A 57,671-nucleotide genomic window follows, 5' to 3' on the forward strand; every position below is an offset into this window, starting at 1 on the left:
ACCGCATCCAGCCTCGGCGACTTCGCCGCGGGGCAGGCTCGCACATACTGCGTGCGGGCCGTCGCCCCCACGTCCGGTCTCGCGAAGAGCTCGTCGACCGGCTTCACCCTCGACTTCGTCTCGATTCAGAAGGCCAACTGATGCGCCGCCGCCCCGCAGCCTCCGGCCTGCGCCGCCGCTTCAACGCGATGGCGATCGTCGCGGCGATCGCCGTCTTCTCGGTGCTCGCAGGAACCGGCGCGAGCTATGCGTACTGGTCGGCGAACGCGAGCCGCACCGTCAACTCGACGACGGGGAACGTGCAGGTCACCGTCAGCGGCTTCACCGCGGGACAGATCCAGAACCACGTCAAGCAGACCGTCGGCTACGTCACCGTGACGAACACGACAGTGCAGAACGCGTCGAGCACCACGCCCGCAACGCTCAGCCTGACGGTGGGCGCCGGCGGCGGGAACGCGTTCGCCACGGCGGCCGGCGTGGTCGTCTGGCCGGCCGCCGGCAACTCCTCGGCCAACTGCACGCTGGCCGCGACAACGCCCGGGTCGCAGAGCGGCAGCTGGAGCCCCGGGGTCACGATCACCGGGAGCCTCGCCAAGGGCGCATCCGCCATCTACTGCGTGCGCACCACCGTCGCCAATCCCGTCGACGCGGGCTCGGCATCCGGCACGACCTCTTTCGCGGCGACCGTGAGCGCCACCCTCAGCGTGCACAACTTCACCGGGACCGCATCCATGGCCCCGACGATGTCGACCGCTCACATCTACCCGCTTGGGAGTCCGACGCTGAACTCCTGGATGCGAGTTCGTCTCGGCAGCATCACCGGTCGCAACTGCCTCGACGTCTCGGGCTCCGGAGGGGCGGGGACGGTGGTGATCCAGTGGGGCTGCCACGCGAACCCGAACCAGAAGTGGCGGATCACGTCCGTCGCAGGCACCGACTACGTGCGGTTGGCACCCCAGCACGCCGACACGACACGTCTCGCTGCGACGTCGACGAGCAACGGCGCGGATATCACCATCCAGGCCGCGAACACCGCGAACACCCTTCAGGATTGGCAGTTCCAGCAGTCGGCTACCGGCCGCTATCAGCTGGTCAACCGCGCCACGGGATACTGCCTCACGTCGCAGAGCTTAACCGCCGACGTCGGCACGGCGATGACCCAGACGCCCTGCAACAGCTCCGACCTTCAGTGGTTCCTGCCGGACGTGTCGTTGCCGAACTTCACGTGCTCGGTCTCCGGGACGGGAAACACCCGCACCCTGTCGCTGTCGTGGGGGAGCACGGTGGGCACGTTTGCCCTGTGGATTGACGGCGCCGCCGTGGCGCCGTCAAGCGGCCCCTCAAGCACCGGGCTCACGCGGCAGATCGCTGAGGGCAGCTACAGCGTGGGCACGCACTCGTACGAGGTTCGGGACGCGAACGGGGCCACGGTCGGCGGCGGCCAGTTCACGATGACGAACGAGACGTACTGGATCGTCTGGCCGCTCTACCAGGGAACGCGGCTGGTGCTCACCGGATGCACGCCGTGATCCGGCGGACGTTGGCGGGCCTCGCCGCCCTCGCGACGACGGTCGGACTGCTCGTCGCGGCGGCCCCCGCGCAGGCGGCGCCGCATGCGCTCGAGTTCAGCACCGACGGGGTGACCTGGTCGGCGACGCCGCTCGGCAGCATCTTCGGCACCGACTTCCGCTACGTGCCGGGCGATACCGAGAGCAGCACCATCTATGTGCGCAACGTGCGCGCCGTTCCGACCTCGGTGATGATGGCGATCACGGATGTGACCTACGACGATACCGAGTTCGGCACCGCGCTCAGCATCGCTGCCACCGACTTCGCCTCGGGTGGGCTGCCGGCGACCTCGATCGGCGCCGTGCCCGCGTGCACGGTGATCGCCCCGCGACGCGACCTCGGTCCGGGGAGAGCTTTGGGGTGCGACTCGACATCGCGGTCGCCACCTGGCTGACCGACGGGCACGGGCAGTCGAGTTCGGCGAACTTCTCGCTTGTCGTCGGCATGGCCGACCGCGACACCCCGATCGCCGCGAACAGCTGCCTGAACGCTGCCGCATCCATCCCGGCCTTCGGCAATGGAGGACGCATCGCGAGCACCGGCGCGGACGAGCCGTATGCTGCTCTCAGCTTTGCTGGATTCGCGTTGGGGGCAGGATGCGTGCTGATCGTGATGGTGCGTCGTCGGCGCCGGAAGACGACGGTGTGAGCGCCGCGGGCTCCGAGACCGACGAGATCACGGGAAAGACCCGAGGCGGACTGCTGTCGGCCATCGGCACGGGGCTGAGCTTCGGCCTGCTCGCGCTTGTGGTGCTGATCGCCGTGCTGGTGATCGTCGTGCCCGCCGTCATCAACGGGCGCGCGCTCACGGTGCTGACCTCGTCGATGGAGCCGGGGTACCCGCCCGGCACGCTCGTCGTCGTGGCGCCGACGGCGCCTGACGACATCCGCATCGGCGACGTGCTCACGTATCAGCTCGAATCCGGAAAGGCGACTCTCGTCACCCACCGCGTGATCGAGATCGGCACCAGCACCGCGGATGGAACGCGAACCTTCACGACGAAGGGCGACAACAACGACATCCCGGACGCCGACCCGGTGCAGGAGGTGCAGGTGGTGGGAACCGTGCTGTACGCGATTCCCTACCTCGGGTACGTCAACACGGCGGTCAACGGAGATCTGAGGGCGCTCATCGTTCCGGTGATCGTGGGTGGTCTTCTCGTCTATGCGGTGTGGATGGTCGTGTCGAGCTTCCGCGACAAGCGCAAGAAGGCGCAGGGCGACGGCGGCGCCTGACCACGTCATCCGGTGTTAACACCGCGAGCCTAGGCTGGGCCGAGTGAAAGCCATCCGCCGGTTCACCGTCCGCCCCGTGCTGCCCGAGCAGCTGGCCCCGGTCGAGGAGCTCGCTGCGAACCTGCGCTGGTCGTGGCATCAGCCGACCCTCGAACTGTTCCGGGATATCGCGCCCGAGCTGTGGGACGAGCTCGGCAAAGACCCCTATGGGCTGCTCGGCGAGGTGCCACCCGCGCGCTTGGACGAGTTGGCCGCCGATGCGGCGTTCGTCGAACGGGCCACGGCGCTGCGCGACGAACTGCGGCGCTACCTCGTCGAGCCGCGCTGGTACCAGAGCCTCGCGGATGCGCCGGCCACGATCGCCTACTTCTCACCCGAGTACGGCATCGCCGACGCGCTGCCCCAGTACTCCGGTGGCCTCGGCATCCTCGCGGGCGATCATCTGAAGGCGGCCTCGGATCTCGGTGTTCCGCTCGTCGGCGTCGGTCTCTTCTACCGCTCGGGCTACTTCCGGCAGGCGATCTCGCCCGACGGCTGGCAGCTCGAGAGCTACCCCGTGCTCGATCCCGACGGCCTGCCGATGAGCGTGCTGCGGGATGCCGACGGCGCCGCCGCGCAGATCGAACTCGCGCTTCCGGATGGCGCCACGCTCACGGCGCGTATCTGGCTGCTGGCCGTTGGGCGCGTGCCGCTGCTGCTGCTCGACACCGACATCCCCGAGAACACCGACGCGCTGCGTACCGTGACCGACCGCCTCTACGGCGGCGGGGAGAACACCGCCTCCTACAGGAGCTGCTGCTCGGCATCGGCGGCGCGCGGGCGGTGGCGCTCTATGCGCGCATCGCGGGCATCCCCGAGCCGAGCGTCTTCCACACGAACGAGGGGCATGCCGGCTTCCTCGGGCTCGAACGCATCCGCGCCCTCATCGGCGAGGGACTGAGCTTCGGTGAGGCGCTCGAGGTGGTGCGCGCGGGAACGGTCTTCACGACCCACACGCCGGTGCCGGCGGGCATCGACCGCTTCGAGGCACCGCTCGTGGAGCGCTACGTCCGCGCCGGGCTGCTGCCCGGGGTCGACCCCGCCGACGTGCTCGCTCTCGGCGCGGAAGACTACGAGGGCGGCACGCCCGACACCTTCAACATGGCCGTCATGGGGCTGCGTCTCGCGCAGCGCGCCAACGGCGTCTCCCGCCTGCACGGTGACGTCAGCCGCCACATGTTCGGCGCGCTCTGGCCGGGATTCGACGCGGATGACGTGCCGATCACCTCGATCACCAACGGCGTGCACGCGGCCACCTGGACCGACCCTCAGGTGCGCGGCCTCGCGAGCTCGAAGCTCGGCACCGACGACGCCACCGCGTGCGACTGGACCTCGAGCGCCGTCACCGACGCGGAGCTGTGGAGCCTGCGCCGTCGCCTCCGCGGCCAACTCGTCGACGATGCGCGACGCCGGATGACGGCCGCGTGGGCGGAGCAGAATCCCGGCGCCGCGGCCCCCGCCTGGTATCGCGAGCTGCTCGATCCCGAGGTGCTCACGATCGGCTTCGCGCGGCGCGTGCCCACCTACAAGCGCCTCACCCTCATGCTGCACGACCCGCAGCGTCTCCGCGCGCTGCTCACCGACCCCGAGCGGCCCGTACAGCTCGTCGTCGCGGGCAAATCGCATCCGGCCGACGATGGAGGCAAGCGCCTCATCCAGCTGCTCGTGGAGTTCTCACAGGACCCCGAGGTGCGTGGGCGCATCGTCTTCCTGCCCGACTACGACATCGGCATGGCGCAGAAGCTCTACCCCGGCTGCGATGTCTGGCTCAACAACCCGCTGCGGCCCCTCGAGGCATGCGGCACCTCGGGCATGAAGGCCGCGCTCAACGGCTCCCTCAACCTGTCGATCCTCGACGGGTGGTGGGCCGAGTTCCATGCGGATGGCCTGGGCTGGGCGATCCCGTCGGCCGACACCGCGGGCGACGCCGCGGAACGCGACGCGCTCGAGGCCGCCGCGATGTACGACCTCATCGAGCACCAGATCGCCCCGAGGTTCTACGACCGCGGCGCCGACGGGGTGCCGAGCGCGTGGGTCGCCGACATCCGCCACACCCTCGCGGCGCTCTCGCCCGCCCTCTCGGCCGAGCGGATGGTGCGCGAGTACGTCGAACGGCTCTACCTGCCGGCCGGGGCATCCGAGCGCGCGGTGACGGCCGACGGCTTCGCGCCCGCGCGAGCGCTCGCCGACTGGGTGGCCCGGGTGCGCACCGGGTGGTCCGAGGTGCACGTGGCCCACGTCGAGTCAGGGGGTGTGGATGCGTCCCCGCACGTGGGGGAGGAGTTGCATGTGCGCGCCCTCGTGGAGCTCGGCGACCTCACGCCCGACGACGTCTCCGTGGAGCTCGTGCACGGCCGCCCGAGGGCCGGCGAGGAGCTGGGCGAGACCGCCGCAGTGCCGCTCGCGCTCGAGAGCCACGAACTCGGGCGGCCCGCCGTCTACACGGGCGCCGTGCGCTTCGCCCGCGCGGGAGCGTTCGGCTACACCGTGCGCATCGTGCCTCGGCATCCGCTGCTCGCCTCGGATGCCGAGCTCGGCCTTGTCGCGGTGGCGCAGTAGGCGGTTGCTCAGCTAGTTGGGGAGCGTCGGGAAGCGGCGCGTCTCGAAACCGGCGTCACCGCGCGATGTCGGCGACCACCGCGCCTGTCGCCCGGATGAGGTCGGCGGGCGCGAGCCCCAGGTCGAAGCCGCGACGCCCACCCGAGACGTAGACGACATCCCACAGTTCGGCGGTCTCGTCGAGCACCGTCTCGTGCCGGGTCTTCTGCCCGATCGGGCTGATGCCTCCCACGACGTAGCCCGTGCGTCGCTCGGCGAGCGTCGGGTCGGCCATCGCGGCGCGCTTGCCGCCGACGGCCGCCGCGAGCGCCTTGAGGTCGAGCTTGCCGGTCACCGGAACGATGCCCACGACGAGGCGCCCGTCGACGTCGACGAGCAGCGTCTTGAACACCTGGTCCGGGTCGAGCCCGAGCGCGGTCGCCGCCTCCATGCCGAAGTCGCGGTTGGCCGGGTCGTGCGCGTAGGCGTGCTCGGTGAACGGGATGCCGGCCGAGGCGAGCGCGGCCGTCGCGGGCGTCCCCGCCATCAGCGGCACCTCATCCGTGCGTTCCCTCCGGCTCGGAGCCCTCGGCCCGGAACAGCAGCATCGACGTCGACGCCATCATGAGCTCGTCGCCCGGGCGGTGATCGCCCTGCACCTCGCTGATGTCGTCGTGGCCCGAATCCCACAGCAGCGTGTAGCGATCGACGCCCTCGTGCGCGGGCAGGCGCACCGACACCTCGGTCTCGAGGCCGTGCACGACGAGCAGGATGCGGTTGAAGGGCTCCTCGACGGGGGTCGAGGCGGCGAGGTACTGCAGGGTGCGCTGCTCGGGCGAGTCCCAGTCCTCGATGCTCATCGTGGCGCCGTCCTTGTTGTACCAGTCCATCTGGCTGGCGCCCGGCGTCGTCTCCCCCAGCGTCCATAGCGCACGGGCCGCAGTGCGGGGTTCTCCCGACGTAGCCGGATCAGGGTCTTCACGACCTCGAAGAGGTCTTCCTGCCAGTCGCTGCGATCCCAGCTGAGCCAGGTGAGCTCGGAGTCGTGGCAGTAGGCGTTGTTGTTGCCGCGCTGGCTGCGTCCGAACTCGTCGCCCGCGGTCAGCATCGGCACGCCGGCCGAGAGCAGCAGCGTGCCGAGCAGGTTGCGCACCGCCTTGCGCCGGATGCGCCGCAGCTCGGGGTCGTCGCTCGGCCCCTCGACGCCGTGGTTGAAGGACTTGTTGTCGTTCGTGCCATCGCGGTTGTTCTCCCCGTTGCCGAGGTTGTGTTTGCGGTCGTAGGTCACGAGATCCGCCGCGGTGAAGCCGTCGTGCGCCGTCACGAAGTTCACGGATGCGAGCGGCCCGCGTTCGAGCGCGAACACGTGGTTGGAGCCCGCGAGCCGCCGCGCGAGCGAGCCGATCCCCTCACTCGCGGTGCCCATGGCGCGCGCCTGGGCGATGTCGCGCAACCAGAAGTTGCGCATGCGGTCGCGGTAGCCGTCGTTCCACTCCGACCAGCCGCGCGGGAAGTTGCCGACCTGCCAGCCGCCGAACCCGACATCCCACGGTTCGGCGATCATCTTGACGCCCTGCAGCGCGAGATCTTCGACGATGGCGCGCAGCAGCGGATGCTCGGGGTCGAAGGCGGCATCCGCGCCGCGTCCGAGGGTCGCGGCGAGGTCGAAGCGGAACCCGTCGACCTGCAGCTCCGTGGCCCAGTAGCGCAGCGAATCGAGCACGAGCCGCTGCGCCGCGGGCAGTGCGAAGTCGAGCGTGTTGCCGCAGCCAGTGGTGTCGATGTAGGTGCCGTCGGCGTCCTGCCGGTAGTAGCTCGCGTTGTCGATGCCGCGGAACGAGGTGGTCGGGCCCCCGCGGCCCTCCTCGGCGGTGTGGTTGTAGACCACGTCGAGGATCACCTCGAGACCTGCCTCGTGCAGCAGCTTGACCATGCCTTTGAACTCGCGCAGCACGGCATCCGGGCCCGCCTGTTGCGCCTCGCGCGTGGCGTAGGCGGCGTGCGGGGCGAAGAAGCCCAGGGTGTTGTAGCCCCAGTAGTTGACGAGACCCATCTTGGTGAGCCGCTGCTCCGACACGAACTGATGCACGGGCAGCAGCTCGACCGCGGTCACGCCGAGCTCGGTGAGGTAGGCGATCGTCGCCGGATGCGCGAGGCCGGCGTAGGTGCCGCGCAGCTGCTCGGGAACCTCCGGGTTCAGCCGGGTGAGTCCCTTCAGGTGCGCCTCGTAGATCACGGTGTGATCGAGCGGGATGCCGGGCCGCGTGGCGCCGCCCCAGTCGAAGTCGGTGTCGGGCACGGTGGCGCGCCACCCACCCTCGGGGGTGCGTGCGAGGCCGCGCGCGTACGGGTCGAGGAGGAGTCGCTCGGGGTCGAAGGCGTGGGTGGCGCCCTTCGGTCCGTCGACGCTGAGCGCGTAGTGGGTGCCCACACGGAGTGCGGGCGACGTGACGCTCCACACGTCGCCATCGCCGCGGGTGAGGGGAAGGCGCTCGGCGACCCAGTCGCTCTGGGGCTCGAGGATGCACAGCTCGATCGAGGTGGCGTTCGCGCTCCATACGCGCAGCTCGCCGCCGTCTGCGGTGAGGCGCACGCCGAGGTCGCGGATCGGGTCGGCGTGCGGCATGACGTCTAGGTTAGGTGGTGCGCGCGGCGCTCTCGTCAAGGGGCCGTGCGCGGGCGAACGGAGGGGTATGGCGGTCTACCTGGACCACGCCGCGACCTCGCCCATGCCGGATGAGGTGCTCGCCGCCTACACCGACGCGCTGCGGCTCGTGGGCAACCCTGCCTCGATCCACGGTGCGGGCCAGGCCGCGCGCGAGCTGCTCGAGTCGGGGCGCGAGGCGATCGCCCACGCGCTCGGCGCCGACCCCGTGGAGGTCGTGCTCACCAGCGGCGGCACCGAGTCGATCAACCTGGCCGTGAAGGGCATGTTCTGGGCCCGCAACGCGCACGCCCGGCGGCCCCGGATCATCGCCCCCTCGGCGAGCACCACGCGACCCTCGACGCCGTCGAGTGGCTCGGCCGCCACGAGGACGCGCGCATCGATTGGGTCGAACTCGACGGCGAGGGCCGCATCCGCCTCGATGCGCTCGCGGCGGCGCTCGCGGTCGACCCCGACGAGGTCGCCCTCGTGACGGCCCTGTGGGCCAACAACGAGGTCGGCACGCTGCAGCCCGTGGCCGAGATCGTCGAGCTCGCGCACCGCTACGGCGTGCCCGTGCACCTCGACGCCGTCGCGGCGCTCGGGCAGGTGCCGATCGACGTGCACGCGGTGGGGGCGGATGCCGTGTCGGTCTCGGCGCACAAGGTCGGCGGCCCGGTCGGCATCGGTGCCCTCGTGCTCGCCCGTACGGCGACCGTCGAGCCGCTGCTGCACGGCGGCGATCAACAGCGCGGACGGTCCGGAACGCAGGATGCCGCGGGGGCCGCGGCGTTCGGTGTCGCTGCGGCGCGCGCGGTTGGCGAGCTGCCGCTGACCCGGGTGGCCGCCCTGCGCGACCGGCTCGTGGCGGGCGTGCTGGCCACGGTCGACGGTGCCGTGCTGCGCGGGGCGCCGGGGGAGGGGCGCCTGCCCGGCAACGCGCACTTCACCTTCGCGGGTGCCGACGGTGACGCGCTGCTCTACCTGCTCGACGCATCCGGAATCGCCGTCTCGACCGGCTCGGCGTGCCAGGCCGGCGTGCCCGAGCTCTCGCACGTGCTGCTGGCGATGGGCGTGCCCGAGGCGGAGGCGCGGGGGCGCTGCGCATCACACTCGGCCATGACACGAGCGACGCCGACATCGACGCGCTGCTCGCGGCCCTGCCGGACGCGGTCGCCCGCGCCCGCGCGGCCGCCTCCGCCTCCGCCTCCGCCTCCTGATCGTGTCGAAAATGCAGGAGTTCTCCGCGGGCTTCCGCCTGTTTACCGGCGCGCCGTCGCCGACACGCCCGAACTCTCCTGCATTTTCGACATAGCAGGTCGGGGGAGAGCGGGGCGGTCAGCTCGCGGGGCCGTGGTAGCCGAGGCCGGAGCTGATGCGGTCGGCCGTCTCGATGACGATCCGGGCGAGCTCCGCCTCGCGCGTCTCGAGGTCGATCGTCGTGCGCGGCCCCGAGATCGAGATGGCGGCGACGATGCGCCCGAGCTGATCGAGGATGGGGGCCGCGACCGAGGCGCGACCGAGCACGAACTCCTCGACCTCGGTGGCGTAGCCGCGGCGCGCGGCGAGTGCCGCCTCGCGCTCGAGGGCGAGCGGATCCGTGATGGTGGCCTCGGTGAAGGCCGTGAGCGGTAGCAGCGCACGGCGCGCCGCGGCGCTGAAGCCGGGCAGGGTCGACTTGCCGATGCTCGTGGCGTGGATGGGCACGCGCTGCCCCATGAGGGTGTGCGACTTGGGCGAGTTGCGGCCCTCGAAGTGGCACAGGTAGACGAGCTCCGTTCCGCGCAGCATGGCGATGTTGACGCCGAGCCCCAGTTCGGATGCCAGATTCTGCGCGATCTGCCTGCCCACCCGGTGCACGGGGTTCTGGTTGATGGCGACGCCGGCGAGGGTCAGCAGTTCGGAGCCGAGGAAGTAGAGCGTCGTGATGGGGTCGCGCTCCACGAGCCCCGCGGTCTCGAGCGTCGCGAGCAGCCGCGAGGCGGTCGACTGCGTGATGCCGGCGGCCTGCGCGACGTCGCCCACCCGGCGCGGCTGCCCGTCGGCGAACGATTCGAGCACGGCAACCGCCTTCTCGACGCTCTGATTGGTGCTCTTGTCGGATGCCATCGGGTGTCCTTCGTAGGGGGCAGCGCGGAACAGACGACCGCAACATCCGGCCGTCTATTCACATAGTGCATGAGACTTGCGCGATATGGCAAGCCTGTGCACGATTGCAGCACACACCCGAAGGACGACGATGACCTCACCCTCTGTGCGCGGCGCCGCCCGACCCGACCGGCAGCGCCGCGGAACCCCGCTCTCGGAGCGCGCCTTCCTCGCGTTCCTGCTGGCACCCGGCGTCGTACTGCTCTGCGCGGTCGTGCTGTATCCGCTCATCCGCTCCCTGATCTCGGCGTTCTTCGACGAGAGCCTCCTGTTCCCGGGCATGACGTTTGTCGGTCTCGAGAACGTGCTCGATGTGCTCCGCGAGGACTTCCTGCGCCTCACCTACCAGACGCTCATCTTCACCGTCGGCTCGACGGTCTTCCCGTTCCTCATCGGCCTCGCCCTCGCGCTCGTGCTCAACCAGCGCTTCCGGGGCCAGTCGTACCTGCGCGGCGCGTTCCTCATCCCGTGGCTCATCCCGGGTGTCGTCGTGTCGTTCCTGTGGATGTGGATCTTCGACGCCAACTACGGCGTGCTCAACGGCATCCTCATGAGCACGGGCCTCACCGACTCGCCGATCGCGTGGCTCTTCCAGACCGACACCGCACGCGGCGCGCTCATCTTGGCCAAGACCTGGAACTCGTTCCCCTGGATCATGGTCATGCTGCTCGCGGGCCTGCAGACGGTCCCCGGCGAGCTGCACGAGGCGGCCGCCATGGACGGCGCCGGCGTGGTGCGCCGATTCTTCGCCGTGACCTGGCCGCACATCCGCGGTGTCGCCGGCCTCGTCGTGCTGCTCGAGTTCATCTGGAACTTCCAGCACTTCGACATGATCTTCGTGCTCACCGGGGAGGCCCCGCAGGTACCACCGCGACCTTCGCCACCGAGGTGTACGAGACGGCGTTCAAGGGATACGACCTCGGTCACGCGGGCGCCCTCGGCCTGCTGTGGATGGTGCTGCTCACGGCGCTCACCGTCGTGTACGTGTGGCTCTCCGAGCGCAGCGAGACCTCTGAGAAGGAGCGGCCCGATGACCGCCGTCGAGGCACGGGTGCTCGCGAGCGCCTCTTCAGCGCCCCAGGGCAGCGGCCGCCGCAAGGGACGCATCCGCTGGGGAACCTGGATCACGCTCGTCCTGATCGCGCTGTTCACCTTCGCGCCCATCTACTGGCTGCTCGTCACCTCGCTCACCCCCACCGATCAGGTGTTCCGCTTCCCGCCGACCCTGTGGCCGAGCGAGATCACCCTCGAGCACTACGGCGAGGTGCTCGGCAACCCCGCGATCTTCGGGTACCTGCGCAACAGCGTGATCGTGTCGGTCATCACGGCGGTGCTCTCGGTGGTCGTCTCGATGTACATGGGCTTCGCGTTCTCGAAGTACCGCTTCGCCGGCCGCAAGTCGCTCATGTACTTCGTGCTCTCGAGCCAGATGTTCCCGCAGGCGCTGCTGCTCGTGACGCTCTACCTGGTGTTCGCGCAGTTCGGTCTGCTCAACACCTATCTCGCACTCATCATCTCGTTCACGACGTTCACGCTGCCGCTGTGCGTGTGGATGCTGAAGGGCTTCTTCGATGCGCTCCCCGACGACCTCATCGAGGCGGCGCGCATCGACGGCGCGGGTCCGTGGCGGATCTTCCACTCGGTGATCCTGCCGCTCGCGGCCCCCGGCCTCATCGCATCCGGCCTGTTCGCCTTCGTGCGCGGCTGGAACGACTTCATCTTCGCGCTCACCCTCGCGGGCCCCGACAAGCAGACGCTGCCGCCGGGACTCGTGAACACCTTCATCAGCGAGGCCAGCACCTCGTGGCCGGCGCTCATGGCCGCATCGCTGCTCGTGTCGGTGCCGGTGTGCGTGGCCTTCATCCTCCTCCAGCGCTTCCTCGTCGGCGGTCTGACCGCCGGCGCTGTGAAGGGCTGATTCCCTCCCGCAACACCCATCCCCAATCACATGTTCGAAGGAGAATCATGACGATCGAACTCTCCCGCCGCGACCTTCTGCGGTACTCGGCTATCGGTATCGGCGGCGCCGCGTTGTTCGGCCTCGCCGGCTGCGCGCCGACGGGTTCACCCAACGCGCCGTCGACCGGCGGCACCGCGACCGACTTCGCGTTCGGCTCGTGGGGCCTGTCGGAAGACGCCACGAAGCCCGTGCTCGAAGCAGCCGTCGACGGCTTCGCGAGCTCGAAGAAGGTCGACTGGACGCCCGTCACCTACCCCTACAACGACTACCTGAACCAGCTCACCCTGCAGGTGCGTGGCGGGCAGTTCGCGGGTGCGGCTCAGCTCGATGTGGCCTGGATCTCGGCGCTCGCCGCACTCGGCAAGCTCACCGACCTCTCGAGCCTCACCACGGGTCGCGGCTACACGAGCGCCGGGCTCGGTGCGGGCAAGGTCGACGGCACGCAGTACGGCCTGCCGTGGACCATCGGTGCGATCGGCCCGGTGGCCAACCAGGAGCTCTTCGACAAGGCCGGCGCCTCGCTCGAGCCGCAGACCATCGAGGAGTTCGAGGAGGGCCTGCGCGCCCTCAAGGGCATCGGCGTGATCCCCTACGCCGCGTCGACCAAGGCCGCCCAGCTGAAGGACATCTTCGTCTGGATGCAGACCTTCGGCTCGCCGATCATCGAAGACGGCAAGACGACCGTCGGCGACGAGGCCTCCATCAAGGCCGTCGAGTGGTACAAGAAGCTCTTCGACGAGGGCCTCATCGCCCCCGACGTGGACCGTGCGGGCGCGCGCACGCTGTTCGCCCAGGCGGCGACGGCGCTCTACGACGACGCGCCGGTCGGCAAGGCGGGCGTCGTCGCCCAGTCGCCCGACAGCGGCTTCGGCGACAAGATGACGTCGATGGCGCGCCCGGTGCTCAAGTCGGGCGACACCCCGCAGCACGTGCTCTGGGGCCACCTCGTCGTCGTGGTCGACGGCGAAGGAGCCGGCACCGCCGCCGAGTTCGCCCAGTGGCTCACGAGCGACGAGGAGCAGACCGTCTCGTACTTCGAGGCCCTCGGCCTGCCGCCGACCACGGATGCCGCACTCGCCTCCGACGCGGTCGCCTCGAACACCTTCGTGAGCGACTTCACCTCGCGCGTCACCTCGACCGCGACGCCGAGCCCGCTGTGGGTCTACCCCGGCTACGCGCAGATGGAGACCGCCGTCGCCGAGCAGGTGCAGGCCGTGCTCATCGGGCAGTCGTCGGCAGCCGACGCCATGAAGAGCGCCGGCTCCACGATCGCCGGTCTCATCGGCTGACCTCGCATCCGCCCCGCCCACCCTCACCCGTACTGACACAGGACACCATGCGCACTCAGACCATCGACTCGGACATCACCGTCATCGGGGAGGTCTCGCCGGCGTCTGCGCTGCCATCAGCGCAGCCAGACTCGGCAAGACCGTCGCCCTGATCGGAAACCGGCCGGTGCTCGGAGGCAACTCGTCTTCGGAAGTGCGGGTGTGGGTGGTCGGGGCGACCGCCCACGGCATCCAGCGCTTCGCCCGCGAGAGCGGCGTGATCGGCGAGCTCTACGTCGAGAACCAGTACCGCAACCCGGAGGGCAACCCCGTCATCTGGGACGAGGTCGTGATGGATGCCGTGCGGGCCGAGCCGAACATCCGGCTGTTCCTCAACACGGATGTGCGCGAGGTCGACGCGGCCGACATCGAGGGCGAGCGCGTCGTGACGGGTGTGCGCGGCTGGACGATGGGCTCCGAGATCTGGACCGAGTTCACGAGCCCCTACTTCATCGACGCCTCGGGTGACGGGCTCATCGGGCACCTCGCCGGCGCCGAGTACCGCCTGGGACGTGAGGCCCGCAGCGAGTTCGACGAGTCGTGGGCGCCCGACGAAGCAGACGAGAAGTTCCTCGGCTCCACGATCCTCTTCTACACGAAGGACCTCGGCCGCCCGGTCAAGTTCGTGCCACCGAACTCGGCCAAGGACATCACCCAGACCCCGATCCCCGACTCGCGCATCCTGCGCAGCGGCGACTCGGGCGCGCACTACTGGTGGATCGAGTACGGCGGCGAACTCGACATCGTGCACGACAACGAGGAGATCCGCGACGAACTGCGCTCGGTGATCTTCGGCATCTGGGACTACATCAAGAACTCAGGCAAGTTCGACGCCGAGACGCTCGATCTCGAGTGGGTCGGCTCGCTGCCCGGCAAGCGCGAGTACCGCCGTTTCGTCGGCGACCACGTGCTCACCCAGAACGACATCCTCGAGCAGACCGAGTTCGACGACGCCGTCGCCTTCGGTGGCTGGTCGATCGACCTGCACCCCGTCGAGGGTATGTACGCGACCGAACCGGGAGCGCACCAGCGCTACTCGAACGGCATCTACGGCATCCCGTTCCGCAGCTACTACTCCCGCAACGTCGCCAACCTGCTGCTCGCGGGCCGCGACATCTCGGCGAGCCACGTCGCCTTCGGCTCCTCGCGCGTCATGGCGACCTGCGCGGCCGGCGGCGAGGCCGCGGGCACGGGCGCCTCGTTCGCCCTCGACCTCGGGGTGCGCCCGCGTGCGATCGCCGAGCACCACGCGTCCGAGCTGCGCCAGTTGCTGCTGCGGCAGGACGCATCCGTCTTCGGCGTGCGCAACGAGGATCCGGACGACCTCGCCCTGCGCGCGACCGTCACCGCCTCGAGCGAGGCGACCTCGATCGATCCCGCGGTCTTCGCCCCCGGCGGCGAGGACCAGCTGCTGCCGCTCACGCGCGACGTCGGCCTGCTGGTGCCCGTCGACCCGCACCTCGACGCCGTCGAACTGCTCATGCGGGTGCCCGCGGATGCCGAACTCACGGTGTCGCTGTGGACCACGGGGCAGCGTCAGAACGCGGTGCCGATCGACCAGCGCCTAACCACGCGGGTCGCGGTCATCGGATCGCCCGAACCCCAGTGGGTGCGCGTTCCCCTGGACTGGCACCCCGAGCACCCGGAGAGCGTGGTCGTCGTGGTCGAGGCGCAGGAGGGCGCAGAACTCGTCTACCGCGCGACCCAGGTGCCCGGGGTGCTGACGCTCGTGCACGACCCGCAGGCCGACGGCGACGCCAACGTCGAGGTCGACGAGTCCGAGGCGCTCATCGCCTGGCCCGCGTTCCCGATGCGCGGACGCACCGTGCGCGCACGACTCGAGCCCGCCACGGAGGCGTTCGCCGCCGCCAAGGCCGTCGGCGGCTACCAGCGCTACTACGGCGGTCCGCAACTCTGGGCGTCGGAGCCGATCGCGGCCGACAACCCGCAGCAACTGCGGCTCGAGTGGGACGAGCCCGTCGAGCTGCAGTGCCTGCGTGTCGTGTTCGACGACGACCAGGACGTCGAGCTCAACACCCTGCACCACCACCGCACCCCCGACGAGGTGTTCCCCGAGCTCGTGCGCGACTACGTGCTCGAGGTGCGCCGCGACGGCGAGTGGATGGAGGTGGCCCGCGTGGTCGAGAACCGTCGTCGTCAGCGCGTGCACGAGTTCGACCCGATCACGACGGATGCCGCGCGCATCCGTGTGCTCGCCACCAACGGAGCGGGACAAGCCCGCGTCGTCTCGCTTCGGGCTTACTGACCCGCCCGACGCTCACCCGGTAGCTGATCGAAGGAGATCACGATGCGTCACCACCACGCTGCGCGCTTCCGCGCGTCGACGACCACGACCAGCACCGGTCGCCCGCGGGTACCCCGGCGCGCGGTCGCGTTCACCCTCGCCTCCGGCCTCGTCGCGGCGCTGCTCGGCACGGCCGCCATGTCGCCTGCGGTGGCTGCCGACCTCGTGACCGTCACCGTCGAGGACCCGGGGTTCTCGACCTCCGGCAGCTGGTCGTCGAGCGCCGTGCTCGGACCCGACGCCGCCCCCACGGTTTACACGACGGGCACCGGTGCCTCCGCGAGCTGGCAGCTCACCGCCCCGGCCGACGGTGTCTACCGCGTCGAGGTGGCCGTCCCGGACGCCGCCAACTCGGATGGGAAGGCGGCCTATCGCGTCACGGGCGGCGCGGGAGCGCCGGTCAGCATGGTCGTCGACCAGAACGCGGCACGCGGAACGTGGGCGACGATCGGCCTCGTCGACCTCGACGCGGGTGAGGACGCGATGCTCGTGCTCACGCGCTCGGGCACCGCGGGCGGCCCCAACACGCGCGCCGCATCCGCACGCCTGGTGCCCGACGCGGGCACCGTGCCGCCGCTCGAGACGGGGCTCCCGTTCTCCGACGCGCACGAGGACGGCCTCGCCGACTGGACGGCCGTCGGCACGAGCGATCTGGGGGTCTGGTCGCCCGGCACGGCGGAGTTCGACTACCTCGGCGTCTCGAACGCGGCGTCGTCGTCGGGCAGCTACATCCGCCCCACGAGCCCGATCGAGCTCCCCGATCAGTACCGCATCGCGCTCTCGGTCAAGATCGACAGCACGGCCGGTTCGGTCAACCTGCTCACCGACCTGCTCGCGCCGTACTCGACGACCGCGAACAACCTCGCCGTGCAGCTCGCCCCGTCGGAGTTCAAGATCGCGCGCCCGAACGCGGGCACCATTCTCTGCAAGGGCGGTTCTCCCATCGTCGCGGGCGAGTGGTTCCAGCTCGAGGTCGTGCGCGCCGAGGGCATCACGGCGGTCTACGTCAACAGCGAGCTCGTGGCCGCCGTCGAGCCCGGCCTCGCGGGCGGAAGCATCTCGTTGGGCGCCTACAAGTCGGTCGCGCAGTTCGGCGGCATCGGCATCGAGCAGCTCAGCGCCGCTCCCGCGGGCCACCCCACGACCGCGAGCGGCTGCTCCTGGACGCCCAGCACCGGTGCGGGCTCGCCGCAGCCGGTCATCATCAACCAGACCGGCTTCGACCTCGGCGGTGTGAAGCGCTTCACCGCGCCGAGCGCGCTCGACGGCGAGACGTTCCAGGTGGTCGACGCGGATGACTCGGTGGTCTACGAGGGCACCATCGCGGGCCAGATCGGCGACTTCAGCGACTTCGACCCGGCATCCACGGGCCCGTACCGTGTGCTGCTGTCGGGCGAGGCGGGCGACGGCGAGTCGTACGAGTTCGGCATCGGTGCCAACTGGACCGAGCGCATCAGCTACCTCAACGCGATCGCCTTCATGACCGACGTGCGCTGCTTCTACGGCGCGCTCGCGGGCCAGGCGATGAACGGCACCGACGCGAAATGCAAGACAGGTCTGGCCTGGCGCGACTCGCACCAGTTGTCGTTCGAGATCCCGACCCTCGTCGACCTGTATCTGGCGAACCCGAGCGCGATCGGCGACATCCGCATGCCGGAGGCCACCTACTCCGGCCTGCAGTACCCGCTCGACGCCGACGCGCCCGAGGTGGCGCGGCTCATCTCGTGGGGTGCCGAGATCTACCTCACGGGTCAGTACGACCACGTGCTGATCAAGGAGCAGCTCGCCTCGTTCCTCTGGGTCTACCCCGAGCTGTCGGAGTGGATCCCGGCCGAGCTCTACGAGGCGGTGCGCGATTACCTCTTCCCGATCTGGTCGCAGGCGAGCTACAGCCGGTACTCCTGGTACGACTACACCGCGCACACCGCCGACCTGCTCCAGGTCTACACGCAGGTCGGAACCGGGAAGGGCGAGTTCCCGCCCGGTCACTCGATCGTGCCGAACCTGCGCATGTGGCAGGTGGCCGAGCGTGAGGGGCGGGCGGATGCGCCGCAGTACCTCGACGCGGCCCTCGCGCAGGCGCAGTGGATCGTCGACAACCTCGACGTGAGCGACCCGGCCACGACGAAGGGTCAGCGCCAGGCGGAGTACCAGCTCATGACGGCCCTCGCGACGCTCGCGCTCACGGTTCCCGCCGAGAGCGTGCCTGCGGGGCTCGGCGCCTTCGCCCAGGACTGGGCCGACGTCGTGATCGAGCGGTCCGACAACATGTGGGACTTCCGCAAGTACAGCGACGACCGCTGGACGATCCCGAACTTCACGGGCGGCGGATCGGGTGAGGACCCGAACGAGACGGGCAACCTGCTGGGCTTCCCGGCGGCGGCGCTCGCGGCATCCGTGCTGATCGGCGACGCCGACACGGATGCGCGCCTCGCCGAGATCGCCCAGGCGCACGTCGATGACGTCTTCGGGCGCAACCCCACGGGGCGTGCCGCGCAGTACCGCATCCACGATCCCGAGCTCGCCTTCGAGGGGCTCGACCTGGGGTGGTTCTCGGAGTACCAGGGCGGCAACGGCCTGCTGCAGGGCTCGCACGGCGTCTTCGACGGCAGCCCGAAGAACGGTCACTACCCGTTCAACCCCGGGGTGTCGAACATCGGGCACACGGAGGGCTGGGTGACGTTCAATACGGCCTGGCTCGAGGCGCTCGCGTGGCGCGCGTTCACGGCGACGGCGGTGTCGTTGGGTGCGGTGTCTGCTCCCGCGGACGGCTCGGTGGGTGTGGTGTTGCGGGCTCCGTTGAACATGGATGCTGCCGGGGGCAACACGGGTGAGGTGCGGGTGTCGGTGAACGATGGCGCGCCCACGCCGGTGACGGTGACGCAGACGGGTGCGAACGCGCTCGACTACACCGCCGACTTGGATCTCGCGGCACTCGGTGCCGTCCAGGGTGATGTCGTGACCGTGTCGTACGGTCTCGGGCCGTTCGAGCGGTCGGCATCCGTGACGGTCACGGCCGCGGGCACCGACCCCGACCCGGGTGCGGACCCGGGTGAGGAGCCGCCGACGACGACGCCGACGGTGGTGGATCCGGAGGATGCCGACCCGTCGCTCGAGCTGGCTGCCACGCACTTCGAGCTGGTGAACGGTGAGCTCATCGCGCAGCTGGGTTCGGCTGCCGCGGACCAGTGGTTCTATGCCGTGGTGCATTCGACGCCGGTGCAGTTGGGGTGGTTCCGGGCGGATGCGGCAGGTCAGGTGACGGTGCCGGTTCCGGCGGGTCTTCCGGCTGGGGTGCACACCCTGCAGCTGTATGACGCATCCGGTGCCCTCGTGGCGTGGGGGCAGTTCTCGGTCGCCGCAGCGCCGGGGAGTGCGGACCTGGCCGCCACCGGTGTCTCAGTCGGTGCGGTGGCCCTCACGTTGCTGCTGGCCGGCTGCGCGATCCTGACCGGCCTCATCCTGCAACGCCGCCGCCGCGCCACACCCTGACGCGCACGAAACAACCTGACGCGCACGAAGCAGAGCAACAGCTAACGCAGAGGAGCAAACCTTGAGCACAACACGCACCGGGGTGCGTCGCGGCATCGCCGTAACCGTGGGCGCGGCGCTGCTCGCGAGCCTCGGCCTCGCCGGCGCACAGAGCGCCGCCGCCGCCGAACCCTCGACCGTCGTCGCGACAACGCAGAGCCCCGGCTATACCGAGGTGGGTACGTGGACCACGGCGCGCGACCCCAGCTACGGAGGCATCCAGCCGCGCTACTCGCGCACCGAAGGTGACACCGCCAGCTGGCAGCTCGAGGCGCCCGCCGATTCGCGGTACCAGCTCGGCACCTACTACACCGAGTCGGTCGACAACGGCACCCAGGTCTCCTACAGCTGGACCACCTCGGGGGTGACAGCGGCGGACCGGTGCTCGTCGACCAGACCCGCAACGGCGGGGCGTGGAACGTGCTCGGCAACCTCGATCTCGACGAAGGCGAGGTGGTCACGCTGACCGTCACGGCGAGCCCCGGCGACGCGGTGACCAAGCCCGACCAGAAGGCCATCACCCGCGCGGATGCGGTGCGGATCGCCCCGCTCGGTGCGGCGTGCGAGACCGTCACGACCGCTCCCAGCGTGGTCGACGCGGCGCCCGCCGACCACGGTGCCTACACACTCACCCAGTCGGGCACGAGTGTGCGCATCGAGGCGGATGCCTGGGCCATGACCATCGATCGCGCCGGATTCCGCTACGGATTCGAGCGTGACGGTGCGAGCATCGCGCCTGCCCATGGCACGACGGGCCTGCTGCTCGGCGCCGACACCACCGAGCTGTGCGCCGCCGTCTCGGCCGAGCTCGTCTCGGCCGACGCCGACGGCGTGGAGTTCGCGGTGCTGTTCTCGAACGGCCGCACGGCGACGGTCGAGGTCGGGGTGAGCGAGGCGAGTGCCGACATCGACGTCGCGCCCGACGGCGCCGCGACGTCCGTCATCCGCGCGCAACTCGCGGGCGGCATGAACCCGGCCTACGGGCTCGGTGACCTCGGCGGTTGGCGCAGCAGCCTCAACGCCTACGGCGTGAAGAACCTCGACTACTACGCCCAGACCAGCGGCGGCACGACCGAGCAGCGCTTCGTGTCGAACTTCGCGGTGTTCCCGGACCGCGGTTTCGCCGAGGTCGCCTTCGATCGCGGCCATCTCGCGGTGCAGATCGATGGCCAGGCGACCCTGCTGGGCGTGACCGGCGAGCGCATGGACGGCCTGCACTACTTCTTCGGCGACCTGCCGACGATCTACGGCGCCTACAAGCACGCGCGCAACGCTGCCGGGTACTTCGACGCGCGGCCCGACTACACCTTCTTCGGAGTCGGCTACGAGTCGTACGGGGCGCTCGGCTACAACACGAACCAGGCGACCATCACGCAGTCGGTCACCGACTACCTCGCGAAGGGCTTCCCGATCAGCTGGGCGGTCACCGGTTCCGGGTTCTGGCCGTATGTCGGCGGCGCGCAGGGCACAACGTCGAGCTTCGGGATGTGGGGCGAGAAGTACCCCGACCCGGATGCCTACAAGAGCTTCTTCGCGGATAACGACATCGCGCTCATCCTGGGGTTGCGGCAGTCGTTCCCGGCCCTGCCGGAGGACGGCGGCACCTACGACCCCGAGAAGGACGGACCGTTTGTGCAGGAGGCGCTCGACGCCGGCTACTTCATCTCCGACGAGGACGGCGACCCGCTCACCTTCTCGACGATCTCGTTCCCGAGCGGACGCGTGTACCTGATCGATCCCGACAACGCGGATGCCGTGGCCTGGTTCGTGGAGCACGAGCGGCTTTGGGAGGCCGACGGCTTCAAAGAGGACCACATGTTCAACGCGACGGCGAACAACGCGTTCGCGATGAACGACCTCGTCAACAACATCGACGCGGCGCTCGCCGACGACGGGGCCCTCATGATGGTGCGCAACAGCGCCTACTCGGTACCCGGCTCGATCCTGCGCATCAACGACACCGACTACAACCAGGGAACCGGTGACCGCGACCGCACGGTGATCAACAGCCTCGCCTACGCGGCGAGCGGCCAGGCCAACTACTACCCCGACATCGTGGGCGGCCGCATCATGGCCGACCTGTCGACCAACGCCGACAAGCAGAAGTACCTCGCCCGCAACGCGATGTACGCCGCCATGTCGCCGTCGATGTCGTTCGGCAACGAGCCGTGGGTCATGAGCGACACCTCGCTCGTCGACGCCACGATCGCCGCCGCGCAGTGGCACGCCGAGTACCAGCCCTACATCTACGCGGCGGCCATCGCGTCGTACGAGACGGGCTACCCCTACACGGCGACGCCGTTGCCGATCGCCTACCCGCACGATGCCGCCACTTACGAGCTCGTGTCGAAGACGGCGAAGCAGTACGAGTGGATGCTCGGCACGTCGCTGCTCGTGGCGCCGCTCTACGGTGCGGATGCGACCACCGCGACCGCGCGTGACATCTACCTGCCCGCGGGGAGTGGATGGACATCGAGACGGGGAGACCTTCACCGGTCCCACGACGCTCGCGGCCTACCCGCAGCCCTTCGGCAAGATCCCGGCCTTCGTGGGCGGCGACGGCGTGCTCGTGCACGAGGTCGACGACGCGCTCGAGGCGCAGGTCTTCCCGATGGCGGCGGACGGCACCGTCTACACGACCGTGGGCGAGGACGGCACCACGACGGGCAGCATCCGGATCGACACGGCGGCGCTCGCCGACGTCGACGGGCGCGATCTGGTCGTGCGCGACGGCTCCGGCGCCGAGGTGGCGAGCACGGTCGACGCGGTGACGGGCGCTCTCGAATTCCCGATCGCGTACGGCGAGAACTACGTCGTCGCCGATGCCGACGACCCGGGCACCGATCCCGGGGCGGAGGAGCCCGACACCGAGATCGACCCGCTCGACCCGAGCGAGCTCGACCCGGCACTCGACCTCGGCACGCTGCGGCTCGTCGACGGCAAGCTCGTCGCCGAGCTCGGCGCGGGTGCGGCGAGCGAGTGGTTCTTCGGTGTCGCCCACTCCGACCCGGTGAACCTGGGCTGGTTCCGGGCGGATGCTGCGGGCACGGTGCGGATCCCGGTCCCGTCGAGCCTGCCCGCCGGTGCGCACACGCTCTCGCTGTACGCGGCCGACGGCACGCTCGCGGCGTGGGGTTCCTTCACGCTGGCGGCGGCATCCGATCCCGACCTCGCTTCGACGGGGGCCAAGGGTGTGTTCCTGATGGCTGCGATCGCCGCGCTCGCTCTCGCGCTCGGCTGCGCGAGCCTCGTGCACAGCAGGCGCCGAGCCGAGCGCCGGCTGCGCGAGTAGAGACCCGCACACCGGTCCGATATCGGTGTGCAGGCGGGCCGCGGGGGCTCTGTGCAGGTTCTCCCGCGGTCCGCCGCGTTCTCCCGCCGCGCGTTCTCGACTCGCGCGGACTCCAGCCGCGCGGTCTCACCGCCGGAACTGCACCGCCCGGGCCCGCGCCGTCGCCCGCATCCGCTCTCCAGCCCCCACCCCCTATGTCGAAAATGCAGGAGAACCCGGGCGTGTCGGGCGCGCGAGTCCCGAGAGTTTGCCGGCGGCTCCTTTCGACTCCTGCATTTTCGACATTCGGACGCGCTGACGTGGACGGGCGGATGTGAGCGGGCGGATGTGGGCGGGCCGGTGTGGGCGGCGGATGTGGGCGGGCGGACGCACGCGGGCGGCGCGGGCGCCGGGTGCGGACGCGGGCGCGCCGCGCGTACCCTGTTGAGGTGAAGATCCTTGCGGCGATGTCCGGTGGCGTCGACAGTGCCGTGGCGGCTGCGCGCGCCGTCGAGGCGGGCCACGAGGTCGTCGGTGTGCACCTGGCGCTGAGCCGCAACCCCGGAACCCTGCGCACCGGGTCGCGCGGATGCTGCACGATCGAAGACGCGATGGACGCGCGCCGCGCCGCCGCGAAGCTCGGCATCCCGTTCTACGTGTGGGACTTCTCCGAGCGGTTCCGCGCCGACGTGATCGACGACTTCGTGGCCGAGTACGCCGCCGGCCGCACGCCCAACCCGTGCATGCGCTGCAACGAGCGCATCAAGTTCGCCGCCCTGCTCGAGAAGGCGCTCACGCTCGGCTTCGACGCGGTCGTCACCGGTCACTACGCCGAGGTGCGGCAGGGCGCCGACGGCGTCGAGCTGCACCGCGCGGCCGCGTGGGCGAAGGACCAGTCCTACGTGCTCGGCGTGCTCACGGCCGAGCAGCTCGCGCACGCGTGGTTCCCGCTGGGCGCGACTCCGTCCAAGGCCGAGGTGCGTGCCGAGGCCGAGGCCCGCGGGCTCTCGGTGGCGGCCAAGCCCGACAGCCACGACATCTGCTTCATCCCGGATGGCGACACCCGCGGCTGGCTCGCCGAGAAGGTGGGCGCCGAGGAGGGGGCCATCCTCGACCGCTCCGGCGAGCGCATCGGCACGCACCCGGGTGCCGCCGCCTTCACAGTGGGGCAGCGCAAGGGGCTCAACATCGGCTACCCGGCACCCGACGGGCGCCCGCGCTTCGTGCTCGAGGTGCGCCCGAAGACGAACGAGGTCGTGGTCGGCCCCCGCGAGGCGCTGGCGATCGCCGAGCTCGCGGGCTCCCGGTACACCTGGGCGGGGGCTGCGCCCGCGGATGCCGTGGTCGGTTTCGCGTGCGAGGTGCAGGTGCGCGCACACGGCGACCCCGTGCCGGCGTGGGCCCGCCTCGACGGGGGCGAGTTCGTCACCCGTCTCGACGAGCCGATCGAGGGGTCGCTCCCGGCCAGACCGCCGTCGTCTACGTCGGCACGCGCGTCGTCGGCCAGTGCACGATCGACCGCACTGTCGCGGCGGATCTGGCGCCCGCCGGCTGAGGACTTAGGTCCGTAGCGCGCTGCGTACGGGAGCGGTAGACAGAAAACATGGATGCCGTGCCCGCCATGCAGACCGCGATCGTCTTCGTCTGGCTGGGCATGGTGCTCGGCATCTCCTTCCTCGAGGCGTCGCTCAAGTTCCGCGCACCCGGCATCACGATCGCGCTCGGCGTGGGCATCGGGCGGCTCGTGTTCCGTGCACTCAACCTCATCGAGGGCGTCTTCGCGCTCGTGCTCGTCGCGACGCTCGTGTTCGCGTGGCCGCCGGCGCCCTGGACGGTGACGATCGTGCTGGGTCTCGTGCTCGTGCTGGCGATCGGAGCCGGCGTGCTGCGTCCGCGGATGGATGCGCGGGTGCGTCGTGGCGAGCTGTCCGAGGGCCAGCCGCGGCACGCGCTGCACATCGGCTTCGTCGCGCTCGAGACGGTGAAGGTGCTGCTCCTGCTGGCGCTCGGCATCCTGCTGCTGGCGTCGTAGGGCGCTGGGCCGCAACCCCTTCCGGCGTCGGCGGTGCCGCCTAGGCTGACACTCGTGGCACGCGGAGCGAAGACCGACGACATCGAGCAGCTTCTCGACGAGACGAGCGCGGCGCTCCAGCGCGCGCACGAGGAGGCCGACGCGTTGACGTCGCGTATCCTCGAGTTGCGCGAGGCCTACTACGAGCACGACACGAGCCTCGTCGACGACGCCGAGTACGACGCCATGATGCGCCGCCTCGAAGAGCTCGAGCGGCTGTTCCCCGAGCTGCAGAGCCAGGATTCGCCGACCCAGACGGTGGGCGGCGGCGTCGAGGAGAGCGGCCTCGCCACGATCCAGCACGCCGAGCGCATGCTGAGCCTCGACAACGTGTTCTCGGCCGAGGAACTGCGCGATTGGTGCGTCAAGACCGCGGATGCTGCGGGTCGCGCGGTGCACTGGCTCACCGAACTGAAGATCGACGGCCTCGCGATCAACCTCCGCTACGAGAACGGGGTGCTCACGAGCGCTGCCACCCGCGGCGACGGGCGGGTCGGCGAGATCGTCACCGAGAACGCCCTGCGGCTCGCCGACGTGCCCGAGCGGCTGAGCGGCACCGGGCATCCGGCGCTCGTCGAGGTGCGCGGCGAGGTGTTCATCCCCGTCAAGGCGTTCGAGGGGCTCAACGAGCTGCAGGCCGAGCTGCGCGAGCGAGCGTTCCAGGATGCGGGGGCCGGGCCGCGGGGCGCGGCTCGTCGTTCGACGAGGAGAAGGCGCGGGCGGCAGCCGCACGACGCTTCCCGGCGTTCGCGAACCCGCGCAACGCGGCATCCGGCGGCCTGCGCCAGCAACTCGACAAGAAAGACGGGCTCGAGCTCGAGGCGGCACTCGCTCGCATCGGCTCGCTGCGGCTGTTCGTGCACGGCATCGGCGCGTGGCCGAACCCGCCCGTGTCGGCGCAGAGCGAGATCTACGAGCTGCTCGCCGGGTGGGGCCTGCCGACCACTCCTTACAGCAGGGTGAGCACCGACGTCGACGGCGTACTCGACTACGTCGCCCACTACGGTGAGCACCGGCACGACGTCGAGCACGAGATCGACGGCATCGTCGTCAAGGTCGACGAGCTGGCTCTGCACGACGAACTCGGCGCCACGAGCCGCGCGCCGCGCTGGGCGATCGCCTACAAGTACCCGCCCGAGCAGGTGAACACGAAGCTGCTCGACATCGTGGTGTCGGTGGGGCGCACCGGGCGGGCCACGCCGTTCGCCGTCATGGAGCCCGTGCGGGTCTCGGGGTCGACGGTGCGGCAGGCGACGTTGCACAACCAGGACGTCGTGAAGGCCAAGGGCGTGCTGATCGGCGACACGGTCGTGCTGCGCAAGGCGGGCGACGTGATCCCCGAGGTGCTCGGACCGGTCGTGGAACTGCGTGACGGCTCCGAGCGCGAGTTCGTGATGCCCGCCAACTGCCCCGTGTGCGGCACCCCGCTCGCGCCGGCCAAGGAGGGCGACGTCGACCTGCGTTGCCCGAACGCGCGCGCCTGCCCCGCCCAGGTGCGCGGGCGCGTCGAGCACATCGGCTCGCGCGGAGCGCTCGACATCGAGGGACTCGGCGAGGTGGGTGCCGCCGCCCTCACCCAGGCCGAGGTGGCTGCGCCGCTCGAGACCGAGGCGGGGCTGTTCGAGCTCACCCTGGAGCAGCTTATGCCGATCGAGGTGGTCGTGCGCGACGCCGAGACGGGCGAGCGGAAGGTGCTCGACAACGGCGAGTACGACGTGCGCCGCCCGTACCGCAACCTCGTGCGCAGCTACCCGCCGGGCACCGAGAACATGGATGCGGCCGCGCGTCGCAAGGCCGGCATCCGCAAGGACTACGAGTCGTTCGTGCCGTCCGAGGCGGCGCTGACGCTGCTCGCCGAACTCGAGAAGGCCAAGTCGAAGGAGCTGTGGCGCTTCCTGGTGGCGCTCAGCATCCGCCATGTGGGGCCGGTCGCCGCGCGGGCGCTCGCCGACTGGTTCGGCTCGCTCGCCGCGATCCGGGCCGCGTCGCGGGAGGAACTCGCGGCGGTCGACGGCGTCGGGGGCATCATCGCGGATGCCGTGCTCGACTGGTTCGACGTGGACTGGCACCTCGAGATCGTCGAGCGGTGGGCCGCCGCCGGGGTGCCCTGGGCGACGCCGGGTCATCCCGGTCCGGGGCGTGCGGCATCCATTGAGGGTCCGCTCTCGGGGCTCACGGTGGTGGTCACCGGGGCGATGCCCGAGCACTCGCGCGACGAGGCGCAGGAGGCGGTGCTCGCGGCGGGCGGCAAGCCGGCGTCGAGCGTGAGCAAGAAGACCGACTACGTCGTGATCGGGCCGGGGGCCGGGTCGAAGGCGACGAAGGCGACAGACCTCGGCATCCCGGTGGTCGACGCCGACGACTTCAGTCGCTTCCTGGCGGAGGGGCCCGCGATCTTCGATTGACGCACTTTCACATTCGTGGGTCAGGAAGCGCATGCCCGCGGTAGAATGTGCGGTATTCGCTGCTGAGCGTCACTGGGAAGGACAATCAGCTGTTCGAGATCGCCTTGCTGCTTGTAGCCCCGGTAACCCTGACCGGGGCCTTCGGCGTGCCCGCGGTGCCGCTCACGGTGGCCGTCGGCGAGGCTCCCGTCGCCGACCCGATCGGCGGGCCGGCCACCCCGCTCGACCGCCTGCACGGCGTCGCGCTGCTCGACCAGCTCGACTCCCTGCCGCGCGGTGACGTGCGGCTGTTCCTCGACACCCACCCGCAAGCGCTCGAGGAGCTGATCAGCTCGCCCCCGCGCGCGAGCGAGGTCGCCGCCTGGTGGGCGGGCGCGCCGACCTCCGGACGCAGCATCCTGCGCAGCGTCGCACCCGAACTCATCGGCAATCTCGAGGGCGTGCCCTACACGGCGCGCGACATCGCCAACCGCGAGGTGCTGGATGCCGCACGGCAGCAGCTCGACGCCCGGCTCGACGGCATGCTGGGGCGCGCCGAGCGCGGCGAGCTCGAGACCCGCAACCACATGCTCGACCAGATCGAGAAGGCGTTGCGTGGCGAGGAGCGGCGACTTGTGAGCATCGACGTGACGGGCGACGGGCGCGCGGTGATCGCGATCGGCGACCTCACGCGTGCCGACTACGTGAGCTATCTCGTGCCCGGCATGTTCTTCGGCGTCGACGCCCAGATCGAAGCGTGGACCGAGACGGCGCAGACGCTCGTCGACGACCAGGAGCGGTGGTTGCGGGAGTTGAACCCCGGATCGGATGCGGCGGTCGCCGCCGTCGCCTGGATCGGCTACCGCACGCCCAGCCTGGTGAACGTGGCCTCGATGGAGCTCGCCCGTGAGGGGCAGCAGTCGTTCACGGCGTCGCTGCAGGGACTGCGGGCCGCCCGAGGCGACGACCAGCCGTATCTCGCCGTGCTCGCGCACTCCTACGGGTCGACAGCGGCGCTGCTCTCGCTCGCTGAAGACGACGTGCACGTCGACGCGCTCGCCGTGGTCGGGTCGCCCGGCAGCCCCGCGCGCTCCGCCGACGAACTTCACGTCGGCAGCGTCTGGGTGGGGGCGGCCGATTGGGATCCGATCCCGGCATCCGGGGTCTTCGGCAGCCAGCCCGCCTCGCGCAACTACGGGGCGCACCTGTTCTCGGTCGCCGCAGGAAGCGATCCGCTCTCGGGCGCGCAGCTCGGCGGTGCGTTCACCCACAACGACTACTTCGCGCCGGGCAGCATGTCGCTGCGCAACATGGCGCTCATCGCCCTCGGCGAGGGGAGTGGGTGGTGGCTCCCGATCACTCCCGCGGCGACTTCGCGCGCGCCTTCACCCACATCCGCTAGCCACACCGCGGGTTGAGTAGCCCGCGCAGCTGGTCGCCTTCCCGCGGGTTGAGTAGCCCGCGCAGCGGGCGTATCGAAACCCCACCGCCACCTAGACTGGACGTCGTGTCTGAGATCACCCCCGACCTCGTGCGCCATCTGGCGCACCTCGCCCGAATCGGCCTCACCGACGACGAGGTTCAGCGTCTGACGGGGAGCTCGGCGTGATCGTCGATGCGGTTGCCACGGTCACCGAGGTGGCGACACCCGACGTGCCCGCCACGAGTCACCCGATTGCGCTCGGCACCGTGACGCGTCCGGATGTCGTGGGTCGCACGCTCACCCCGGAGGAGGCGCTCTCGGGTGCCCCGGAGCGCGACGGCGACTTCTTCAAGGTCACCTCGATCCTGGGGGAGGAGCAGTGATCACGCGTTCTGCGGCCGAGTTGGCCGAGCTGCTCGATTCCGGCGAGACCTCGAGTGTCGAGCTGACGCAGGCCTACCTCGACCGCATCTCGCAGGTCGACGGCGATGTGCACGCGTTCCTGCACATCAACGAGAACGCGCTCGACACCGCGGCCGCCATCGACAAGGCACGGGCCGAGGGCACGGCATCCGGGCTCGCGGGCGTGCCGATCGCCATCAAGGACGTGCTCTGCACCTTCGACATGCCCTCGACCTCGGGCTCGAAGATCCTCGAGGGCTGGGTGCCGCCCTACGACGCGACCGTCGTCGCCCGACTGCGTGCCGCCGGTCTCGTGCCGCTCGGCAAGACCAACATGGACGAGTTCGCGATGGGCTCCTCCACCGAGCACTCGGCGTTCGGCAACACCCACAACCCGTGGGATCTCTCGCGCATCCCCGGCGGTTCGGGGGTGGATCGGCGGCGGCCGTCGCGGCCTTCGAGGCGCCGCTCGCGCTGGGTTCCGACACCGGCGGTTCGATCCGTCAGCCGGCATCCGTGACGGGCACTGTCGGCATGAAGCCGACCTATGGCGGGGTCTCGCGCTACGGCGCGATCGCTCTCGCCTCCTCGCTCGACCAGGTTGGCCCGGTCGCCCGCACGGTGCTCGATGCGGCGCTGCTGCACGACGTGATCGGCGGGCACGACCCGAAGGACTCGACCTCGATCCCGGATGCCTGGCCGTCGTTCGCGGATGCCGCGCGCGCCGGGCAGCGCGAGGGTTCCGTGCGCGGTCTGCGCGTGGGCGTCGTGACCGACCTGGCAGGCGGCGAGGGCTTCCAGCCCGGTGTCGTGCAGCGCTTCGAGGAGGCGCTCGCGCTGCTGGAGGCGCAGGGGGCTGAGATCGTGCCGATCTCGGCGCCGTCGTTCCGTTATGCGATCGCCGCCTACTACCTGATCCTTCCGGCGGAGGCATCCAGCAATCTCGCGAAGTTCGACTCGGTGCGCTTCGGCCTGCGGGTGACGCCCGACGGTCAGCCCACGGTCGAGGATGTCATGTCGGCCACGCGTGAGGCGGGGTTCGGCGACGAGGTGAAGCGGCGCATCATCCTGGGCACCTACGCGCTGTCGGCGGGCTACTACGACGCCTACTACGGTTCGGCGCAGAAGGTGCGCACGCTCATCCAGCGCGACTTCGACGCCGCCTTCGAGCAGGTGGATGTGCTGGCGACGCCGTCGGCGCCGACCACCGCGTTCCCGCTCGGCGCGAAGATCGACGACCCTCTCGCGATGTACCTCAACGACCTGACGACGATCCCGGCGAACCTCGCCGGCGTACCGGGCATCGCTCTGCCCTCGGGTCTCGCGCCGGAGGACAACCTGCCGGTCGGCATCCAGTTCATGGCGCCCGCGCGCGAGGACGCCCGGCTCTACACAGTGGGTGCTGCCCTCGAGCAGCTGCTCGTCGACCAGTGGGGTGGCCCGCTGCTGGCGCAGGCGCCGGCGCTCTAACCGAGCGGCCCACCTGCGCCGCTGGCTGAAGCGCTAGCGGCGACTGCCCCCCGCTGGCTGAAGCGCCCGCGGCGACTACCTTTCCCCCGCTGGTTGAGGAGCCCGCGCAGCGGGCGTCTCGAAACCACCCCACGGCCCGGTGCGCCACGGCTGGCGTACGAGCTGCGAGATCTCCCTCTTGACGCACCTACCGCATCCGCCCTACAGTTTGGAGCGTACCAATTTGGAGCGCTCCAACGCGCGGAACCCGAAGGAACCACCGACGATGCAGTCGAGCTACACGGCCACCCTCCCGGTCATCGAAACCGACGTTCTCGTCGCGGGCGGGGATGCGCGGGCATCGGCGCCGCCGTCTCCTCGGCCCGCAACGGGGCACGCACGCTGCTCGTGGAGCGCGCGGGGTTCACCGGCGGCATCCTCACCTCGGTCGGCAACCCCTGGTACGACGGCATCGCGCACCTCGGCACCGGGCGGATCGCGCTCGGCGGCATCCCGTTCGAGATGCTCGTGCGCCTTGGGCGCGCGACCCCCGAGACCACGCACCTCGACCACGCGTTCCTGCCGCTCGACCCGGAGCGCTTCAAGCACGCGGCCGACCGGATGCTCGTGGAGCAGTCCGACCGGCTCGACGTGCTCTTCCACACGGTCGTGTGCGACGTGCTGTCGGATGGCGAGCGCGTCACGGGAGTCGTCATCGCCAACAAGGCCGGCCTGTCGCTCGTCAAGCCGCGCATCACGATCGACGCGACGGGTGATGGCGACGTGAGCGCCTGGGCGGGCGCGCCCGTCGCGAAGACCTCGCCGCTGCAGCCGATGACACTGCACTTCCGGGTCGGCAACGTTCACGACACCGACACCCTCACCTCGCGGATGCGCATGGTCGTCGAGCGGCTGCACGACGCGGGCGAGATCGGGCTGTACTTCTTCCACGCCGACCACGACGACTTTGCGCACGCCCCCGACGAGCTCGTGTTCAACCTCACCCGCATCCCGGGGATGCGACCGACCCGGCCGCGCTCACCCACGCCGAGTTCGCCGGGCGGCGCGACGCCGCGACCCTTGTCGACGCCTGGCGCGCCGATGTTCCGGAGTTCCGGGATGCCTACCTCATCACGAGCGGACCGTACGTGGGCGTGCGCGAGACGCGTCGCATCATCGGCGACTACCAGCTCACCGAAGACGACATCCGCACGAGCCGACGCTTCGATGATGCGGTGCTGCGGGGCTGCTTCTACGTCGACGTGCACCCCTCCGATCGTGCCGGCCTGCACGACTACGACGCCTGGACGCCCGAGCCCTACGACATCCCGTTCCGCACCCTGTTGCCGCGCGGCTGGGACGACCTCGTCGTCGCGGGGCGCTGCCACTCAGCGACTCGGCGAGCGGCCGGCTCCTCGCGCGTGACGGCGACGGCGATGGGCATGGGCCAGGCCGCGGGTACCGCGGCTGCCCTCGCGGTGCGCGCCGGCGTCGGCGTGCGTGAGCTGGCCGTCGACGACATCCGATCCACCCTCGTCAGCCAGGGCGCGTTGCTCGACTGACACCATTCAACACAGCAGAGTAGGAGACAACGATGTTCACCCGAATCAAGCCCTGGCTGGCGGTCGCCACCGGGGGAGCGCTGGTGCTCAGCCTTGCGGCATGCACGAGCGAGCCCGCAGACGACGACGGTCCCGTCACGATCGAGTTCTGGAGCATGCCGTTCGGCGGTCATGCCGAGGAGGACGTGGCCGCCTACGTCGAGGAGTTCAACGCCTCGCAAGACGACGTCGTCGTCGAATTCACGGGCCTGCAGTGGGCCGATGGGCGCGACAAGATCATCCAGGCGGTCGGCGCGGGCACCGGCCCGGACGTCTTCATCATGGCGCCGGTCAACCAGGACTTCCTGTCGTCGGGTGCGCTCGCGTCGCTCCCCGAGCTCGGCTATACCGACGAGGATGTCGACCCGTTCCTCGACATCATCGACTACGCCGCCGGTCACGACGGCAAGACCTATGGCGTGCCGATCGGCTACTACGCCAACGTTCTCTACTACAACCAGACGATCCTGTCGGAGTACGGCTTCGATGCGCCGCCGACGACCTGGGACGAGTTGAAGGAGACCGCCGCAGCGATCACGGAGGGATCTGGCGGCGATGTCATGGGGTTCCAGATCAAGGGGATGGACGACCACCTCAACGCCATCAACCACACCTGGGCCAACTTCTTCTACGCGGCGGGGGCATGCAGCTCACCGACGACTTCTCGCAGGCGAACGCCAACTCGCCCGCGGGCAAGGAGGCGCTCGCCTACCTGAAGAGCTTCGTCGACGAGGGCATCACGACGCCCGGCCCGAATGCGGTCGGCGGCTTCATCGACGGCACGGTGGCGATGTTCGCCTTCCAGCAACTGCACCTGCCGGAGATCGCGGCATCCGGCCTCGGCGACGAGTGGAGTCTCGCGCCGATGCCGAAGGGCCCGAAGTCGAGCAGCGCCTACGTGGACGGCGAGTTCCTGGTGGCGAACGCCGCGAGCGACCACCTCGAGGCGGCGGGCACGTTCATGAAGTGGATGACGTCGCCCGAGCAGGCCGTGCGTTACATGGAGCGCGCGCCGATCTTCCCCTACGAGCTCGACAAGGTCGACGACGCGACGCGCGCCCAGGTGGAGGCGCTCGTCGACGCCGACCCGGCACGTGCCGCCCTGCTCGAGCAGCTCACGCTCGCGAGCCCCGAGAACATCATGTTCGAGCGCTACGCGCAGGCCGCTCGCTGGGAGGCGCAGAAGCAGTACCTGGTGGCGGCGATCAACGGCGACATGTCGATCGACGACGCGCTGAGCGCCATCGACGCGGCCGTGAACGAGGCGCTCGAAGCGGCGGCCTACTGATGGCGGCGCGACGAGGTGGGGTGATCGGCCGGCGACGCGAGAACCTCACTGCGTGGGCGTTCCTGCTGCCGGGGCTCATCCCCCTCGTCGCGTTCCTCTACTGGCCGCTCGGGCACGCGTTCGGGCTGAGCTTCTTCCAGTGGAACCTGCTCGGCGAGCCGCGATTCGTGGGCACCCTGCAGTACGAGCGGCTGCTGACATCCGACACCTTCCGCCAGAGCCTTTACGTGACCGCGGTCTACACCGTGGGCGTCTCGGTGGTCGCGTACGGGCTGTCGCTCGGCACCGCCGTGCTGCTGAACCGTGGACTGCGGATCGTGCGCTGGGTGCGCACGGTGTCGCTGCTTCCCGCGATCATTCCGATGGTCGTCGCGGGAGTGATCTGGAAGTTCATCTACGAGCCGACCGGCGGCCCGCTCAACCAGGTGCTCGGGGTGTTCGGCATCGATGGGCCCGCGTGGCTGCAGAATCCGCAGCTCGCGCTCCCGGCGGTCATGGTGGTGTCGGTCTGGAAGGACTTCGGCATCTACATGCTCGTGCTGCTGGGCGGGCTGCAGCAGATCCCGCGCGAGATCGAGGAGGCCGCAGCGATCGACGGCGCGAGCGACTGGCAGCGGTTCTGGCGGGTGAAGTTCCCGATGCTCGGGGCCGCGAACCTCTTCGTGCTCGTGCTGCTCATCTTCAACGCATTCAAGGTGTTCGACCAGGTGTGGGTGATGACGGAGGGCGGCCCGGGCAACGCGACGCTGACGATCATCACGTTCCTCTACACGCGCCTGCTCACCGACGTCGGGTTCGCGGCGGCCGGCACGACCGTGCTGTTCCTGCTCGTGCTCATCCCGCTGTCGCTTCAGATCCTCGCCCGCAGGAAGGCCACCGCATGACCGCCCTCACTCGCATCCAGGCGGCCCGCTCGGCACGCTTCTACGCGGGCCGCGTGCTCATGGGCTTCGCGATGGTCGCGATCGTGGTCTTCGCGGGTGCGCCGTTCGTGTGGATGGTGCTGGCATCCCTGCAGCCGCTGCCGAATCTGCTCGGCGCCCAGATGGACGTCTTCGCGTTCGGCGACGCGACGATCGAGAACTACGTGCGGATCGTCACCGAGAAGGGGTACCTGCAGTGGTTCCTCAACTCGATGATCGTGTGCGCGGTCGTGGTCGGGGCGAACCTCGTCTTCGACAGTCTCATCGCCTACCCGCTCGCCCGGATGCGGTTCGCGGGGCAGAAGGTCGTCTTGCTGCTGGTGATCGCGGCCATCATGATCCCGGCGCAGGTGATCCTCGTGCCGCTGTACGTGCAGATGCGCGACCTCGGATGGCTCGACAGCTACGCCGCGCTCATCGCGCCGTACATCGTGAGCCCCACCGGCATCTTCCTGCTGCGGCAGACCTTTATGTCGCTGCCGCGGGAGCTGGATGAGGCCGCATTCATCGACGGAGCCTCGCGGCTGCGCACCCTCTGGTCGGTGCTGATCCCGAACTCGCTCGCGATGTACGGCACCCTCGCGGTGCTGAAGTTCATGTGGACGTGGGGCGAGTTCGCCTGGCCGTCGCTCGCGATCAACTCGGCCGAGCTGCGCACGATCCCGGTGGGGCTCGCAGGGTTGCGCAGCCAGTTCTCCACGCAGTGGGATCTGTTGATGGCGGGTTCGGTGCTGGCGATCCTGCCGGTGCTGCTGCTGTTCGCGTTCCTGCAGCGCTACTTCGTGGCTGGACTCACCTCGGGAGCAGTGAAGGGGTGAGTTCGCCTTCCCCTACGATCGAGGGGCACGAGCACGAAGGAGGCCGAGCGTGTCGGAACGGCGGCCCACCATCGTCGATGTCGCGCGGGAGGCGGGTGTCTCGCGCTCGCTCGTGTCGCTCGTGCTGCAGAACCCCGACAAGGTGAGCCCGGTGCGCAAGCAGGCCGTGCACGACGCGATGAAGCGTCTGGGCTACCGCCCGAACGCGGCGGCGCGCACCCTCGCGCAGCGCCGCACCGACACCATCGGCGTGCTCGTCTCCGATCTGCACAACCCGTTCTACACCGAGGTGATCGACGGCATCTCGCAGGTGACCGAGACGCTGGGGCTGCGTACGCTCATCGCATCCGGGGTCTGGACCCGAAGGCGGAGCGGGCGGCCGCGAACACTTTCATCGAGCTGCGCGTCGAAGGCATGATCATGATCACGCCGCGGCTGACGAACCAGGAGATCGCCGACATCGCGGCGCTGTGCCCGACGGTCGTCGTGGGTCGCCCGGGCGAGCGGCCGGCTGGGTGCAGTCGGGTGCACACGGATGACGCGATCGGTATCGGGCTCGCGCTGGATCATCTCGTGGGGCTCGGGCATGAGCGCATCGCTCACGTCTCCGCCGGTGACAACCCGGGTGCCCGCGCCCGTGAGGCCGCGTATCGGGATGCGATGGTGCGGCTCGACCTCGAGCGCAACATCGAGGTCGTGAAGGCGGCGCCCAACCAGGAGGGCGGCTACGACGGTGCTCGCGAGCTGCTCACCCTGACCGACGCGCCGACGGCGATCATCGCGTCCAACGACTTCGTGGCGCTGGGTGTGCTGGGCGCGGTGTCGGATGCCGGGCTGCGGTGCCCCGAGGACGTGTCGGTGGTCGGGTACGACAACTCGATCTTCGCCCAGCTGCAGCCGGTGCGGATGACGACGATCAACCAGCCGCGTCGCCTGATGGGCGAGACGGCCGCGACACTGCTGCGCAATCAGCTGGCGGGTCTCGGCACCTCGGCGGTGGCCCTCGAGCCGGAGCTGGTCGCCCGTGCGACGTCAGGTCCGCCGCCGGGTGCGAAGCAGGGCGCCGCCGCTCTGGGATGACGCCTAGTGGCAGTGGGAGTCGTCTGAGGTGACCTGGGGATCGCGGCCGTAGAGCGCAGCTGTCTGCGCGGAACGTATCCAGCGCGTCCCGGCCGCGTCGTTGTTCGGCCACCCCTCGGGCGAGTCCTGCCACGCTTCCTGTCGGCCGTAGGGCAGCAGGTCGACGAGTGCGAAGGTGTGGCTGAGCTGTTCCGTGCCGCGGCCGTTGGTGTGCCAGGTGCGGTAGACGGTGTCGCCGTCGCGGAGGAACACGTTGACGGCGAACCCGCCGTCGCGTGGGGCATCCATGTCGGCGCCGAATGGGCTCTCGTAGGTGGAGTACCACTCCATGCGGTTGCCGACCTTGTCGCGGTAGGCGAGCAGTTCCTCGATGGGCGCTTGCGAGACGATGACGAAACGGGCGTCGTAGGCCTCGAGAAATTCGAGACGCGTGAACTGGGAGGTGTAGCTCGTGCAGCCGACGCATTGCCAGTCGGCGCCGCGGTGCCACATGTGGTGGTAGGTGATGAGCTGCCGCCGGCCCTCGAAGACCTCGGCGAGTGTGACGGGGCCGTGTTCTCCGACGAGCGTGTATTCGGGCAGTGCGACCATCGGGAGTCGTCGACGCTGGGCGGCGATGGCGTCGAGTTCCCGCGTGGCGGCCTTCTCGCGGATGCGCAGGGCGTCGAGCTCTGCACGCCAGGTTTCATGGTCGGCAATGGTGGGAAGCGGGGCGCTCACGTGTCCTCCTCGATCGAATGTGGACACTGTACACATCAATGTCTGGTCGCACCAGACAGCCGGCACGGCAGTCAGGCGCTGAGGAGTCGTTGCAGTGCGGGGCTGCGGCGGTTCAGGGGTGTGCGGCGGAGGGTGCCGTCGCCGTCGGGTCTTTCGAGGAAGTAGTGGCCGTGTTCTCGTCGGATGCGCCAGGTGTTGTTGTGCACGTTGAGGTGGCAGAACCTGCAGAGGAGTACGCCGTCGTCGATCAAGCGTAAATCTGACCGTTACGCACCTCGAACGGGGACGGCCCCAGCCGACTGTCTTTGTGGGAACATGTGTCGCGACAGAGGAGTCACATGACTGAAGAGAAGCAGCCCGAACCCGCGGCAAAGTATTTCGCCCGATTCGGCACCTTCATCCTGACGGGACCTCGAACAGCGAATCCGGAGACTCTGTACACGCGCATAGGCGAAGCAATCAAGGCTGACAATCGGGTGGTCAACGTCGCCCTACCAAAGCTCAACAAGCACTGGATCTCGACAGACGTCTACTTTCCCGGCTCTGTCGACGACCCTGAGGTACTTCTCCAGGGATCCGATGCGATGAGGGGAATCCAGTACCCGCGTCCTTTTGTTTTTGAGCTCAGTGTCCCAATCAAGAATCAGCCGAAGATCTATGGGCGGTCTGCATCATCGGACCACTACTACGTCGCATGGGACGGCTGTATCGCCGTCATCCTCTGGGATGCTGCTGGGGCGGAGAAACCTTCTGGTGCGGCGGGACAGATCCTGATTGAGGTTTTGGAAACGGCTGCCGAATCGCTCGACCTCGATCTCTATGTGCAGGCATGCAGCCCTGGGTGCGAACTGAAGTTTGCCCATCGCGCAATGCTGGTGGAGACAATTCAGGGCGAAGGGCCACGCCCCCGTTCACGGTCGACGAGACCGACATCGTGAGGGTCCAGCTGGGCATGGATGACGAGGTGCCCCTGGCAGCCGCTCTGCACCGCCAACTCGAGCCTGCCGCTGGGGAGTTTGCGCAAGTCAAGAACATCGCCCGCCGCGTGTTGGACATGGAGGACGCGGCCCAGCACATGACCGCGGAGCTGCTCGCTCTCGACTACTTGGCAGTATCCCGCGGAAATCTCCCATTGCGGCGAAGAATCGGAGCCAAGTTCCATGACTGGCGCCACCATCGTGGGGAGGAGGCGCTCGTCGCGTGAGATACCTGATTGCCTCACTGTGGCTGGCCATGGCCCGGGTGGAAGTGCTTCAACAGCGGTATTCGGAGACGCGTCGTCGATTCGATGATCGGCTCACACGATGGACAATCCCTCAGCTGTTTGACCTCGATCTCAAGGCAGATGAAGCCAGCGTCGGACAAATCGACCCACAGTTCGCGCGAGCCGCTGTCGAAAACAGGTCGCTGCGCATCGACACGCGGGTTCTGATCATCTCGACCGTTGTTGCTGGCCTCACGGGCGGACTACTCGGCCTAATCGCCGCTCTTCTGACGATGGCGGCCGGGGGCGGCGCGTAGCGCCGCGCTTGACTTGAATCTGCAACATAACTCGGGAAGCTACGGGAGATCCTTCGGTGGCAACTGATCGTCCGCGGAGCGGGCGATCAGGCGGCAGCCTGTGAGGTAGCCGGGAACGAATGACAGTGGTGTTGTTCGTGCGGTAGGAATGGGTCACCGTCGCATAGCGAACGGTCGTGGTTATGAGACGCGGTCGGCGGCGGAACCGTAGGTTGCTCGGGTCCTCCAGACATAGACATTTTCTGAACTAGCCGCTCTGGCACTTCATCGCGCCTTCGCGCGCGTCTGTCTTTGTAAGCCTGCCGGGTGCCCGCTTCCTCGTTGTCTTGTGCGTTCGCGTGCGCCTCGGCGTTTGCCGATTGGTGTTCTCGATGGGTGTTCCTGTCGACCCCTCCGGGGGTGTTGGTCCAGCTTCGGGCTGGGTGTTCTCGTTGTGTCCGGATGCCGCGGAGGGCGGAGGTTCGTTCCAGCGCTTCGTGCGGAAGTCCTCGCCGTATGTGGCGCGGGGTGCTGCTGCGGATCCTGAGCGGTCGGCGGAGGAGGCGGGGCGGCGGGCGCGGTCACGGTTGCGGCGGTACTGTGCGGCGAACCGGCTGAATCGTCTCGGGACGCTGACCTATCGCGGTGAGGGTTGCCATGATCCGGAGGCAATCCGTCTGCATCTGGGCGAGTTTTTCCGCGAGCTGCGTGATGGGCTCGGGGGTGAGCCGTTGCCGTATGTGTGGGTGCCTGAGTGGCACAAGTCCGGCCACGGGTTGCATGCGCATTTCGCGGTGGGGAAGTTCGTCCCGCGGAGGCTGATCGAGTCGGCGTGGGGGCGCGGGTTCGTGCACATCAAGCTGCTCGGCGATCTTCCGGTCGGCACGACGGCGCTGGGTGAGGGGCGGCGCGCCGCCGGGTACTTGTCCAAGTACGTTGCGAAGACGTTCGCGGACCCGGATGCGCGAGCCCTCGGGCTGCATCGGTATGACGTGGCGCAGGGGTTCCAGCCGGAAACCGTGTCGATCACCGGGCGGACGAAGTTCGCGGTGCTCGAGGAAGCGTCCGGGGTGTTCGGGGACGAGCCGTCGTCGACGTGGTTCTCCTCGGAGACCGAGGGGTGGCAGGGGCCGCCCGCGGTGTGGGCTCAGTGGGGTCGATGAGCCGATGAGTGTCGACCGGGGTGCGTTGCGCGCGTGGGTGGAAGCCACCTGCGCTGCTCAGGGTGTCCCGGTGTTGGTGACCGATGCCGGTGCGGTGTCGCAGCTGCGGACGCTGTTGAGCGTGCGGGGGTCCGCGGAGGGGCCCCGCGAGGGGCCCTCCGCGGGCCCCGCCGCTCACAGGGCCCAGGTGGGCACGATCCGGTTCGGGTCCAGCCCGCGGGCTCCGGGAGTGCCGGGGAGGATGGTCGCGAAGTCGAGGACCGCGGCGATGATCGCGGCCTGCCGGGTGAGGTTGAGCCCTTCCCAGGCGTCGCGTAGACCCGTGCCGTTGCCGATCAGCCCGTCCAGGGTGCTCGTGCCGGTCATCTGTGACAGTTGCCGTTCCGCGGTCTGGATGCGGCGCTCGATCGGTTCGCGGGCGCTCATCCACTCGGCGGTGGAGATCGACTTCGCCGACCACATCCCCGCGAGCTCCTCCATCTGCGCGCGGTCCCTGTCGAGCTCGGCAAGGGTTGCCGCGTAGCGTTCGTCAGCAGCCGCGCGGCCCGCAAGTGCGTCGGCCATAGTGGGGCTGTCGAGGCGGATCAGGACTGCTTCCGCGATCCACTCCTCCAAAGGTGCGGCGACTACGGTGAGCTTCCCGCACCCACCATGGTCGGGACCAGACATGCAGACGTAGCGGCGGGTCTCGACCTTCCGGTCGTTGCGGACTGAGGAGAACAGCTTGTTGCCGCACTTCCCGCACCGCAGCAGACCCGACAGCAGATACCGGCGCGGGGTGCGGCGCCCGGTGACCTTCTTGCGGGCGAAAGCCGCGACCAACTGGTGATGCTGGGCGGGCGTGATGATCGCCGGCCACACCGCCTCGGCGACGACCTCTCCATGGTGGGCGCGGAGGCCGGCGTAACGGGGTTGATGAGGGTCGCACGCAGCACGCTTGTGTGCCACGGCTTCCCCGCGACGGACATGATGCCCTGCTCTTGCATCCAGTTCGTGAGAGACATCAGCGACTCGCCCGCGAGATACCGGGTGGCGAGGTCGCGGAACACCTCCGCTTCGGATTCGATCACGGTCACCCGATCTGCCGCGTAGGCAAACGGGCGGATCCCTCCGCCGCTGACCCGTCCCTGCTCGGCGTTCTGGCGTGCCTTGCTGCGCAGGCGGGCAGACTTCCGGGCGGATTCCTTCGCGGCGACGGCGCCCAGGATCCTCGCCATGAAGAGACCGTCGTCATTGCCCAAGTCGATGTCGGCGGTCACGGTGGCGAAGTGCGTCATCCCCGCTGTGTCGCACACCTGCATGAAGTGTTCCAACTCCACCGGGCGCCGGGTGAGCCGGTCGGTGTGGTACGCGATCACGGCATCCCGACGACCCTCGGCGACGTCCTGCAACATGCGCTCGTACTGGGGCCGCGTCTTGCCTGAGTACGCGGAGATGTCATTGTCGACGTACTCCTCCGCGACGGTCCAGCCGCGCTGCTCGGCAAGCTTCCGACACTCGGCGAGCTGCCGCTCAACCCCGAGACCTTCACCCGTCACATCGCGGGAGATACGTGCATAGATCGCCGCTGCGACCACCTTCGACATGGGGTGAGATTAGCAAGCAATCGCATCGTCGATGTCGGTGCGGCCGTTGTGGGCGTCCCAGTGGTCGATGTGGTGGGCTTCGCACCAGGATGATGGTCGCGCGCACATGATGCATCCGCCGTCGCGGGCGGCCATCGCGGTGCGTTGCTTCTGGGTGAAGAGGCGTTGCTCGCGGCCGAGGTTGAGGGCGCGTCCGTCGGTGGCGAACATGATCGGCACGGCGCCACTGCTGCAGATGTAGCGTTCGGCGGTAGCGATGGAGACGGCGTCGTGCTGGCCTTCGAAGTACGCGGCGCCCGCCCGGGTGCCGTCGGCGTCGGGTTGGGCTTCGAGGTCGGTCTGGGTGACGAGGATGCGCACGGCCGGTTTGCGGTCACCCAGGAGTGTTCCGTCGTCGACGCGCGCACCGATGCGGATGAGTTCGACGAACACGTCGAGGGTGAGTTGCTCGGTGGTGCGCTCGTCGCGGACGATGTCTTCGGCGCGCTGGGCGGCATCCGGGTCGACGAAGCGGGGGCCGCCTCGGCGGGGGAGGTGGCGGCGTCGAATGTCGGCACGACGATCGCCGCGGATTCCGGGTCGAGCAGACCGTGGAAGCTGGTGGAGCCGTCTGGTTGCGTGCGGAACTTCAGGTACCGCTTGTCGCGCAGCGCGTTCTCGCGTGCCGGGATGCCGGCCAGGTCGAGCTCATCCCGCGCGCGGGCGGCCAGCGCGGCCAGGGTCTCGAGCGTCGACTGCGGTGCTGCCGCGATCAGCAGCTTCGCGGCGGCAGTGAGGTCGTCGTCTGCGGCGCCGTCGGCGGCTGCCGCGAGGCGGGTGCGGATGACCTCCGCGGCCCCGACCGAGATCGCGGCGGAGGCGACCGCATCCGCGATCACCGTCTGCCAGCGCGGTGCCGGCGGCTGCGATGCCGAGTCGTCGCGTGTCGAGGTCGGCAGGAACTCGGCCGCCTTCACCAGCGTGTGAGCGTCACGGCGGGAGGTCGCAGTGACCTTCGCGATGAGATCCTCCGCCGACCGCACCCCGTTCGCCTGCGCGAGCCCCGCATGCCCCAGCTCGCGGCGCGAGCGGTGGGCGATCTCCCCGGCGAACGCCGCGGCCACCGCATCCACCCGCCGCCGCAGCTCCGCGACCGCACGCTGCCCATCCAGCAGCTCCGCATCCGTGAACCCCGCCACCGCGGGCACCGCGAAGGGTGCCGCAGCATCGCCCAGAGCGGCGAGGAAGGTGGGGAACGAGGGCATGCTTGATTCTCCCATGAAATCGAACGCATATTCGAAAGTCGTGGAGAAGTCGCACGCGCGAGGGCTGTGAGCGACAGGAGGCGCCGCATTGCACTCGGCGCGCCTCCCGCCCCCATAACTCCCGCGAGCCGCCCCGTCAACGGGCTGGGCGCATCCGCTCGTTTCGCGTCGGATGGTGGTGAGACGAAGGAGACCCCTATGACGCAGATCACCGAAAGCATCGACGTCGACGTTCCCGTCACGACGGCCTACAACCAGTGGACCCAGTTCGAGTCGTTCCCGCACTTCCTCGACGAGGTCGAGTCGATCACCCAGCAGGACGACACCCACGTGCACTGGAAGGTGAAGGTGGGCGGCGCCGAGCGCGAGTTCGACACCGTCGTCACCGAGCAGCACCCGGATGAGCGCGTCGCATGGAAGAGCACCGGCGGTGACACCCAGCACGCGGGCGTGGTGACCTTCCACAAGCTCAGCGACACGAGCACGCGCGTGACCGTGCAGCTCGACTGGGAGCCGGAGGGCGTGCTCGAGGTGCTCGGCTCGTGGGTCGGCGCCGGTTCGCACGCCGTGCGCAAGGACCTCAAGAACTTCAAGGAGTTCATCGAGAACGCCGGCGGCGAGACGGGTGCCTGGCGCGGCGACGTGCCGCGCTGAGCCGACTGACTCGGCACGGCTGAGCCCCCAGCTGGCCGGCTGAGCCGGCCCAGCCCCTGGCTGACCCCGCGGCCCGTCACCCCGGATGCATCGTCATCCCCGGTGGCGGGCCGCCAGTCCGTCGAGCACCAGTTCCAGCCCGTGCTCAAACTCGTTCGCGTACGAGTAGTCGCGCCCGATCACGAGCTCGGTCACGAACTCCACCATGTACGGGTACTGCTCCGCCGGCAACGCGAGCTCGGCCGCGAAGTCCTCGACGGTCTCATCGGCTTCGAACGGCAGCCGCTGCTCGGTGAGCACGAACCCGTACACGTAGGCGTCGAGCACCGAGAAGGCGTGCGCGGCGAGCTGGATGCTGAAGCCGTTGCGTCGCAGGCATCCGATCACCGCGTTGTGGTGGGCGAGCACCGCGGGCCCCGGCGTTCGGCGCGACTCCACGAGCGCGAGCCCCCACGGGTGCGCTCCGAGCACCTCGCGCTGGGAGTGTGCGCGCTCGCTCATCGCCGTGCGCCATTCGCCGTCGAGCGAGGGCAGATGGATGCGCGCGAACACCCAGTCGGCGAGCTCGTCGAGCAGCTGCTCCTTGCCGGCGATGTGGTGGTAGAGCGACATCGCCTCCACGCCGAGCGCGCGGCCGACGGTGCGCATGCTCACGCCGTCGAGTCCGCTCGCATCGGCGACGGCGGCGGCCGCATCCACGATGCGTTCGCGTGTGAGCGGGGCGCGTGGCGGCATCCGTCCTCCCGACTTGCGTTCTTACAGGTGTAAGGCTAGCGTATCCGGCATCAGGCTTACAGGTGTAAGGAGAGCGGATGCGCGCCATCGTCGTCGAGAGCTACGGGCCCCCTGAGGTGGCCCGGGTTCGCGAGCTGCCCACCCCGGAACCGCGGGCGGGCGAGGTGCTCGTGCGCGTGCACGCGGCCGCCGTCACGAGCGGCGACGCCCGCATGCGCTCGGGCAGCTTCCCGCCCGGGTTCGCCGTTCCGGGCAAGCTCGCGATGGGCATCCGCGGGCCGCGGGTGCGCGTGCTCGGCGTGGTGTTCTCGGGCGAGGTCGCCGCGCTCGGCTCTGGCGTCGGCCATCTCGCCGTGGGGGAACGGGTCAGCGGCATGACGGGCGCCGCGTGCGGCGCACATGCGGAGTTCGTGCGGGTGAAGGCCGCGAAGGCGCTGCCGATGCCCTACGACCTCACGTATGACGCGGCCGCCGCGGTGCTGTTCGGCGGCAGCACGGCGCTCGACTTCCTCGTGACCAAGGCCGGGCTGGAGGCCCGCCTCGCCGCGAAACCCGACGCATCCGTGCTCGTGAACGGCGCCTCGGGCGCCGTCGGGGCCGCCGCCGTGCAGCTCGCCCGCCACCTGGGCGCGCGCGTCACGGGCGTCACGAGCGCCGCGAACGCCGAGTTCGTGCGCGGCCTCGGCGCCGAGCGCACGATCGACTACCGCGTCACCCCCGTCGACGCCCTCGCGGATGCGGGAGAGCGTTTCGACGTCGTGCTCGACACGGTCGGCAACCTCTCGGCAGCATCCGGACGCCGGCTGCTCGCCGACGGGGAGTGCTGCTGCTCGCGGTGGCGGGACTCGGCGAGACGATCGCCGCGCGCGGCAACGTGAAGGCGGGGCCGGCATCCGAACGCCCCGAGCATCTCGCGCGCGTGCTGCAGTTCGCCGCCGACGGGGTGCTCAGCCCGCTCATCGAGGCGAGCTACCCGCTCGAGGCGGTCGCCGAGGCGTATGCGCGCATCGACTCGGGCCGCAAGGTCGGCAACATCGTGCTGCGGCCGTAGGCGGCGGCGGTCAGGCGGTCGGTGCGGGCGGTGCGGGCGTCGGTTCCGCAGCCGCCACCGGCGCCGCCGACGCTTCCGGCGTCAGAATGAGGTCGGCCCGCTCCGCGCTCGCCTCGATAAGGCGCGCATTGCGCTCGTCGACCGTCTCCACCCACGCCTCGGCCGCATCCCGCGTGCGCCCGAAGCGCATGTGCCGCTCCACGAGCCGCTCGACGCGCGTCGCCTGCGGGATCCGCAGGAACCAGGTCTCATCGAGCGCCGCCCGCACATCCGCCCATGCGCCCTCGTCGAGCAGCAGGTAGTTGCCCTCCACCACGACGATGTCGGCGTCGGCGGGCACCACGGTGCCGGCCGCGATGGGCTCCTCGATCGAGCGGTCGAAGGTGGGGGCGTAGACGTCGCCCGTGGCGGTGCGGATGCGGTGCAGCAGCGCCGCGAGCCCCTCGGCGTCGAAGGTGTCGGCGGCACCCTTGCGCTCGGCCTGCCCGAGCAGCCCGAGCACGTGCTGCGAGTAGTGGAACCCGTCCATCGGCACGAGCGCCGCGCAGGCCCCGAGCTCCGCGACAAGCGCTTCGGCGATGGTCGATTTGCCGGCCCCGGGCGCCCCGACGATGCCCAGCAGCACCCGGTGGCCGCGGTCGGATGCCAGCCGCCGCGCGCGGGCGGCTAGGTCGACCACGGTCGGAGGTGCGGCATCCGCGACGCCGTTGGGCAGCATGCACCCACGATGCCAGCAGCGCGCCACGTGCGCCAACGCGGGCCGCCTAGGATTGAACCCATGGCCAAGCCCGACCTCATGGACTTCGACAAGGCGCTCGAACTGTTCGAGCCGGTGCTCGGATTCGAGGTGCACGTCGAGCTCTCGACCGCCACGAAGATGTTCAGTGACGCCCCGAACCCGGCAGCGCCCGGCGGCTTCGGCGCCGCCCCGAACACGCAGATCACGCCGCTGTGTCTGGGCCTGCCCGGCAGCCTGCCCGTGGTGAACGAGAAGGCGATCGAGTACTCGATCTCGCTCGGGCTCGCGCTCGGATGCCAGATCGCCCCGTCGAGCCGCTTCGCCCGCAAGAACTACTTCTACCCCGACCTCGCGAAGAACTACCAGATCAGCCAATACGACGAGCCGATCGCCTTCGAGGGTTCGCTCGTGATCGAGCTGGAGGACGGCACCTCGGTGACGATCCCGATCGAGCGCGCGCACATGGAGGAAGATGCCGGCAAGCTCACCCACATGGGCGGCGCGACCGGACGCATCCACGGCGCCGAGTACTCGCTCGTGGACTACAACCGCGCGGGCGTGCCGCTCGTGGAGATCGTGACGAAGCCGATCTTCGGCACCGAGCATCGCGCGCCCGAGGTGGGCAAGGCCTACGTGGCGACGATCCGCGAGATCGCACGCTCGCTCGGCATCTCGGAGGCGCGGATGGAGCGCGGCAACCTCCGCTGCGACGCGAACGTGTCGCTGCGCCCGCGCACCGCCCCGGCGGCCGAGCTGGCGGACGGCCACGACGCATCCGTCAACCCGCACCCCGAAGTGAAGCTCGGCATCCGCACCGAGACGAAGAACGTGAACTCGTTCCGCTCGGTGGAGCGCGCGGTGCGCTACGAGATCCAGCGCCAGGCGGCGATCCTCGCCGCGGGCGGCACGATCACGCAGGAGACGCGCCACTGGCACGAGGACCGCGGGGTCACCTCGGCCGGGCGCCCCAAGTCGGATGCGGACGACTACCGCTACTTCCCGGAGCCCGACCTGCTGCCGATCGAGCCGAGCCCCGAGCTCATCGAGCAGCTGCGCGCCGCCCTGCCGGAGTCGCCGGCCGTGCGTCGCCGTCGCCTGCAGGAGGCGTGGGGTTTCACCGACCTCGAGTTCCGCGATGTGAAGAACGCCGGACTGCTCGTCGAGGTGGAGGAGACGGTGGCCGCGGGTGCGGCGCCGGCTCAGGCCCGCAAGTGGTGGACAGGCGAGATCGCCCGCATCGCGAACACCCGCTCGGCCGAACCGGGCGAGCTGGTGTCGCCGCTGCACGTGTCGGAGCTCATCGCCCTCGTCGAGTCGGGCGACCTCACCGACCGCCTCGCCCGCCAGGTGCTGGAGGGCGTGATCGAGGGGGGGTCGACCGTCCGAGGTGGTCGAGAAGCGCGGCCTCAAGGTCGTGTCTGATGACGGCGCCCTTATCGCCGCGATCGACGAGGCGCTCGCCGCCCAGCCCGACGTGCTCGAGAAGATCCGCGACGGCAAGGTGCAGGCCGCCGGTGCCGTCATCGGCGCCGTCATGAAGGCCATGCGCGGGCAGGCGGATGCGGCGCGCGTGCGGGAGCTCGTTCTGGAGCGGGCGACGCAGGAATAGTGCGGATGGCGCTCGTGAGGAAGTGTGGCTCCTCGTGGGCGCGGCGATCGTATTCGCGGTCGGGCTGGGTGCTCGTCGTGGTCGGGCTAGTGCTCGCGGCCGGGCGGGTCGGATTTCGGCTTGGCCGACGCCGTGCGCTGAGACCTCACCCGGATGAAGCGGGTTACCTGCGAGTGCACCTCGTGTCCTGACGCGAAAATACAACGGCCGTACTGCCACGCATCACCTCTCGCCTAATCGAAGTGGAGCGCGAGATCTGCAGCGAGCCGAGAAGCGCGATTGATGGAGGCATCGGTGAGGCCCGTGCTGTCGGTTAGGACTCGGAGTTTCTCTCGCTCGAGATGAGAGCGGACGATCGAATGGACGTCGTCGTGGAGCAAGGTGATGTCGACCTGGACACCTCCAAAGGTGACGCCGTTTGCATTCGATACGAGGAATGGTGAGTCGCTTCCGTCGAACGCATCCACGAGGGCGGCATCGTCGGTGACAAAGGCAATCGGCAGCGGCCGGATGCCTTGCATGGCTGGCGCCGACAGAATGAGCGGTATCCGCGTGTACATCAGGTCCCATGTGGCCCCCAAAGCGCGTCCGCGAGACCGCGTGAACGACCGAGCTTGAGCAAGCGCGCGGCCTTTCCGGGTTGATCGCCGCGTCCGGCAAGGAGCTTGAATCCAACCCACGCCTCATGGCTGGGTGACAGTTGCAGATCCGACTGCAGCCAACTCGCGAAACGTTCCACGCGCTCTCGACGTGCAATCGACTGGTCTCGATAGAGCTTTGCCGCCATCAAGAGTGTCGCGTACGAGATCATGAACCACGCCCGGAATGGGTCGGGAGTGTAGGGAATGTCATCAGGCTCGGAGCCGATCACCAAACCTCCACTCTGCCCTCCGCTCAATAGGTGCAGCAGGTAGTCCGGCACCTGGGTGAGATACACGGATGCGACGTCGGTGCGAGCGTTGTAGCGATCCACGTTGTACGCACCTGCCGTGCGCCGCGTTTCGGCTTCCGCAGCTGCGATTGCCCCCATAACCACTGTGCCTCGGCGCATGCCCAGCGCGAGTTGCCGTAGTCGCTCACTCTCAGCCGAATTGAGGTTCAACGGCTCGAAACGTGCCTGCCTCCGATGAATGTGTTCGATGCGAGAACTGATGTTCCAGTCGAGCATTACTGTCCGCGCCATCGCCAAACTGCCCCGCGGGAAGTCAAAGTAACCCCGTGTAGAACGGGCGACCGCCTGGGAAGTCGCACTAAGCGAGGGGAGGGGAACCCTACCGGAAGCCCGAATGCATTGACATTGCCTTCGTCGTCAACCTTCGGTCGCTTCATGCCCGTAGATTCTGCTTGGATCGGCTGACATTGGCCGCTGCCACATCTCCGCGGCCCCGATTGCGCAACCGAAGACTCCCGTCCAGCGGTGGCGTATCACCACAGATCAGGAGTCACCCAACCCTCAGCAGTCCCAGTAGTTTGATTGGCCATGACGAACGTGCCACGGTGCCGCAGTAGAGGTCGGAGTGGCCAACGGCCCAGTGACGATGCGCTTGCCGACTGGATCAGATACGTCGAGCAGGCGCTGCATCGCCCGACCTTCACGGTACGGCCTAAGTATGCGAAGGACTTCGAAGTCCTCTATGGAGTGATTCTCCAGTCCGCGCGGTACGGCATGGCCTTCCTGCAGCTCCGCGAGGCCGGTCTCCATCGCGAAGCGGAGGCCTTGGCAAGGGCCGCGATGGAGCATGCCATTACCGCGCACTGGGTCTTCTTCACCGAAGGCGGTCGTGACCGGTTTGTGGTTGCGATCAACGCAGACTTTCGCAGGTACTACGAGGTGATGGCCGAGTGGCTCGAAGACTCAGCCCTGCAGAAGAAGGTTGAAGAGATCTCGGAATACCCCGGCAGGGGCATGCCCAGGTTCACCCAGATCATGAACGACTTCGGCGGAAGCTTCCTGACCACGGCATACAGGTCGCTCTCACTGAGCGTTCACCCCACTCATAACACAGTGCTCAAGTACCTCGAGCACAGCGACGGGGGAGTCGAAGTGCGAACCGAGGCGCGCGACGCGAACTCGTTCCCTGCGCTTTACTTGACCGCTATCAGTTCGATGCTCGCGCTCTCGTTGGTGGAGTTCATGATTGATCCGTCGCGTGCCGAGGAACTCCTCGACGATGCCTCTGAGCGCCTCCGCTTGCCGATCTTCATCCACGCAGAGCTGCCGGAAGGAAAGCGGCGAGCAATCTGACGCGACCGTGAGACCTTCCGGTCGCTCCTACTCGGGTCGGTAGCGACAACGAGTTCCGCGACGTGAAGAACGCGGGTCTGCTCGTCGAGGTGGAGGAGAAGGTGGCCGCGGGTGCGGCGCCGGCCCAGGCGCGCAAGTGGTGGACGGGCGAGATCGCCCGCATCGCGAACACCCGCTCGGTCGAGCCGTCGGAGCTCGTGTCGCCACTGCACGTGCCGGAGCTCATCGCGCTCGTGGAGACCGGTGAGCTCACCGACCGCCTCGCGCGTCAGATGCTCGAGGGCGTCATCGAGGGCGAGGGTCGCCCCACCGAGGTCATCGAGAAGCGCGGCCTCAAGGTCGTCTCCGACGACGGCGCCCTCATCGCCGCGATCGACGAGGCGCTCGCCGCCCAGCCCGACGTGCTCGAGAAGATCCGCGACGGCAAGGTGCAGGCCGCCGGCGCCGTCATGAAGGCCATGAAGGGCCAGGCGGATGCCGCCCGCGTGCGCGAGCTCGTGCTGGAGCGGGCGACACGCAGGGCTAGTCATGCCTGCATAACGCTGCTGCGGGAGTGTGGCCTCCTCGTTGCAGGATAGGTAGCTCTCCGCCTTGCGCGATGACGCTATGGCCTTGCGGTCACGAGCCACGCGCCCGGGCGACGAGTATCTCGAGTCAACGCGAGCGTCAGGCCTGAACTGCGTTCCCGCAACACCTCACGTCGAGAAGAGCACCCCTGTCTTAAGGTTCGCGTGCCGTCGGGGACAGGCTCGTTTTGGGGGTGACGGCGTGGCCTGACGAGAGTGGTACTTTTCGCAGGTGGCAGAACTCCTAAGCGCCAGTTCAACGTCCGCGGGCCAGCTTTTTAGTAACGCTCGGTTCACCGTTCCCGAATACCAGCGCGAGTACGCATGGACCACCACCGAGGTCTCCGAGTTCTGGTCCGACGTTAAGGGATCCCTGAACGAGGATTCCTACTTCCTCGGGCTACTGATCTTCACGAAGGAGGATGGTCGGAGTTTTGTTGTTGATGGCCAGCAGCGTCTGCTCACGCTCACCTTGATGGCCGACGCGCTCCGCCGGGCCGCTCGCTCGCTCGGTAGGAGGGCCCTAACTGAGCGGCTCGAGTCAACGTTCCTCTACGCAATGAACTACGACTCTGAGGAAGTGGAACCGCGACTCAAGCTGACGGATCGAGCCGGTGACCGCACACTCAGGGACGCGCTCGAGTCCGGTAACGACGTATCGACCATCGTCGTCCCCGATGAGCTATCCGACAGCGAGGAAGACGCGGCGGCGAGCGTATCCGATCGCATCCTTGCAACCCAGCGCTACCTATACGCGCAGTTGATGAAGGACCTAGCTGATTACGATTCGTTCAAGCGGCTCGGGCAGTGGTCGGAGTTCTTGCTGGAGAAGCTCATCTTCGCGGTGTTTGTGCACCCCGATCGCAACGCGGCGTACAAGGTTTTCGAAGTCGTGAACGCCCGTGGCCGGGAACTCACGACTGCCGACCTCATCAAGAGCTACGTGCTGAGCGAATCGACCCAGGAGTATCGGGACACGAATTATGTCCGCTGGCTGAAGTTGACCGAGGCGTTCCGGAACGGCGGACACGAGAGCCAGTTTGTCCAGTTCATTCGCCACGTTGTTACTCTCCACCACGGCTTTGTGCTACCGAGCAACCTATACAAGTTCATTTCTACGAACTACAAGAAGGCTGAAGGCGTCGAACTCCTGCTCGACCAGCTCGAGTCGCAGCAGGCCGTCTACGAGCAGATCATGGACCCGACCTCGGCCGGCCCGCTGAGCGACCGGCTGCTTGGAGTGGTGTCGGCCTTCGACTTGCTGGGCCTGCGCGGTGTGAGACCGATGTTGATGGCGATTGCTCGGTCTGCCGAAGCGGATACCGGTGGCATCGAGCTCCTGCGCCTCGTCGTGAAGCGTGTGGTCGTCGGCAACTTCGGTACCGGGAACATCGAACGACGGTTCAGCAATGCTGCCCATGCGGTATGGAGAGAGAACGGCGAATGGCGCGCGGGACTTGAGACGCTCGCCGACCTTGAACCAGAACGGGCCGAATTCGAGGCGAAGCTTCGCGACCGGTCCTTCAATAAGGACGTTCTTCTCTTCCTGAGAAGCTCGATCTCCCAGCAAACTGTCACGCCGTCGCTCGACTCATATCTCTACCAAGTCCGCCCAAGAATCGCCGGGCCGTGGCCAGGTTTCGGCGATGAGGAATTCAAGGTCGTTGGCTCCACACTTGGTAACTCCTTTCTATCGACGGAGGGGCGTCGCCCTAAGGGATCCAGCACACCCGTTGGCTTCGTATCGCTGCTGTGGCCTACTGCCGCGCCCGCGGAGCCACTGGCCGCGTTGTCGACTGACGAGCTCGCGGAGTGGGATGCCAATCGTGCTCGCGCGATTGGTAGCACTCTCGCGCATAGGGGAGCGGACCTCTGGTATGCGGCGGCCTAGTCCGGCCGCGACGCCTGTGCAACGTGTTCGGCGTGTCCTAGCACGGGAGACGACGTCGGGGCTCGAGGTTCTGCCCTCCATAGCGGGATCTGTAGGCACGGAGAGCGTCATTTCGCCTGCGGCAGAATCGACGAGTCTTTGGGCCCTTGGTTTTGATACCAATGCACTCTTCAAGATCGCATCGCATTCCAAGGCCGCCACGATTATCGACGGGCTCGACGCGTCTCCTTATCACTTAGTGATGCCCGGACAGACCGCCCAAGAGTTCTGGAACAACAAGGTGGCCGGGCTACCCCGAGTGTCCGGTGACATTGGATCGACATTTGCTTCCCTCAAAGGGAAAGTTGAACAACTCGACGATGCGCTGGGATTGGACATGCCTCTGGCGGCAATCGAAGGGGCCCTACAGGAATTCGAGGCCGTTCATCAGGGCCTGACATCGACACGAGTGAACTCAGGGCTTAAGTCCCTCTTCGAGATGCTGGACCGACGCGCCAGATTCCCGTTCGTACCGCGCGACGCGTTCCTCGCAATCGGACAGGCGCGGTACGCGACGAAGACCCCACCCGGATTCAAGGACTCTGCACCGTGGCTAGGAGACTTCTTTGTCTGGGCGGACTTCCTGCTTGGGCTGGCTAGCGTGACTTCGCCCCGGCAGGGGCTCGTGGTCATGGTGACCGAGGATCGAAAGTCCGATTGGGAAGTGCGGGGCCACGTGCACCCGATCCTCGCTGGCGAAGTGAAGGCACTCACGGGCTGCCGCTTTCAACTTTGGACTGTCGAGCAGTTGCGAGAGCTCGTCGAGAGCACCTGAGCTAGCGCCGACCTCGCCAGCACCTCTTACTCGTACCTCGCCCGATATCCTCGAAATACCACCTCTAGCGTGATTCGAGCCAGCACCTTGCAATAGGTCCTCGCGGCCTTGCGGCAGCGGTCGCTAGTCGTGGGTGCGTGAGGAACGAATCGGTGACAACTGATCGTTAGTGCCGGGAGGCGCTGGCGGGGAGGATGTCATCATGCCCGGTCCCTATCCGAAAGAGTTCCGCGAAGACGTCGTCGCGGTTGCTCGTAGCCGTGAGAGCGGCGTCACCATCAAACAGATCGCCACCGACTTCGGTATCAGCGAAGCAACGCTGCAGAATTGGCTCCGCCAAGCCGATATCGAAGACGGCAACCGTCCCGGTCGGACCGCCGCCGATGCCGCCGAGGCCCGGGAGTTGAAGAAGCGGATCCGCCTGCTCGAGCAGGAGAACGAGGTCCTTCGCCGTGCAGCGGCGTATCTGTCGCAGGCGAACCTGCGGCTCGGTGGCTCCCCAAAATGACGTACCCGCTCGTATCTGAGCTCGCCGAATCGGGAATCCCCGTGACGGTGTCGTGCCGGGTCCTCAAGCTCGCAAGACAGCCCTGCTACCGGTGGCGTAACGATCCCGTCCGCACCGCCGACGTGCTCCGCGCGTATCGGATCAACGCGCTGCATGACGCGCATCATGATGACCCGACGTTCGGGTACCGATACCTCGCCGACGAAGCCCGTCGAGCGGGGTGGCGGATGAGCAGGCGGACGGCGTGGAAGCTGTGCTCGCAGGCCGGGATCCTCTCGTCCGCGCAGCGCCGGCGACGCGGGAAGGGCAAGAAGGCCGGGCCGCCCGTGTTCGACGACCACGTCCAGCGGGTGTTCAGCGCTGATGCACCGAACCGGCTCTGGCTCACGGACATCACGGAGCACTGGACGAGCGAAGTCAAGCTCTACTGCTGCGCGATCAAAGACGTGTTCTCCAACCGGATCGTCGGGTACTCGATCTCAGACCGGATGACCGCGAAACTCGCCGTCGATGCCGTCCGAAACGCCGTCGCCCGCCGCGGTGAGGTCGCCGGATGCATCCTGCACGCCGACAGGGGCAGCCAGTTCCGCAGCCGGGCCATGGCCCGCGAGCTGCGCCGCCACGACATGGTCGGATCGATGGGAAGAGTCCGCGCCGCCGGAGACAACGCCGCCATGGAGTCGTTCTGGTCACTGTTGCAGACGAACGTCCTCAACCAGCAGCGGTGGGCGACTCGGCAGGAGCTGCGGCTCGCGATCGTCGTCTGGATCGAGCGGAAGTATCACCGCCAGCGCGCGCAAGACACCCTCGGCGGTTGACGCCCATCGACTTCGAAGCCAAGCTAACCGAGCCGCAATCTCTCGCGGCCTAAACCGAATCTGTCACCGATTCCTGCTTCACGCCCGGGTGTGGGCGCCGTAACCAGGTGTGTTTACACTGAGCGCCACCGCGTCCTGGGCAGCTCTTGGTTGGTACTGGCGGCCACTGCAGTCGCGGCAGGAAGGCATGACTCGTGAGAGTTCAGTCCAGCTAATCGCACCAGTAGCACCGTCGAGCTGGGTTCGGGACACGAACGATGTTCGCGCACAGGCTCGATCCACTGCAGTCGGCGTCAGAGGCGCTCGCCTCAATAACGGTCGAGTGGGCTGGCGGCGATACCTACCTCGCAACTCCGAAGGCCTCCCGGCCGCGTCGCGTTTCCCGCCCGCGATGAGCTGGTCGCCCGGCATCGCCACCGCCCCACTGGAGGGCAATGCCGCGCAGCATCAAGCCCGACCAAGCCGGGCTATGCAACATCAAGCTAGCGAGCAGTAGGCAGATTGCAGATTACGATCTGCGAATGGATGACCTGCGTCCGCTCACCGAACGCTTGATGCTGCTTCAGGACAGGCTCGATGCGGCCTACTTCCGGCCAAGGTACAAGACTGTCGGGCGGCTAGCACACGGTTGGACGAAGCGAGTATCTCGGGGCGTCGGCGCGATTCTGGCGGGTGTTGACGCAGGATACTCGGGCGAATTGTCCCCGATGGGCCGTTCGGTGGTGGAACACGTCGTCGCACTCAAGTGGTTGGTCGCTGAGGGCGACCGAATTAATTCACCCCTTCGGACCAACTACGGGCTCCAGATCTCGAAACTGGGCGAGGCTTGGAGGTCAGCTAGCGCGGGGTCGGTCGATGAGGCGGGGCTGGCCGCAGCGATCGCCTCTTCCGAGCACGATGATCACGGCCGCGATCACTTTCAGCAGTTCGCGCATCGAGTCGTCCATGGGAACGAGGAAGACCTGCTGATGTACAACGCCACCCTCATGGAGTCGCACGCAACGTACCGGTCGGCAGCCGTCTATTGGAGCAAGAAAGACCCCAAACCTACCGCAACGGAAGAGTGGGTCAACTGGGAGAGCTTTTGCCCGCTGTATCTATACCAGGGGTTGCGCGCCTACAGCGGGATACTGCTCGCGCCACCGTGGAAAGAGGAGCTCGCAGCTGCACGCGCGGCACTTGTGGCTCAGGATCCGTCCTTGGATCGCATCCTTGATTGAGGGCGAACGTGCGGCGGGGGTATTCATGAGAAGCCGGTTGTCCCACACCTGCGCGATTCGGAGCCGGCTGAGCCTTCCCTCGTCGACTGAGTAGAGCCCGATGAGCCCCGCCGCTACCACTCCTCTGCATCCCGTTTCCCGCGCGTTCATCGTGCGGTGGTGAATCGGTCGCCCGACGTCGCCACCCTGACAGGCATCGCCGCCCCACCCGACGGGGTGGCGCCGCCGCGCGAAGGGACCCCCGATGCACCTCAGCACCTCCACATCCGCTGACACCCGTTTCCGTGCGCTCACTGCAGCGACGGCGATCACGGCGCTCCTCGCATCTGGCGTCGCAGCAGCAACAGCCGCCCACGCCGCCGAGCTCCCCACCGTCGTCATCAACGAGGTGGAGTCGAGCGGGGGCACGCCTGCCGACTGGGTGGAGCTCAAGAACATCGGCACCGAGCCGGTCGACGTGAGCGGGTGGATCGTCAAAGACGACAACGACAGCCGCGTGAAGGCCATCCCGGCGGGCACCACCATCGCACCGGGCGGGTACTTCACATTCACCGTCGACGAGGCGCCGAACGGGTTCGGGCTGGGCAGCGCCGACCAGGCGCGGCTGTTCCTGCCCGATGGCACCACGCTCGTTGACGGCACCAGCTGGGCGGCCCACGCCACCTACACCTGGGGCCGCTGCGCCGATGGCACCGGCGCGTTCGTGCAGACCACCGCGTCCACCCCGGGCGGCGCCAACGCGTGCCCCGACGCATCCGCAACCCTGAAGATCAACGAGGCGGTCAGCGACGGCGGCACCCCGGGCGACTGGATCGAGTTCGTCAACACGGGCGATGTGCCGGTCGATGCGGGCGGACTCGTCGTGCGCGACAGCGATGTGGCGAACCCCTACACGATCCCCGCCGGCACCTGGGTGGCGGCCGGCGGCTACCTCGTGCTCGACAACGGCACCCACTTCGCGTTCGGGCTCGGCAAGGGCGACTCGGTGCGCCTCTACGCCACCGACGGCACCACCCTGCTCGACTCCACCACCTGGCCCGCCGGCACCCACGCGGCACCCTCGTGGGGCCGCTGCCCGGATGCGTCGGGCACCTTCGAGATCACCACCGCGGCCACCAAGGGGGCCGCCAACCAGTGCACGGACCCCGGCACCGACCCCGGCGCCACCGTGAACGTGAGGATCAACGAGGTCGAGTCCTCCGGCGGCACCCCCGGCGACTGGGTGGAGCTCGTCAACCTCGACACCGACCACGCCGCCGACCTCACCGGCTACCGCATCCGCGACAACGACACCGGCCACACCGCGGTGCCGTTCCCGGCGGGCATCATGATCGAGTCGGGCGGCTACCTCGTGATCGAGGAGGACGCCCTCGGATTCGGGCTCGGCTCCGGCGACTCGGTCACCCTGTTCGCGCCCGACGGCACCACGGTGGTCGACACGACCATCTGGACCGGCCACGCATCCGTCACCTGGGCCCGCTGCCCCAACGGCACCGGCGACTTCCGCGACTCCGGCGCCTCCACCAAGGGCCTCGCCAACGACTGCAGCACCACCGACCCCGGAACCGACCCGGAGCCGGGAGTGGAGGTGTGGCCCGGCGGCACCACCCTGACCGCCGTGCCCACCGACATCCCCTTCTCGGGCGACCTCTCCGGCCTTGACTACGAGACCCCCGTGCTCGGCGACCCCATCCTGTGGGCGGTCACGAACGGCACGGGCGTGCTCTCGAAGCTCGCCCCCGGCACGGGCGGCGCCTGGAACGGCGCGAGCGGATGGGGCGCGGGCAAGCAGCTCGCCTACCCCGACGGCTCCATCGCCCCGGATGCCGAGGGCGTCACGGTCGCCGACGGTGGCTCCGCGGGCGGCGTCTACGTGGCCACCGAGCGCTCGAGCGCGGCCAGCTCCACGAGCCGCCCCTCCATCCTGCGCTTCGACGTGAGCGGCGCGGGCAGCACCCTCACCGCCACGAACGAATGGAACCTCGGCGCCGACCTCACCGCCACCGTCGGCACGATCGGCGCGAACTCGGGCCTCGAGGGCATCACCTGGATCCCGGATGCGGTGCTCACCTCTCGCGGCTTCCTCGACGAGGCCACGGGGCAGCGCTACGACCCCACGCTCTACCCGAACCACGGAACGGGCGTGTTCTTCGTGGCGCTCGAGAAGACGGGCGACGTGTACGCCTACGTGCTCGACCTCACCGGCAGCGGCTTCACCCGCATCGCCACGATCGACACCCCGGGCGCGATGGAAGTCGACTACGAGCCGGAGACGCAGCTGCTGTGGGCGGTGTGCGACGAGGCCTGCGACGGCCGCACGGCCACACTGCAGATCGACACGTCGGGCGCTTACGAGGTGACGCACCGCTACGCGCGGCCCGCGGCATCCGCCAACCACGCCAACGAGGGCTTCGCGCTCGCGCCGCAGTCGGCGTGCGTGTCGGGCCAGAAGCCGGTGTACTACGCCGACGACGCCAACACCGACGGCGTCTCGCTGCGCGTCGGCTCGGTGCGCTGCACGGCGGTGCCCGGCGGCGGTGACGGCGGCGCGCCGGGCGAGGGGAGAACCCCGGCGGCTCGACTCCTACGGCCCCGGCCGAC

Annotated in this window: 43 protein-coding genes and 12 pseudogenes (2 of these 55 only partly in view); 42 read left to right on the forward strand and 13 right to left on the reverse strand. The window is 68.8% G+C overall.

From position 1 onward, the window contains the following. From QQK29_RS11555 to glgP, 6 genes and pseudogenes are all read left to right on the forward strand, one after another. A protein-coding gene (locus QQK29_RS11555; protein WP_284300435.1) for a hypothetical protein crosses the window boundary here: on the forward strand, window positions 1-141 show its 3' end. Its footprint begins 450 nt before the window's first position; only the last 141 of its 591 coding nucleotides appear in the window; its start codon lies off the left edge, out of view; its stop codon occupies window positions 139-141. Beyond that, window positions 141-1,529 (forward strand): RICIN domain-containing protein, encoded by a 1,389-nt coding sequence (locus tag QQK29_RS11560; protein WP_284300437.1) that lies wholly within the window; start codon window positions 141-143, stop codon window positions 1,527-1,529. The genes QQK29_RS11555 and QQK29_RS11560 overlap by 1 nt, the downstream gene beginning before the upstream one ends. Beyond that, window positions 1,526-1,963, forward strand: a complete 438-nt coding sequence (locus QQK29_RS11565; protein WP_284300439.1) for a hypothetical protein — start codon at window positions 1,526-1,528, stop codon at window positions 1,961-1,963. Before QQK29_RS11560 ends, QQK29_RS11565 begins: the two co-directional genes overlap by 4 nt. Next, a complete protein-coding gene (locus QQK29_RS11570) occupies window positions 1,930-2,217 on the forward strand; it encodes an LPXTG cell wall anchor domain-containing protein (RefSeq protein WP_284300442.1) in 288 nt (95 codons plus the stop codon). The genes QQK29_RS11565 and QQK29_RS11570 overlap by 34 nt, the downstream gene beginning before the upstream one ends. Then, window positions 2,214-2,804 carry a signal peptidase I gene (locus tag QQK29_RS11575; RefSeq protein WP_284300444.1) on the forward strand — a complete coding sequence of 197 codons (591 nt, stop codon included), beginning with the start codon at window positions 2,214-2,216 and terminating at the stop codon, window positions 2,802-2,804. The genes QQK29_RS11570 and QQK29_RS11575 overlap by 4 nt, the downstream gene beginning before the upstream one ends. A gap of 43 nt (window positions 2,805-2,847) precedes the next feature. After that, a pseudogene (gene glgP, locus QQK29_RS11580) lies at window positions 2,848-5,402 on the forward strand (alpha-glucan family phosphorylase). A 55-nt stretch (window positions 5,403-5,457) separates the two neighbouring features. On the opposite strand, the gene ybaK reads toward glgP, so the two are convergent. After that, the gene (ybaK, locus tag QQK29_RS11585; protein WP_284300446.1) at window positions 5,458-5,928 is read right to left on the reverse strand and encodes a Cys-tRNA(Pro) deacylase; all 471 of its coding nucleotides are present in this window, start codon (window positions 5,926-5,928) and stop codon (window positions 5,458-5,460) included. 10 nt (window positions 5,929-5,938) lie between these two features. Beyond that, window positions 5,939-8,007, reverse strand: a pseudogene (gene glgX / locus QQK29_RS11590) (glycogen debranching protein GlgX). Between the two features lie 67 nt (window positions 8,008-8,074). On the opposite strand from glgX, the pseudogene QQK29_RS11595 reads away from it, so the two are divergent. Further along, window positions 8,075-9,245, forward strand: a pseudogene (locus QQK29_RS11595) (cysteine desulfurase family protein). A gap of 118 nt (window positions 9,246-9,363) precedes the next feature. Here the strand turns inward: QQK29_RS11595 and QQK29_RS11600 are convergent. Beyond that, on the reverse strand, window positions 9,364-10,134 hold the full coding sequence (locus QQK29_RS11600; RefSeq protein ID WP_284300448.1) for an IclR family transcriptional regulator: 771 nt from the start codon (window positions 10,132-10,134) through the stop codon (window positions 9,364-9,366). 130 nt (window positions 10,135-10,264) lie between these two features. On the opposite strand from QQK29_RS11600, the gene QQK29_RS11605 reads away from it, so the two are divergent. The 20 genes and pseudogenes from QQK29_RS11605 to QQK29_RS11700 all read left to right on the forward strand — a co-directional run bounded on the left by QQK29_RS11605 (window position 10,265) and on the right by QQK29_RS11700 (window position 36,007). After that, window positions 10,265-12,091, forward strand: a complete 1,827-nt coding sequence (locus QQK29_RS11605) for an ABC transporter permease (RefSeq protein WP_284300450.1) — start codon at window positions 10,265-10,267, stop codon at window positions 12,089-12,091. A gap of 47 nt (window positions 12,092-12,138) precedes the next feature. After that, window positions 12,139-13,422 (forward strand): ABC transporter substrate-binding protein, encoded by a 1,284-nt coding sequence (locus tag QQK29_RS11610; RefSeq protein WP_284300452.1) that lies wholly within the window; start codon window positions 12,139-12,141, stop codon window positions 13,420-13,422. A gap of 148 nt (window positions 13,423-13,570) precedes the next feature. After that, window positions 13,571-15,727, forward strand: coding sequence for an FAD-dependent oxidoreductase (locus QQK29_RS11615; protein WP_284301963.1), 2,157 nt, complete (start codon window positions 13,571-13,573; stop codon window positions 15,725-15,727). 42 nt (window positions 15,728-15,769) lie between these two features. Further along, window positions 15,770-19,258: a golvesin C-terminal-like domain-containing protein gene (locus QQK29_RS11620; RefSeq protein WP_284300454.1), complete on the forward strand. Its 3,489-nt coding sequence runs from the start codon at window positions 15,770-15,772 to the stop codon at window positions 19,256-19,258. A gap of 61 nt (window positions 19,259-19,319) precedes the next feature. Next, window positions 19,320-19,763, forward strand: coding sequence for a hypothetical protein (locus tag QQK29_RS11625; protein WP_284300456.1), 444 nt, complete (start codon window positions 19,320-19,322; stop codon window positions 19,761-19,763). Next, window positions 19,679-22,906 (forward strand): alpha-amylase family protein, encoded by a 3,228-nt coding sequence (locus QQK29_RS11630; protein WP_284300458.1) that lies wholly within the window; start codon window positions 19,679-19,681, stop codon window positions 22,904-22,906. The genes QQK29_RS11625 and QQK29_RS11630 overlap by 85 nt, the downstream gene beginning before the upstream one ends. A gap of 111 nt (window positions 22,907-23,017) precedes the next feature. Beyond that, a pseudogene (mnmA, locus tag QQK29_RS11635) lies at window positions 23,018-24,123 on the forward strand (tRNA 2-thiouridine(34) synthase MnmA). A gap of 48 nt (window positions 24,124-24,171) precedes the next feature. Continuing rightward, entirely contained in the window at window positions 24,172-24,600 is a 429-nt protein-coding gene (locus tag QQK29_RS11640) for a hypothetical protein (RefSeq protein WP_284300460.1), read from the forward strand. An 81-nt stretch (window positions 24,601-24,681) separates the two neighbouring features. Next, window positions 24,682-27,044 (forward strand): annotated as a pseudogene (gene ligA / locus QQK29_RS11645) (NAD-dependent DNA ligase LigA). Between the two features lie 47 nt (window positions 27,045-27,091). Next, entirely contained in the window at window positions 27,092-28,441 is a 1,350-nt protein-coding gene (locus tag QQK29_RS11650; protein ID WP_284300462.1) for an alpha/beta hydrolase, read from the forward strand. Between the two features lie 89 nt (window positions 28,442-28,530). Beyond that, window positions 28,531-28,829, forward strand: a pseudogene (gene gatC / locus QQK29_RS11655) (Asp-tRNA(Asn)/Glu-tRNA(Gln) amidotransferase subunit GatC). Next, window positions 28,826-30,318, forward strand: a pseudogene (gene gatA, locus QQK29_RS11660) (Asp-tRNA(Asn)/Glu-tRNA(Gln) amidotransferase subunit GatA). The pseudogenes gatC and gatA overlap by 4 nt, the downstream one beginning before the upstream one ends. 93 nt (window positions 30,319-30,411) lie before the next feature. Beyond that, window positions 30,412-31,194 (forward strand): annotated as a pseudogene (locus QQK29_RS11665) (FAD-dependent oxidoreductase); the annotation flags it as partial. Then, the gene (locus QQK29_RS11670; RefSeq protein WP_284301964.1) at window positions 31,089-31,859 is read left to right on the forward strand and encodes an FAD-dependent oxidoreductase; all 771 of its coding nucleotides are present in this window, start codon (window positions 31,089-31,091) and stop codon (window positions 31,857-31,859) included. The pseudogene QQK29_RS11665 and the gene QQK29_RS11670, both read left to right, overlap by 106 nt. Window positions 31,860-31,891: 32 nt before the next feature. Continuing rightward, window positions 31,892-32,614 carry an ABC transporter substrate-binding protein gene (locus tag QQK29_RS18710; RefSeq protein WP_284300463.1) on the forward strand — a complete coding sequence of 241 codons (723 nt, stop codon included), beginning with the start codon at window positions 31,892-31,894 and terminating at the stop codon, window positions 32,612-32,614. Continuing rightward, complete coding sequence (locus QQK29_RS18715; RefSeq protein WP_284300465.1) at window positions 32,542-33,186, forward strand: extracellular solute-binding protein; 645 nt, start codon at window positions 32,542-32,544, stop codon at window positions 33,184-33,186. Before QQK29_RS18710 ends, QQK29_RS18715 begins: the two co-directional genes overlap by 73 nt. 20 nt (window positions 33,187-33,206) lie before the next feature. Beyond that, window positions 33,207-34,070 (forward strand): carbohydrate ABC transporter permease, encoded by an 864-nt coding sequence (locus QQK29_RS11685; RefSeq protein ID WP_284300468.1) that lies wholly within the window; start codon window positions 33,207-33,209, stop codon window positions 34,068-34,070. After that, a complete protein-coding gene (locus tag QQK29_RS11690; RefSeq protein ID WP_284300470.1) occupies window positions 34,067-34,927 on the forward strand; it encodes a carbohydrate ABC transporter permease in 861 nt (286 codons plus the stop codon). The genes QQK29_RS11685 and QQK29_RS11690 overlap by 4 nt, the downstream gene beginning before the upstream one ends. A gap of 49 nt (window positions 34,928-34,976) precedes the next feature. Beyond that, window positions 34,977-35,345: a LacI family DNA-binding transcriptional regulator gene (locus tag QQK29_RS11695; RefSeq protein WP_284300472.1), complete on the forward strand. Its 369-nt coding sequence runs from the start codon at window positions 34,977-34,979 to the stop codon at window positions 35,343-35,345. 2 nt (window positions 35,346-35,347) lie between these two features. Continuing rightward, window positions 35,348-36,007 carry a LacI family DNA-binding transcriptional regulator gene (locus QQK29_RS11700; protein WP_284300474.1) on the forward strand — a complete coding sequence of 220 codons (660 nt, stop codon included), beginning with the start codon at window positions 35,348-35,350 and terminating at the stop codon, window positions 36,005-36,007. A 3-nt stretch (window positions 36,008-36,010) separates the two neighbouring features. On the opposite strand, the gene QQK29_RS11705 is transcribed toward QQK29_RS11700, so the two are convergent. Together QQK29_RS11705 and QQK29_RS11710 are read right to left on the reverse strand one after the other, a co-directional pair. Further along, window positions 36,011-36,727: a DUF899 domain-containing protein gene (locus tag QQK29_RS11705; protein WP_284300476.1), complete on the reverse strand. Its 717-nt coding sequence runs from the start codon at window positions 36,725-36,727 to the stop codon at window positions 36,011-36,013. Between the two features lie 71 nt (window positions 36,728-36,798). Next, entirely contained in the window at window positions 36,799-36,978 is a 180-nt protein-coding gene (locus QQK29_RS11710; RefSeq protein WP_284300478.1) for a hypothetical protein, read from the reverse strand. Between the two features lie 87 nt (window positions 36,979-37,065). On the opposite strand from QQK29_RS11710, the gene QQK29_RS11715 reads away from it, so the two are divergent. From QQK29_RS11715 to QQK29_RS11730, 4 genes are all read left to right on the forward strand, one after another. Then, on the forward strand, window positions 37,066-37,665 hold the full coding sequence (locus tag QQK29_RS11715) for a hypothetical protein (RefSeq protein ID WP_284300480.1): 600 nt from the start codon (window positions 37,066-37,068) through the stop codon (window positions 37,663-37,665). 14 nt (window positions 37,666-37,679) lie between these two features. Further along, entirely contained in the window at window positions 37,680-37,931 is a 252-nt protein-coding gene (locus tag QQK29_RS11720) for a hypothetical protein (protein ID WP_284300482.1), read from the forward strand. Then, on the forward strand, window positions 37,928-38,248 hold the full coding sequence (locus QQK29_RS11725; protein WP_284300484.1) for a hypothetical protein: 321 nt from the start codon (window positions 37,928-37,930) through the stop codon (window positions 38,246-38,248). Before QQK29_RS11720 ends, QQK29_RS11725 begins: the two co-directional genes overlap by 4 nt. A gap of 338 nt (window positions 38,249-38,586) precedes the next feature. Beyond that, window positions 38,587-39,390, forward strand: coding sequence for a rolling circle replication-associated protein (locus QQK29_RS11730; protein WP_284300486.1), 804 nt, complete (start codon window positions 38,587-38,589; stop codon window positions 39,388-39,390). A gap of 174 nt (window positions 39,391-39,564) precedes the next feature. On the opposite strand, the gene QQK29_RS11735 is transcribed toward QQK29_RS11730, so the two are convergent. The 4 genes and pseudogenes from QQK29_RS11735 to QQK29_RS18720 all read right to left on the reverse strand — a co-directional run. Beyond that, window positions 39,565-40,113, reverse strand: coding sequence for a hypothetical protein (locus QQK29_RS11735; RefSeq protein ID WP_431308795.1), 549 nt, complete (start codon window positions 40,111-40,113; stop codon window positions 39,565-39,567). Continuing rightward, window positions 40,017-40,976, reverse strand: a complete 960-nt coding sequence (locus QQK29_RS11740) for a recombinase family protein (RefSeq protein WP_284300490.1) — start codon at window positions 40,974-40,976, stop codon at window positions 40,017-40,019. Before QQK29_RS11740 ends, QQK29_RS11735 begins: the two co-directional genes overlap by 97 nt. A gap of 9 nt (window positions 40,977-40,985) precedes the next feature. Next, window positions 40,986-41,408: an HNH endonuclease signature motif containing protein gene (locus tag QQK29_RS11745; RefSeq protein WP_284300492.1), complete on the reverse strand. Its 423-nt coding sequence runs from the start codon at window positions 41,406-41,408 to the stop codon at window positions 40,986-40,988. Between the two features lie 155 nt (window positions 41,409-41,563). Then, window positions 41,564-42,235, reverse strand: a pseudogene (locus QQK29_RS18720) (DUF222 domain-containing protein); the annotation flags it as partial. Window positions 42,236-42,418: 183 nt separating this feature from the next. Between QQK29_RS18720 and QQK29_RS11755 the strand changes: the two are divergent. Next, window positions 42,419-42,874: an SRPBCC family protein gene (locus tag QQK29_RS11755; RefSeq protein ID WP_284300494.1), complete on the forward strand. Its 456-nt coding sequence runs from the start codon at window positions 42,419-42,421 to the stop codon at window positions 42,872-42,874. Window positions 42,875-42,967: 93 nt separating this feature from the next. On the opposite strand, the gene QQK29_RS11760 is transcribed toward QQK29_RS11755, so the two are convergent. Beyond that, window positions 42,968-43,609: a TetR/AcrR family transcriptional regulator gene (locus tag QQK29_RS11760; RefSeq protein WP_284300496.1), complete on the reverse strand. Its 642-nt coding sequence runs from the start codon at window positions 43,607-43,609 to the stop codon at window positions 42,968-42,970. A gap of 77 nt (window positions 43,610-43,686) precedes the next feature. On the opposite strand from QQK29_RS11760, the gene QQK29_RS11765 reads away from it, so the two are divergent. Further along, window positions 43,687-44,487, forward strand: a complete 801-nt coding sequence (locus QQK29_RS11765) for an NAD(P)-dependent alcohol dehydrogenase (protein WP_284300499.1) — start codon at window positions 43,687-43,689, stop codon at window positions 44,485-44,487. Then, entirely contained in the window at window positions 44,445-44,660 is a 216-nt protein-coding gene (locus QQK29_RS11770; RefSeq protein ID WP_284300500.1) for a zinc-binding dehydrogenase, read from the forward strand. The genes QQK29_RS11765 and QQK29_RS11770 overlap by 43 nt, the downstream gene beginning before the upstream one ends. Window positions 44,661-44,670: 10 nt before the next feature. On the opposite strand, the gene QQK29_RS11775 is transcribed toward QQK29_RS11770, so the two are convergent. Continuing rightward, window positions 44,671-45,378 (reverse strand): nucleoside/nucleotide kinase family protein, encoded by a 708-nt coding sequence (locus QQK29_RS11775; RefSeq protein WP_284300502.1) that lies wholly within the window; start codon window positions 45,376-45,378, stop codon window positions 44,671-44,673. A 60-nt stretch (window positions 45,379-45,438) separates the two neighbouring features. Between QQK29_RS11775 and gatB the strand changes: the two are divergent. After that, window positions 45,439-47,008, forward strand: a pseudogene (gene gatB, locus QQK29_RS11780) (Asp-tRNA(Asn)/Glu-tRNA(Gln) amidotransferase subunit GatB). Between the two features lie 233 nt (window positions 47,009-47,241). Here the strand turns inward: gatB and QQK29_RS11785 are convergent. Together QQK29_RS11785 and QQK29_RS11790 are read right to left on the reverse strand one after the other, a co-directional pair. Then, window positions 47,242-47,529, reverse strand: coding sequence for a hypothetical protein (locus tag QQK29_RS11785; RefSeq protein ID WP_284300504.1), 288 nt, complete (start codon window positions 47,527-47,529; stop codon window positions 47,242-47,244). Between the two features lie 38 nt (window positions 47,530-47,567). Next, window positions 47,568-48,176 (reverse strand): hypothetical protein, encoded by a 609-nt coding sequence (locus QQK29_RS11790; RefSeq protein WP_284300508.1) that lies wholly within the window; start codon window positions 48,174-48,176, stop codon window positions 47,568-47,570. 498 nt (window positions 48,177-48,674) lie between these two features. On the opposite strand from QQK29_RS11790, the gene QQK29_RS11795 reads away from it, so the two are divergent. From QQK29_RS11795 to QQK29_RS11825, 7 genes and pseudogenes are all read left to right on the forward strand, one after another. After that, window positions 48,675-49,253: a DUF5677 domain-containing protein gene (locus QQK29_RS11795; RefSeq protein ID WP_284300510.1), complete on the forward strand. Its 579-nt coding sequence runs from the start codon at window positions 48,675-48,677 to the stop codon at window positions 49,251-49,253. 41 nt (window positions 49,254-49,294) lie between these two features. Then, window positions 49,295-49,831 (forward strand): annotated as a pseudogene (locus tag QQK29_RS11800) (hypothetical protein); the annotation flags it as partial. Window positions 49,832-50,051: 220 nt separating this feature from the next. Then, window positions 50,052-51,710, forward strand: coding sequence for a DUF262 domain-containing protein (locus QQK29_RS11805; protein ID WP_284300512.1), 1,659 nt, complete (start codon window positions 50,052-50,054; stop codon window positions 51,708-51,710). A 241-nt stretch (window positions 51,711-51,951) separates the two neighbouring features. Beyond that, a complete protein-coding gene (locus QQK29_RS11810) occupies window positions 51,952-52,524 on the forward strand; it encodes a PIN-like domain-containing protein (RefSeq protein ID WP_284300514.1) in 573 nt (190 codons plus the stop codon). 202 nt (window positions 52,525-52,726) lie between these two features. Beyond that, a pseudogene (locus QQK29_RS11815) lies at window positions 52,727-53,903 on the forward strand (IS3 family transposase). A 468-nt stretch (window positions 53,904-54,371) separates the two neighbouring features. Then, window positions 54,372-55,070 (forward strand): hypothetical protein, encoded by a 699-nt coding sequence (locus QQK29_RS11820; protein WP_284300516.1) that lies wholly within the window; start codon window positions 54,372-54,374, stop codon window positions 55,068-55,070. A 244-nt stretch (window positions 55,071-55,314) separates the two neighbouring features. After that, a protein-coding gene (locus QQK29_RS11825; protein ID WP_284300518.1) for a lamin tail domain-containing protein crosses the window boundary here: on the forward strand, window positions 55,315-57,671 show its 5' portion. It continues 157 nt past the right edge of the window; the window shows 2,357 of its 2,514 coding nt (coding positions 1-2,357); it begins with the start codon at window positions 55,315-55,317; its stop codon lies beyond the right edge, outside the window.

This window comes from Homoserinibacter gongjuensis, from assembly GCF_030161875.1.
In the GTDB taxonomy this organism is placed as follows: Bacteria; Actinomycetota; Actinomycetes; order Actinomycetales; family Microbacteriaceae; genus Homoserinibacter; species Homoserinibacter gongjuensis.

Coding starts and splice junctions, on each gene's coding strand:
- QQK29_RS11560 (WP_284300437.1), top strand. CDS start 141: ATGCGCCGCCGCCCCGCAGCCTCCGGCCTGCGCCGCCGCTTCAACGCG.
- ybaK (WP_284300446.1), bottom strand. CDS start 5,928: ATGGCGGGGACGCCCGCGACGGCCGCGCTCGCCTCGGCCGGCATCCCG.
- QQK29_RS11600 (WP_284300448.1), bottom strand. CDS start 10,134: ATGGCATCCGACAAGAGCACCAATCAGAGCGTCGAGAAGGCGGTTGCC.
- QQK29_RS11605 (WP_284300450.1), top strand. CDS start 10,265: ATGACCTCACCCTCTGTGCGCGGCGCCGCCCGACCCGACCGGCAGCGC.
- QQK29_RS11610 (WP_284300452.1), top strand. CDS start 12,139: ATGACGATCGAACTCTCCCGCCGCGACCTTCTGCGGTACTCGGCTATC.
- QQK29_RS11620 (WP_284300454.1), top strand. CDS start 15,770: ATGCGTCACCACCACGCTGCGCGCTTCCGCGCGTCGACGACCACGACC.
- QQK29_RS11640 (WP_284300460.1), top strand. CDS start 24,172: ATGGATGCCGTGCCCGCCATGCAGACCGCGATCGTCTTCGTCTGGCTG.
- QQK29_RS18710 (WP_284300463.1), top strand. CDS start 31,892: ATGTTCACCCGAATCAAGCCCTGGCTGGCGGTCGCCACCGGGGGAGCG.
- QQK29_RS18715 (WP_284300465.1), top strand. CDS start 32,542: ATGCAGCTCACCGACGACTTCTCGCAGGCGAACGCCAACTCGCCCGCG.
- QQK29_RS11690 (WP_284300470.1), top strand. CDS start 34,067: ATGACCGCCCTCACTCGCATCCAGGCGGCCCGCTCGGCACGCTTCTAC.
- QQK29_RS11700 (WP_284300474.1), top strand. CDS start 35,348: ATGATCACGCCGCGGCTGACGAACCAGGAGATCGCCGACATCGCGGCG.
- QQK29_RS11715 (WP_284300480.1), top strand. CDS start 37,066: ATGACTGAAGAGAAGCAGCCCGAACCCGCGGCAAAGTATTTCGCCCGA.
- QQK29_RS11720 (WP_284300482.1), top strand. CDS start 37,680: ATGGATGACGAGGTGCCCCTGGCAGCCGCTCTGCACCGCCAACTCGAG.
- QQK29_RS11740 (WP_284300490.1), bottom strand. CDS start 40,976: ATGTCGAAGGTGGTCGCAGCGGCGATCTATGCACGTATCTCCCGCGAT.
- QQK29_RS11755 (WP_284300494.1), top strand. CDS start 42,419: ATGACGCAGATCACCGAAAGCATCGACGTCGACGTTCCCGTCACGACG.
- QQK29_RS11760 (WP_284300496.1), bottom strand. CDS start 43,609: ATGCCGCCACGCGCCCCGCTCACACGCGAACGCATCGTGGATGCGGCC.
- QQK29_RS11765 (WP_284300499.1), top strand. CDS start 43,687: ATGCGCGCCATCGTCGTCGAGAGCTACGGGCCCCCTGAGGTGGCCCGG.
- QQK29_RS11775 (WP_284300502.1), bottom strand. CDS start 45,378: ATGCTGCCCAACGGCGTCGCGGATGCCGCACCTCCGACCGTGGTCGAC.
- QQK29_RS11785 (WP_284300504.1), bottom strand. CDS start 47,529: ATGCAAGGCATCCGGCCGCTGCCGATTGCCTTTGTCACCGACGATGCC.
- QQK29_RS11790 (WP_284300508.1), bottom strand. CDS start 48,176: ATGCTCGACTGGAACATCAGTTCTCGCATCGAACACATTCATCGGAGG.
- QQK29_RS11795 (WP_284300510.1), top strand. CDS start 48,675: ATGGCCTTCCTGCAGCTCCGCGAGGCCGGTCTCCATCGCGAAGCGGAG.
- QQK29_RS11810 (WP_284300514.1), top strand. CDS start 51,952: ATGCCCGGACAGACCGCCCAAGAGTTCTGGAACAACAAGGTGGCCGGG.
- QQK29_RS11820 (WP_284300516.1), top strand. CDS start 54,372: ATGGATGACCTGCGTCCGCTCACCGAACGCTTGATGCTGCTTCAGGAC.